Raw genomic sequence first — 50,348 nt, 5'->3', positions numbered from 1 at the left:
TGCCGTACTCGGCCGCGGCCGCCGTCACCGACAGCTGCTTCGACACGATCATCAGGACAGCGACACGAGCGCGAGACATGCCAGCGACTGTGACCGATGTCCCGACTCATGAGAGACCTATCAAGTGCGACCTATGTCGTGAACCCAGACACCCCCAGATCCACCAATGTGATGACGCGGGACATCGTTGATAGATGTTCCGCGTCATCGTTGTTATTGGGGAAGCCCCGGCCATCGGCCGGGGCTTCTCTGTTGGTTGCGCCAGTAGGGCCGGTCCGGGTCGACGGTGTGGGTGGCGAGGACTTCGCCGGTGTGGCTGTCGGTGACGGTGACGGTGGTGTCGTCGGTGAGGATCAGGACGGGTGTTCCGGCGTGGTCGATGCCGATGCCGAGGTGGTGCATGCGGCCGGCGCGGCGGAGGCTGAGCTTGCCGAAGCGGTCGACGCGGTCGTGTCGGATGCGCCAGTCGCGCTGGTCGCGGTTGTCGGCCGGGGTGGCTTATCTATCAGACGCTCGCCTCGGCAGGGCCCTCGATTCGCCGCTGGCTATCCTCGTCTACGCTACGGACGCGCCGCTTCAGACGTTCGATGTCAGAGCGTTCGGCTATAAACGACTCCGGTTGCTAACGATTCGCCTCGACCTCTTCAACTATCAGCGAACGGGCGGAGCGGAGGAGCGAGCTATCGAACTCCTACGCGTCATACGCGAGAGCTCACCGCAGCCACGTTAGTCAGTGGTTGGGCACTCAAATGGCTTCGCGGAACGCGATATGAAGCTTCCGCCAGCGGGCACCTCGGCCAGCTCGGAGCGGCCCTGGAGCGAGGGAACGGGGCTGAACTGCGCGTGGTCGAGGCATCCGGAGTGTCGGCCGCGCGCGTTCAGAGAAAGTTGGCGCGTCGCCTACTGCTGCTCGGGTCGTCGGACGATACCCTTCGCGATCGGCTTGAGGGGGCGCCAGTCCACGCCGGTGCCTTGCCAATAGCGGTCATAGTCTGCTTCAAGCCCTGACTTCAACTCTTCCAATTGAGCGTATTGCGCCTGCTCCGCCTTGGTAAGGCCGGTGCTTTTCATCTGCTCTTTGGACGCATCGAGCATTTCTTGGATGCGGCGTACGGTGATGCCAGCGGCGCTGGTGAAGCCCCGTCGAAGCATGGCGTCGTCGTGGTCGCTCAGAGCCTGTCTGGTCGCCTGCTGGACGGTGTCCCGCAAAAACTCGCCTGCCTGCCGTATGCGATCGTTCATGTCCACTACTCCTGTTTTGGGGACCTGTCTGTTGCCAGAGTAGGCCGCTCCGCTTCTGCGGGCGACAGACGCACAGGACCTCGGAGATGCCGTGGAATGGAACTGCGGAATCGACGACGTCCCATGTCCGGAGCCCGCAGCGCAGCTTCCGTGTCGGGACCCCCAGCCAAGAGCGGGGGGAGCACACTATCACCCGAGGCTCGATGGATTTTCGCGATGATCGGGCTTCCGGATGTGCGGCGGTATCTCGCGGATCTCGTCGCAGCCTCGGCATCTGCTATCCCACATGAGTGCCCGGCGATGCTCGCAGCGGTCATCGAGGTCATCGAGGATGCTGGTCAAGTGGACGCTAGCTGACGGCCGGAACTTCCATCGTTCCCTTTCCACAGAGCTAGTGCGGACACGCTCGACGTCTCGAAGGCGGACCAGAGGTGCAGCGTCGTTGCGGTCACGCGACTCGACAAGCATCTTGGCTTCACAGCTCGTGACCATCAACAAGCTCATTGCTGCGTCTGGTGAGGCAGGAGAGCACAATCCTGGCAGCGGCGCAAAATTCGTGCAGCTGAACGCGGTCGTCGTAGCCGATCCTGTCTGGCCCAGCGGGCTCAACATCGCGATCGTCCGCAGTGAGGCCGGATGACCCGTCGGCGCGAAGGAGGATCAGGGACAGGTCTCCGAGGTTCCGGCCGACGGGATCTGGCAGTCGGCTTCGGCGAGGACCTCATGGAACAGCCGAATGAGGTGAGTCGTTGCCGACGGCCGTCGGTACTCAGGTCTTGCGACGACGCGGTCCGTCAGGAATCGCGTGGTCAGCCATCATGGCTGTTGCTTCTGCTGGCGGCAGCGGTCGACTGGCGGCATGCGCGCGCATTCGGACGCCTCCGAGGTTCGTACTTGGCTCATGGCTCGGCTCGGCGGGTGTATTCGGAAGGTGTCAGTCATCGGCGCCGGCGAAGGAGGCTTTTGCAAAGTCCGTGACGTCGTCGAGTAGGGCGACCATGATCCCGAGCAGCGACACCATGCCGACGACGGTCGTCACTGCCTGGAGCGCCCTCGTCTCATCCGAGGCCTCTGTGCCAGCAGCGACCACGAACGCCAAGGCTACAACTGCCACGACAGCTGCCAGATGAGATAGCAAGATCCACACCGCCTTGAGCTGGCTCCATGTTCGAGGCTGGACGAAGACCTTGAACCACTCGCCGCCCCTTCGTGGCGGACGCGCAGGCGAAGGACTGAGGGTGCGGCGCCGAGACCTGGTCAGCGCCGTCGCGAGCAATAGGACAGCGAGCAATTGCGAGAATGCCGTCGCGGCGGCCGGGGTGAGTTCCACGGTCGCATCGTATGAGCGGCGTCCAAACTCGCTGCCATTGACGAACGTCGACTTCCGGCGTCCTTCCGCTGGCGCGATCGTGATCGGCCATGTCACGAAGCCCGGTATCAGTGCGCGTCATGAATCCGACCGACTCAGGGCGTCGTCCGCGCCTCGGTGTGTGGGTGGCCGACCGTAGGGTTCGGGTATGTCATGGGCGCGAACATCTGTGGGCAACACAGATGAGTTGGAGCAGGCTCGGCTGATCGAGCGGCGTTTGCAACAGGGTCGTCTGATCAGGGCAAGGTTTGAGATCGTCAGCAATCGCGGTGTCGGTTCTGGATCGGAGCTTGCTGCCGACGACGAGGCCACGAAGTGGATGCACCTGAGTCATGTCGTGACCACGGCCCTGATGATGGCGACGGACAACATGCGTGCAATCGATGGCCTTCTGCGCCCCGCGAAGACCCTCGAGGTCCCGATGTACGCGCACTACCCCATCGTCCGCTCCATCCTCGAGGCGAGTTCCCTGGCTAAGTGGATCCTCGTGCCAGCGGCTCGTGGTGACCGTATTGAGCGTCTCCTGCGTGCTCGTTTCGACGATATCGCGCAGGACGCTAGTCTCGCGAAGGTCGAACTCGACGCACTGCAGAACATGGATGAGCCGCCAGGCAACGACGTGCTTGGCCGACAGCGCCGTCTGGATACGAAACGTCACGATCGAGACGTCGCGAAGGCGCGCGAGATTGCTGCTGCCCACGACATCCCTTGGGCCAGAGTGAAGCAAGGTCTCCCACCGTGGGTCCACCTCATCCGGTCAGTCTGTGTAGTGCCCGCTGGTGCCCACGGGATGCGCGTACCCGGAGACTACGCGGCCATGCTGTGGAAGGTAGCAAGCGGGCTATCGCACCCGTCGCACAGCCGGTCAGCTCGTAACTCTGATCTTGAGCGGCTCAGCGAGTCGGCTGATGGCGTCTCTCGAGTGCGCCTCACGGCCTCCCTGCGGTGGACACACGAAGCGATTCTGGTTGCCTACAACACAACTCAGGAGGCCGTCTCTCTCTTGGAGAGCCGTGGGGCGCCGCAATTGCCGGCTTCCTTTCATCGGCGCTGACCGATGACGATGAGGTAGATGCCGCGAGCGCGGCTTCCATCGTCGAAGTCAGGAACGCGGGGTCGACGCGGTCGTGTCGGATGCGCCAGTCGCGCTGGTCGCGGTTGTCGGCCGGAGTGGCTTTGATGGTGGCGTCGTGAGCGGTCGGCGGGGTGCGGCGGCCGCTCGCTTCGGCTCTGATTTTGCTGCCCCCGCCCTACTGTTGAGGCATGGCATTCAGCGCGCTCATCGTCCAGGCGATGATTTCGGCACCAGGCGACATCCCCGAGGTGCATCGAGGAGCCATCCATAGCGCAATGCGACGATGGAACATCGACCACGGCAAGATGCACTCCATCATCTTTCTCCCGGCGGATTGGACCGAGGGCTCAACGCCAGGCGTAGCCGGTGAGTACGCCCAGGAGCTCATCAACGAGCAGCTCGTCGACGTCTCCGACCTCGCGATCGTTGTCTACACAGACAAGCTCGGCACTCCTACGCCTGTTAGCGGGTCGGGAACGGTTGAGGAGACGGACCGATTCATCGACGCGGGGAAAGAAGTACTGACCTACCGAAACCTCGTCCCCCGAACGCCGCTGCGAGGCGAGAGCGCGAACGCAGAGAAGTTGAGGCTTGAGGAGTACCTCTCTGACGTGCAGAGGCGCGCACTGGTCGGAAGCTACACCTCGCCGGAGGAGTTTGAACTGAAGTTGCAGAGCGATCTCACCAAGATCGCGACGAAGTTCAAGGCGTCCCTCGAGCTGAGCACACAGTTCACTCGCCTCCCCAGTCCGGCGGAGGCGGCTCTGGAGGCCATCGAAAGTGCTGCAGTTTCCCCTACTCATACGCAACCCGAGCCCTCAGACTTGACGGAGTACGGCATTTGGCCACGTGTCGAGACGAGCGAACGCGCCGAGAGTGACTCCCGCGGCCGCCTAAGAACTCGCCGCAGCTACCACCTCGTCCTCGAGAGCAACATCCCGTACAGCGTCGAGCAGATCACGTTCCATCTCGAGGACGGCGAGGGCAATGAGATTGATATGCCACGCGTCATCAACGAAGGACCGATCGAACGCATGGCCCCCCTGGGTAAGTACTCAGCACCGATGTTCGTCGCAATGAGTACTCCAAGCCGCGTGATCTGCGTCGTCAGGTGGCAGGACAAGTCCACAGCAAGAGAGACGCGCACAACCCTTGCAGTTTGAATGGAAACGGATCACGGAGTGGTGCTTGGACTGACGCAATCTTCATGCGGCTGTGCACCCACGCCCTTGACCTACGCCCGCTCGGGTGGGTGACTGAAGCACTTGGCGACAGCGTTCCCGCCTCGAGCGTCCTTCTGTGTGGCATATAAGCGTCCGTCTCTGGGGCATAGATGCGGCAGGCCCTTAGCTGTACTGCCGAGGCCATCGGCCGGGGCGCTGGAGCAAAGGGGTCGGGATACACCGCCGACAAGTGCGCCCAGTTGGTGGGGAAGCTCCGCGACATCGTAGAGGTGCAGAAGTTGGACGATCCGGTCTACCGGGGCGGCCCCTCGGACGACGAGCGCTACGTGATCCTCAACGTGCGCTGACTGCGCCGTCCACTCGGAGCGCGCGTCCGCGCACGCCCGGTTCACCTAACGCACCCCTGAGGGACGGCCGCACGACAGTTACGGTTCAACCCGGCTGGAGAGTGTCAGCGGGTGCCCACCGCCAACCCGCATCGTCAGCGCCAGCGGCGCCGCGATGCGCTCGTGTTCCTGGCGTTCGCGGGGCCCAACCTGCTGCTCATCGCCGCGTTCGTCTACTACCCGCTGCTGAGCAACGCCTACTTCTCGACGCTAAACTGGCGCATGGGCGCGACGAGCGCCACGAGCGCCGGCATCGACAACTACATCCGCCTGTTCACCTCGCCGCAAGGCGCCGAGATGTGGCGCGTGACCATCACGTTCACGGTCGTCACGGTGGTCGCGTCGATGGTGCTCGGGCTGCTCGTCGCGCTCGCGCTGGGCCGCCGCATCCCCGGCGTCACCGCTGGCCGCACCGCGATCTTCTCGCCCTACGTGCTCTCGGGCGTCGGCGTCGGCATGGTGTGGAACTTCATCTTCGACCCGCAGCTCGGGGTGCTCGGGCACGTGCTGCGCGCCTTCGGTGCCCGCTCGCCCGAGTGGTACCTCGACGCCGACCTCGCGCTCGTCATGGTGATCGTCGTCTACGTCTGGAAGCACCTCGGCTTCTGCGCCGTCGTGTTCCTCGCCGGGCTGCAGTCGATCCCGAGCGACCTCATCGAGGCGGCCCGCATCGACCGGGCCGGCGCGCTCACCCGCTTCTTCAAGCTGACGCTGCCGCTGCTGTCGCCGACCGTCTTCTTCCTGACGGTGACGACCATCCTCAGCTCGATGCAGGCCTTCGACATCCTGAAGATCATGACGCCGTCGGGGAACGGCACCAACACGATCGTCTTCGAGCTGTTCCTGCAGGGCTTCGGTCCGTACCAGAACGCCGGCTACGCCGCCGCGATCTCGGTCGTGCTGTTCGTCGTGCTCTTCGCCATCACCGCCTTCCAGATGCGGTTCATCGAGCGGCGGGTGCACTACGCATGAGCTCCACCCACCTCGCCGACTGGCGCCAGGCGTTCTCCCGCCGCAACCTGCTCGCGACCGTGCTCGGCGGCTACCTGCCGATCCTGCTCGCCGTCGCGATCATCGTGCTGCCGCTGCTGTGGATGGCGATCGCCTCCTTCAAGCCGCCCGGCGAGATCATCACGACGCAGCCGACGCTCTGGCCGCAGGAGCCGAGCCTCGACAACTACCGGCACGTCGCCGACACCGTGCCGCTGCTCACCGTGCTGCGCAACAGCCTGATCGTGACCATCGTCGGCTCGGCCATCAAAGTCGTGCTCGCCATCACGACCGCCTACGCGCTCGTCTTCGTCGACTTCCGCTTCGCGCACGCGGTCTTCATCGCGATCCTCGTCGCGCTCATGGTGCCGCCCGAGGCGGCGCTGCTGCCGAACTACATGACCATCTCGGCGCTCGGCGGGCGCAACACGCTCTGGGGCATCATCCTGCCCGGCCTCGGCACGGCCTTCGGCACGTTCCTCCTGCGGCAGCAGTTCAAGACGCTGCCGAAGGATCTGCTCGAGGCGGCCAAGCTCGACGGCGCCGGCCACCTGAAGCGGCTCTGGCGCATCGTCGTGCCCGTCTCGGCACCCACGATCGCGACCGTCGCGCTCGTGACGATCGTGGGGGAGTGGAACAGCTTCATGTGGCCCCTCATCATCACCGACTCCGTCGACACGATGACGCTGCCCGTGGGCCTCAACCTCCTGCAGTCGATCGAGGGGCAGACCGGCAGCTACGGCTACCTCATGGCCGGCGCCGTGCTCGTCATCGTCCCCGTGCTCGTCGTCTTCGCCGCCCTGCAGCGCTTCATCGTGAGCGGGCTCACGCAGGGCGCCGTCAAATGAGCCTCCCTGACCGACCACCGACCCACCACCACCGAGGAGCATCCATGTCCCACCGCATCCGCCAGACGCGCGCGAAGCGCGTCACCACCACGTTCGCCGTGCTCGGCGTCGCGGCGCTCGGCCTCACGGCCTGTGGCCCGGCCGTCGGCTCCACCGACGCGAGCGGCAGCACCGAGGTCGACTGGGCCTCGATCGAGCCGGCCGAGTCGATCAGCTTCTGGACCAACCACCCCGGTGGCTCGCAGGAGGTCGAGCAGCAGCTCGTCGACGGCTTCACCGAGGAGACCGGCATCGAGGTGGAGATCGTCACCGCCGGCGCCAACTACGAGGAGGTCTCGCAGCGCTTCCAGACCGCGCAGACCTCGGGCGACGTGGGCGACCTCGTCGTGATGTCGGATGCCACCTGGTTCACCAACCACGTGAACGGCTCCCTGCTCGCGCTCGACGACGCCTTCGCCGCCGCCGGCGGCGACACCAGCACCTACAACGAGACGCTCTTCGACGACTACCTCTACGAGGACGCGCACTACGCGGTGCCGTACGCCCGCTCGACGACGATCTACTACTACAACGCCGACCACTACGCCGAGGCGGGCCTCACCGAGGCGCCCACGACGTGGGAGGAGGTGCGCGAGCACTCGCTGGCGCTCGTCGACGCCGGCGTCACCGACACGGCCTTCAGCTTCCCGCCCGCCGAGGACTACCCGGCGTGGATGATGAACAACCTCGTCTGGGGCTACGGCGGCGGCTGGTCGGACGAGTGGGACGCGAGCGCGGTGACGAGCGACGGCACCGTCGAGGCCGTGCAGTTCGCGCAGGACGCGGTGCAGGACGGCTGGGCGAACGTGTCGAGCGGCTCGCCCGCCGACGACTTCGCGGCCGGCGCGACGAGCCAGTTCATCGGCTCGACCGGCTCGCTCGGCGGCGTCACCGAGACGGCCGGCTTCGAGGTGGGCGTCGCGTTCCTCCCCGGCGGCCCCGTCGAGCAGGAGCTCGTCGTGCCCACCGGCGGTGCCGGCGTCGCGATCTCGGCCGCCTCGACGCCCGAGGAGCAGCTCGCCGCGGCGATGCTCGCCGACCACCTGACGAGCGCCGAGAACACCGTCGCGTTCTCGAGCCAGACGGGCTACATGCCGGTGCGCTCCGACGCCGACGCGAGCGCGCTGTACGCCGAGAACCCCAACTTCGAGGTCGCGGTCGAGCAGCTCGAGAGCCGCACGCGCACGCAGGACTACCTGCGCGTCTTCCTCCCCGGCGGCGACCTGGCGCTCGCGACCGCGCTGCAGCGCATCCTCACCACCGACGCCGACGTGGAGGAGTCGCTCGCGGCGCTCCAGGCCGAGCTCGAGGGCCTGTACGAGAACGACCTGCGGCCCCAGCTCGAGGGCTGACGACCGCACCCGAAGGAAACGGATCACCATGGTCAACGTCTCGCTGCGCGACGTCACGCTCACCTACCCCGGCGCTGCTCGGCCGTCGATCGACTCGATCGACCTCGAGATCCAGCACGGCGAGCTGCTCGTGCTCGTCGGCCCCTCGGGGTGCGGCAAGTCGACGACGCTCCGCACGCTCGCGGGCCTCGAGTTCCCCGACTCGGGCACCATCGCCTTCGGCGACCGCGACGTGACGGGCATCGACGGCGCGCAGCGCGACGTTGCCATGGTGTTCCAGAGCTACGCGCTCTACCCGCACATGACGGTGGCGGGCAACATGGAGTTCTCGCTGAAGAACACCAAGGTGCCCGCCGCCGAGCGCAAGCGGCTCATCGACGAGGCGGCCAGGCTGCTCGAGCTCGAAGAGCTGCTCGACCGCAAGCCGCGCGAGCTCTCCGGCGGCCAGCGCCAGCGCGTCGCCATGGGGCGCGCGATCGTGCGCCGCCCGGCGGTCTTCCTCATGGACGAGCCGCTCTCGAACCTCGACGCCAAGCTGCGCGTGCAGACCCGCGGCCAGATCGCCGCGCTGCAGCGCAAGCTCGACGTCACCACCGTCTACGTCACCCACGACCAGACCGAGGCGATGACGATGGGCGACCGCGTGGTCGTCATGAACCAGGGCCGCATCGAGCAGGTCGGCACGCCCCGCGAGCTCTACGACGAGCCCGAGACGCTCTTCGTCGCCGGCTTCATCGGTTCGCCGCAGATGAACCTCGTCGAGGGGACGTGGTCGGATGCGCAGGGCGCGCAGGTGGGCGGGCTGCGGCTGCCGTTCCACCCGTCCGCGCCGCACTCGGGCACCCCGCTGACCTACGGCATCCGCCCCGAGGACCTCGAGATCGTCGCCGAGCCTGGCGACGACGCCTCGCTCGTGCGCATCGCGGTCGAGCTCGTCGAGGAGCTCGGCTCCGACACGTTCGTCTACGGCTCCGGCCACGGCGCGCGCTGGACCGCGCGGCTGCCGAAGGGCGCGCACCCGGCGATCGGGAGCGAGCTCGCCTTCGCGGTGCGCCCGTCGAGCGTGCTCGCGTTCGAGCCGTCGACCGGGCACCGCATCCGCTGACGTCGCTCGCCTCGGCCGCGGCTCAGCCCCCGGCGACCGGCCGGATCTCGACGCCGCCGTGCCCCGCGCGCGACTCGTGCAGCAGGCTCGCGAGCGCCTTGGCCTCGTCGAGCCCGGCGGCCTCCAGGAGGTAGTAGCCGCCGAGCGTCGCGCCGTTGTCGGCGAGCGGTCCGGCGGTCGCGGAGGGCTCACCGCCCGCGGGCCCGCGCAGGGTGACGACCGCGCTCGGCGGCTCCAGCTCGCCCGTGTCGAGGATCGCCCCGCCGGCCGCCTCCGCGAACGCACGGTGGCCGGCCATCAGCCGCCGCTCCTCCTCCGGGGGCATCGACGCCCACGCCGGCTCGTCGCCGTAGGTGAGCACCAGGTACTTCGCCATGTCGCATTCCCTCCGTCGCACCGGGTCGTGCTGCTCTGACGACGGATGCGGTGGCTCGGCGAGGACACCACGGGCCGAGGCCCGGATGGGTCGGGGCGCCTAGGATTGCAGGATGGCCGTCGACGACATGCAGGTGCATGCGCAGGACGACCTCGCCCTCGAGCGGCAGGTGTGCTTCGCGCTGTCGGTCGCGTCGCGGAGCGTCGTCGGCGCCTACCGCCCGGTGCTCGAGCCGCTGGGCCTGTCGCATCCGCAGTACCTCGTGATGCTGGCGCTCTGGGGTTCCCGGCCGCTGTCGCTGCGGCAGCTGAGCGAGCAGCTGCGGCTGGAGCCCGCGACGCTGTCGCCGCTCGTGAAGCGGCTCGAGGCCGCGGGGCTCGTGGAGCGGTCGCGACGCGCCGACGACGTGCGCACGCTCGACATCACGCTGACCGAGCGGGGCGTGGCGCTGCGCGAGCAGGCGCTCGCGGTGCCCACGATGATGGCGGAGCGGCTCGGGCTCGATCGCGACGAGCTCGCCCAGCTGCACCAGCTGATGACGCGGCTGATCGCGGCGGTGGATGCGCAGTCGGCCGGGTAGCCGACGGGCCTGCGTCAGGCGTTGAGGAGCGCGAGGAGCGCGACGATGCCCCCTGCGATACCGGCGAGCGTGAGCCCGCCCGCGGTGAACGCGACCACCTTCCACGCGAGCGCGTCGCCGCGCGTGAAGCTCTGCGGGTCGCGCGGGCGGGGCTGCGCGGGCGGTGTGGCGACGTCGGTCTGCTGCATGGTCGGGCCCGGCTCCTCGATGATCATCCGCTCGGATGGTTAGGGCACTAAGCATATCGGATGGCGCATGGCCCGGGCCGACGGGGTGTCAGCGCAGGTCGAGCTCCGCGAGCGCCTCGCGCACGCGCATCCGCCCCTCCTCGCCGAGGCCGCGGAGGGGGAGCGGCAGGCTGCCCGGGTGCGCGAGGCCCAGCTCCTCGGCGATCGCGGCCACCACGCGATTGCTGCCGTGCGCGGCGAAGAGGTCCCAGATCGGCTGCAGGCGCGCCGACTCGGCCTCCGCCTCGTCGCGCTCGCCCGCCTGCGCGGCGCGGGTGATGCGCAGCGCGGGGGCGGGGAGCGTGCCGGCGATGACGGAGTACCAGGCGTCGCAGCCGCCGTTCAGGGCGCGCGCGGCGAAGGCGTCGCCGGAGATGCCGATCGTCACATGCTCGGGCACGACGTCGCGGAGCTGCGCCACGCGCTGCTCGGCCGTCACGCCCGCCGGCAGCCCGGGGATCTTGATCGACGCGACCCCGGGCAGCGCGGCGATGCGGCCGTAGAGCGCGTCGGTGAAGGTGAAGTGCGTGGTGCCGGGGTTGTCGTACACGACGAGCGGCACGGGCAGGTGCTCGAGCACATCGGCGTAGAAGCCGTACGCGTCGTCATCCGTGAGCGCCTGGTAGGTGAGGGGCGCGAGCAGCACGGCACGCGCTCCCGCGTCGACCGCGTCGCGGGCGAAGGCGATCGCGTGCGAGGTGCGGAGCGCCCCGATGCCGGCGATGACCGGGGTGCCGCCGGCGGCCTCGACCGCCGCGCCGACGACGCGCTGCCGCTCGTCGCGGTCGAGGTAGGCGTAGGAGCCTGTCGAGCCGAGCGCGGTGACGGAGTCGACGCCGCTCTCGGCCAGCATCGCCACGATGCGGCCGAACGCGTCGAGGTCGAGGCGGTCGTCGCGCAGCGGTGTGAGGGGGAAGGCGCTCAGGCCGGTGAACATCGTGGGTCCTCGCTTCGTCGGGCTCTCCAGGATGCCCGCTTCAGACGAGCCGCTCGACCGTCAAGCCGGACGCGAGGTAGCTCGCCGCGGAGTACCGCGAGGGCGCGACGAGCACGACGGATGCGGCGGCCCGCGCGGTGGGGAAGTCGTCGAACGAGTCGGTCCAGAAGCGTCGCCGCTCGACGTCGATCCCGGCCTCCCGCAGCGCCGCGAGCTTGCCCTCGCCGCGGATGTGCCGGTCGAAGACCGGGCCGGTCTCGGTGAAGCGGAGGGTGGATGCGAGGAGCAGGTCGTGCTCGACGCCGGCGGCTGCGAGGAACGCGGCTGCGAGGCGGTGCTCGGAGCCGGTGGCGACGACGATGTGCGCGCCGGCGCGGCGCCCTTCAGCCGCCACCTCGACCATCGAGGCGCGTGCGGCGACGCGACCGAGCCGCGTGCCGACGTCGTGGGCGAGCGCGTCGTACATCGGCTCAGTGACGCCGCGGAGCAGGCTTCGGGCGACCTCGCGGGAGGCGGCGGCGTGGCGCGGCACGTCGTGGCCGGCGCGCACCCAGCGCACGAGGACGGGCGCGCTGCGCACGCCCACGAACGGCGATCGCCGCGCGGCCGCGACGAGCAGGGTGGCGAACGTGTCGCGCGTGGAGAGCACGCCGTCGAGGTCGAGCACGACGTCGGTCACAGTGTCGGTCACTCGGTCACGCCATCTTCTTCACCTTGACGCGCACCCGCATGCCGCCAGTGGGGCGAGGCGTGACCTCGAAGCGCTCTGTCGCTCGCAGCAGCTCGGAGAGCTTGGCGTAGCCCCAGTTGCGCGAGTCGAAGTCGGGCTGCTGCTTGCGCATCAGCTGGCCGACGGCGGAGAGATCGGCCCAGCCGTCCTCGCCGGACGCGGTGGATACGGAGGACCTCAAGCCGTTGAACAGCTTGCCGTCACCGCGCAGCTGCGGAGCAGGTACTGCCTTCGGCGCCGGTGCCGGGTCCTCGGCCGCGGGTGCCTCCAGCACGTCGAGGTACGTGAACTGATCGCAGGCGTTGCGGAAGGCCTCGGGGGTCTTGCGCTCGCCGAATCCATAGACCGTCACGCCCGCCTCGCGGATGCGAGCGGCGAGCCGCGTGAAGTCTGAATCGGAGGAGACGATGCAGAACCCGTGGAAGCGGCCCGTATAGAGCAGATCCATCGCGTCGATGATCAGCGCGCTGTCTGTCGCGTTCTTGCCGGTCGTGTAGGCGAACTGCTGCATCGGCTGCACGATGTGGTCGTTCGCCGCCTGCTTCCAGCCGCTGAGCTGCGTCGTGGTCCAATCGCCGTACGCACGCTTGACGGACGCGGTGCCGAAGCGCGCCACCTCGGCCAGCACAGCGCCCATCTTTGAAGCGGGGACGTTGTCGGCGTCGACGAGGACGGCCAGGAGGTCGTTGGGCTGCGCCGTGGGGACAGCATGGCAGTCGTGCGCTGGCTCGCCGTGCCGCGCCGCGCGCCTCACTCCTCGATCGCGCCGCCCACCTCGCGCAGGTGCTCGCGGAAGCCGATGCCGCGCTCGCGGCGGGCGTCGAGATAGTCGCCGAACCGCACCTGCTCGCGCAGGCTCGTGCCGGCCGCCATCGCCGCAGCCTGCCGCCGCTCGGTGTCGCGGATCGCGGCCGCCGCTTCCGCCACGCGCTCGGCGTCGGCGAGCGGCACGAGGATGACGCCGTCGTCATCGGCGAGCACGAGGTCGTCGCGCGTCACGCGGTGCTCGCCGCATCGCGCGACGGCGAGCGCGTCGGCGGGCTGCGTCGCGACATCCGCCGGACCGCTCGGCGAGGTGCCGAGGCTCCACACGGGCAGGCCGATCTCGCGCAGCTCCGGGGTGTCGCGGTGCAGCCCCCAGATCACGATGCCGCCGAGGCCCGCCATGCGCGCCTCGAGCGCGACGAGGTCGCCGAAGCAGGCGCGGTCGAGGCGCCCGCCGTCGTCGACGACGAGCACGTCGCCCTCGCCGGCCGCGTCGAGCGCCTCGAGGAAGACGTCGACGCTGCCCACGTGCTGCGCGGGCAGCGCCCGGCCGACGGCGCGCGTGCCGGGCAGCGCCGGTCGCAGCCCGCTCGGGCCGCAGCGCACCTCCACGCCGAGCCGCATGCAGGCATCCGCCACGTGGGGCGTCGAGAGGTCGCGGTAGGTGCGCAGCTCGTGCATGGATCCTCCAGTCGGGCGCGGGCGGGTCTGCCCATCACGATCATCGCCGCTCGGCGCATCCGCGTCACCTGCTGGCTGAGGACCCGTGACAGGATGTGCCGGCGGCGCAGGCAGCGCCGCAGGAGAGGCACGGATGTCGCGCACGATCGTCATCACCGGTGCGAGCGACGGCATCGGCGCCGCCGCGGCGCGGAAGCTCCACGCGCTGGGAGAGCAGGTGGTGGTCGTCGGCCGCTCGCCGGAGCGCACCGCCGCGGTCGCCGCCGAGCTCGGCGCGCCGCACTTCGTCGCCGACTTCGCCGAGCTCGCGCAGGTGCGCCGCCTCGCCGACGAGCTGCTGCAGCGCTTCCCCGAGATCCACGTGCTCGCGAACAACGCCGGCGGCATCATGGGCGAGCGCTCGCTCACCGTCGACGGCTACGAGCGCACCTTCCAGGTCAACCACCTCGCGCCGTTCCTCCTCACCACGTTGCTGCTCCCGGCGCTGACCGCGGGGCGCGCGACCGTGATCCAGACGGCGAGCCAGGCCGCTCGCGTCTTCGCGCGCTTCGACATCGACGACCTGCAGAACGCGCGCGGGTACCGCGCCGATCGTGCCTACGGCAACGGCAAGCTCGCGAACATCCTCTTCACCCGCGAGCTGCAGCGCCGCTACGGCGACGAGGGCATCGCGGCCGTCTCGTTCCACCCGGGCATCGTCGCGACGAGCTTCGCGAGCGACACGAACCACGTCATGCGGTGGATCTACCACACGCCGCTCAGGCGGCTCTTCACGATCTCTGCCGAGCGGGCCGCCGACGACCTCGTCTGGCTCGCCCAGGGCACGCCGGGCACCACGTTCGTGCCGGGCGAGTACTACGACGCCCGCCGCATCGCGACGCAGGTCAACCCCGACTCGGTCGACCCGGTGCTCGCCGAGCAGCTGTGGGAGCGCTCGGCCGCGATGGTCTGAGCGGGCGCCGGCGGCGGAGCGCGCCGACCGGCCACGCCGACCGACCGGCGCCCGACGGCGTCACCAGAAGCGGATGCATCCGCGATCCGCCGCGAGCAGCGGAGAGATCGTCCGCGATCCGTGACGGATCCGCTGCTGGTGACCGCAGCGCCGCGCGAAGGCCCGCCCGCTACCTGCGAGGATCGAGCCATGCGCGCCCTGGTCCTCGACGACATCCGCTCGACCCCGGTCGTCCGCGACGTGCCGACGCCGGTCGCCCCGCCCGGCGGCGTCGTCGTGCAGGTGCTCGCGACCGGGCTCTGCCGCAGCGACTGGCACGCGTGGGCCGGCCACGACGAGATCGCCTTCCCGCACGTGCCGGGGCACGAGCTCGCGGGCGTCGTGAGCCAGGTCGGCGAGGGCGTGCGCCGCTGGCAGGTCGGTGACCGCGTGACGGTGCCCTTCGTGTGCGGCTGCGGCACGTGCGAGTGGTGCCTGGGCGGCGACGCGCAGGTGTGCCCCGACCAGCAGCAGCCCGGCTTCACGCACTGGGGCTCGTTCGCCGAGCAGGTGGCGCTGCACGCCGCCGACGCCAACCTCGTCGCCATCCCCGACGGCGTCGGCTTCGCGACCGCGGCGAGCCTCGGCTGCCGCTTCGCGACCGCCTACCGCGCCCTCGCGGGCCGCGCGCGCGTCGCCGCAGGGGAGTGGGTCGCCGTCGTCGGCGCGGGCGGCGTGGGCCTCAGCGCCGTCATGATCGCCCGCGCGCTCGGCGCCCGGGCCATCGCGATCGATCGCAACCCGGCGGCGCTCGAGCTGGCGATGCGGCTCGGCGCTGAGCACGCGATCCTCGCCGACGGCCGTGACATCCCGGCCGAGGTGGCCGCGATCACCGGCGGCGGCAGCCACGTGGCGGTCGACGCCGTCGGCAGCGAGCAGACGGCGTCGGATGCGGTGCTGAGCCTGCGCAGGCGCGGCCGGCACGTGCAGATCGGCCTGCTCCCGCCGGTCGACGGGCATCCGCGCGTGCCCATGTCGCGCGTGATCGCGTGGGAGCTCGACCTGCTCGGCAGCCACGGCATGGCCGCGGCCGACTACCCGGGCATGCTCGCGCTCATCGCCTCGGGCGCGCTGCAGCCGCAGCTGCTCGTCGAGCGCACGGTCGGGCTCGAGGAGGCGGCGGCGCTCCTGCCCGGCTTCGACCGCTCGACCGCAGCGGGGATCACGATGATCGATCCGCGGCTGTCGGCCGCCGGCGGGGCGGCGACCGGCGCGCGCTGACCCGCGTCAGCCGACCTGCGTCAGCTGAGCACCGCCCAGCCTCGGGCCGCGAGCCGCACGACCTCGCCCTCGACGTCGCCCGCACCGGCCTCGACCGCGGTCGCGTCGGCGCACGGCAGCTCGACCGGCTCGTCGCCGAGGTTGAGCGCCGTGACGACCCGGTCGTCGTGCGTGCCGGTGCGCAGCACGATCGAGGCGTTCTCGACGTGCAGCACGTCGGTGTGGGCGCGGTGCAGCCAAGGGTGGCGGCGCCGCAGCGCGAGCAGCGCCCCGTGCGCGTCGTAGACGGCCGCGGCGGCAGGCTCCAGCGAGTCGGGCGCGGGCGGCGCCTCCGGGAACTCGGGCCGCACCGCGTCGTCGCCGCCGATGCGCTCCTCCTTCTCCCCGACCCATCCGTACTCGTCGCCGGCGTACACCGACGGCGTGCCCGCGACGGTGCAGAGCACCGCGACAGCGTGCGGCACGAGGTCGACGCCGACCGCCGAGGCGATGCGCGTGACGTCGTGGTTGCCGACGAAGGTGCTCGGCGCCGAGTCGGCGAGCAGGGCGTTGTGGCGCTCGAGCGCGTGGGCGAGCTCGAAGCAGTTGCCGTCGGCGAAGCCGTGCCAGATGCCCTGCCACAGCTCGTACTGCGTGAGCGAGTCCATCGTCGACTCGCGCACGATCGCGGCGGCGTCGCCGTGGATCACCTCGCCCATCACGTACGCATTTGGGAACCGCTCACGCACCCGCGGCAGCACCTTCGCCCAGAACGCCGGCGGCACGGCGTAGGCCGCGTCGAGGCGCCACGCGTCGATGCCGCGCTCGAGCCAGTGCGTCATGACCTCGACGACCAGGTCGACCACCGCATCCGACCCGTGGTCGAGCGCGACGAGCTGGTCGTGCCCCTCGAAGACGTCGGCGCGCACCGCGTCGCCCGGCGACCACCCCTCCCAGTCGACGCGGAAGAGGCCGGCGGTCGGCGCATCCGGCCCCTCCTGCTCGAGGGCGCGGAACGCCGGGTGCTCGCGGCCGACGTGGTTGAAGACGCCGTCGAGCATCACGCGGATGCCGCGCTCGCGGCACGCGTCGATGAGCCGCTGGAGGTCGGCCTCGTCGCCGAGCCTCGGGTCGACGCGCAGGTGGTCGACGGTGTCGTAGCCGTGCGTCGACGACGCGAAGACCGGCCCGAGCTGCAGTCCGTTGAGGCCCAGCTCGAGCAGGTGGTCGAGCCACGCCTCGATGCGGCCGAGCCGGTGCTCGACGGCGTCGGCCGCGGGCGTCTCGTCGGGCCGGATGGGCGCGCCGACGAAGCCGAGCGGGTAGACGTGCCACCACATGACGTGCTCGACCCATGCAGGCTCCTCATGGGCCTGCACGGAGTCGGATGCGCCGCCGGGAGCGGCGTCGTCGGTGGTCGGATGCGTCGGGTCGGTCATGCCTCCATCCTGCCGGTCGTCGGCGGGGAACGGGCCGGATCGCCTCTTCCGCTCGAGCGATGAGCGATATATCGTTGAGTATCGCCGACACTCGCCGGCGCGAGGAGGTCATCATGCATGGATCGTTCGCAGGCGGCGGCTTCGACCGCGGCTTCAACGCAGGGCCCGGCTCCCACATGTGGGAGGCGATGGAGCAGCTGCGCACCGCGTTCGACAAGCGCGGCGGCACGCGCATGGGGCGCGGCGACGTGCGCGCGGCGGTGCTCGCGCTGCTCGCCGAGCGCCCGATGCACGGCTACCAGATCATCCAGGAGATCGAGGAGCGCAGCGGCGGCGCCTGGAAGCCGAGCCCCGGCTCCGTCTACCCGACGCTCCAGCTGCTCGCCGACGAGGGGCTCATCACCGCGCACGAGGCCGACGGGCGCAAGACCTACTCGCTGACCGAGGGCGGCCGCGCGGTCGCCGACGAGTCGGCCGAGCGGGCGGCGCCCTGGATGGCGACGGGCGAGCGCGACGGCCGCGGCTTCTCGGCGCTGCCGAAGGCCGGGTTCGACCTCGCGCAGGCGGCCGCGCAGGTGGGCCGCACCGGCAGCCCCGAGCAGGTGCAGCAGGCGGTGACCGTGCTCGAAGAGGCGCGTCGTAGGCTCTACTCGATCCTCGCTCAGGACTGAGCGGCGTGCCGCCGGCGCGTCGGGATCGAGGAGAGACGATGCCCGACGTCGGAGCCACGCGCGCCCGCTACCGCCGCATCCTGCGCTTCGCCGCCCGCCACCTCGTGAGCATGTGGTGGTTCGAGATCGTGCTGCCCCGCTTCGGGATGGCCCGGCTCGCCGCGCGCGGCCGGAGCGCCCGGCTCACGCGCCTCGCCCGCCGCTTCCACGCGCTCGCCGTCGACCTGGGCGGCCTCATGATCAAGGTCGGCCAGTTCATGTCGTCGCGGCTCGACGTGCTGCCGCCCGAGATCACCCGCGAGCTCGAGGGCCTGCAGGACGAGGCGCCGCCCGTGCCGTTCGGGCCCATCCGCGACGCGATCGAGCAGGAGCTCGGCATGCCGCTCGAGCGCGCCTACGCCTCGATCGAGGCGGAGCCGCTCGCGGCCGCCTCGCTCGGGCAGGCGCACCGGGCGATGCTCACCGCGCAGGACGCGGCCGACCTCGGCAGCGTCGAGGCGGTCGTGAAGGTGCAGCGGCCCGGCATCCAGGCGATCGTCGACGTCGACATCGCGGCGCTCCGCCGCGTCGGCGGGTGGATGAGCCGGGTGCGGCTGGTCTCGGACCGCGTCGACATGCCGGCGCTCGTCGAGGAGTTCGCGCAGACGAGCCTCGAGGAGATCGACTACCTCCACGAGGCGGCGAACGCCGAGCGCTTCGCGGCCGACTTCGCCGACGACCTGCGCGTCGCGGTGCCGCAGGTGGTGTGGGAGCGCACCACCCGCCGCGTGCTGACCCTCGCCGACGTCACGGCGATCAAGCTCACCGACCTCGACGGGCTGCGCGCCGCCGGCATCGACCCCTCCGAGGTCGCGCATGCGTTCGCCGCGGTCATGTTCGACCAGCTGTTCGTCAATGGCTTCTTCCACGCCGACCCGCACCCGGGCAACCTCTTCGTGACGCCCGTCGAGCGCGGTGCGGGCGGGGGAGCGGATGCGCCGTGGCGGCTGACGTTCATCGACTTCGGGATGATGGGCGAGGTGCCCGCGAGCACGCGCCGCGGGCTGCGCACGCTGCTGATCGCAGCCGCCGCGCGCGACGGACGGGGGCTCGTGGAGGCGATCCGCGAGGTCGGAGCGCTGCTGCCGTCGGCCGACACGGCCGAGCTCGAGCGCGCCATGACGGGCGCCTTCGCCCGCTTCGGGGGCATGGGCTTCGCTGAGCTGCGCGAGGTCGACCCGCGCGAGTTCCGCGAGTTCGCGCTCGAGTTCGAGGAGCTCATGCGGTCGCTGCCGTTCCAGCTGCCCGAGCACTTCCTGCTCATCATCCGCGCCATGTCGCTCACCTCGGGCGTCTGCAGCTCGCTCGACCCGCAGTTCAACCTGTGGGACGCCGTCGAGCCCTACGCGGGTCGGCTGCTGCGCGACGAGCGCGGCGGCATCGCACGCGCCGCGGTCGACGAGGCGGTGTCGCTCGCGCGCCTCGCAGTGGGACTGCCGCGGCGCTTCGACACGCTCGCGACGCGGCTCGAGGAGGGCAGGCTCGCGGTGTCATCGCCTGCGCTCGAGCGCCGCGTCGCGCGGCTCGAGCGCACCGCGGCGCGCGTCGTCTCGGCGGTGCTCTTCGCGGGGCTGCTCGTCGCGGGTGCGCTCGTGCGCCCGGACGACGAGGGGTTCGGCACGGCGCTCATGGTCGCCTCCGTCGTGCCGCTGCTGCACGCAGTGCTCGCGGGGTTCGGGGGCCGACGGCGCGACTGAGGGGCTCGCGCTGCGCGGGCGGGGTGCTCAGGGCAGCGCGTGCCCCGGCTGCAGCTCCTGCCGGCTCTGCCGCGTCGGGCGGAACTCCTGGATCTCGACGAGCGCGGGCGGCGCCGCGACCCCGGGCCCGCCGGCGTTCACCCACTCGACGATGTCGTCGGTGACGGCGTCGTCGAGCACCTCGCCGATCCAGACCGGTGTGGCGCCCGCCTCGGCGCCCGCGTCGCCCGGCATCACGACGACGACGTTCGAGCGCTCGCACGCGTCGAGGCACTTGCTCGGCACGACGTCGGCCCCGTCGATGCGCGAGCGGAGCGCCTGCAGCTGCGCCGTGTGGTCGACGCCGGGGTGCTTGCGACGGCTGCCGCAGTCGCCGCCGCGGCAGACGACGACCGTGACGCGCTCGGGCTCGCCCGTCGTGGGCTCGGTGCGCTGCGCGCGGCGCTTCGCCATGCTCTCCTCCGTCATCGCCCGCGGCCGGTCGCGGGCGAGGGGCCAGTCTGCCGGATGCCTCGGGCTCCTGCGCGCAGGCACCCGGCACTCGCGGGTCGCGGCACGGTGACGTCGGGCGTCGGCCTCAGCGGCGGTGGCGGCGCTGCGCGCGGCGGCGGCGCTCGGGCGCAGGCGGCAGCCCGGCGTCGACGAGCCAGGCGTCGAGCAGCACGTCGACCGGTCGCTCGGCGAAGGCGCCGACGAGCTCGCGGAAGGCGTCCGTGGTGCCCGCCCCGGTGGGGTGCAGCAGGCTGCAGGCCTGCAGCAGCTCGAAGAAGCGCACGTCGCCGAGCTCGATGCGCAGCGCGTGCAGCAGCAGCGCGCCGCGGCCGGCGCGAGGGTCGGCGGGTGCGCCCTCGGGCTCGGGCGCGTCGCGCGCCTCGCCGGCCGACCGCCCGGCCAGCCGTGCGTGCTCGGCCGCGGCCAGCGCATCCGTCGTCATGTCGCCCGCGGCCTCGCACCACAGCCACGTCGCGTAGCGCGCGAGCGCGGGCACGAGCCAGGCATCACGCGCGTCGGCGCCCTCTGTGCCGCGCGCGAACCACTGGCGCGCGATGGCGTCGGCGAGCACGCCGTCGCAGCTGCCCGACCCGTCGATGCTGTCGCTGGGCAGCACGGCCACACCCGGCGATGCCGGCACGCGCACCGGATCGTCGGCGATCACCAGCGCGCAGCCGTCGAACGGATGCGGCCCCAGGCGCTCGACGAAGCACGCGAGCATCGCCGGCACGCGGGCGAGATCGGCGAGCGCGCGCTGCTGGAGCGCTGCGGGGAAGAGCGCCGTCACCGGCACGGGCCCTCGCGTCCGGCACCGCAGGTAGCGGCCGGGCGCCGGCCGAGGATCGTCGAGGGGGAGCGGATGCGCCGGGTCGCGGGCGGGCGCGTCGGCGACCGGCGGTGCCGTCCTCGTCTCGCTCATCGATGCTCCCGTGCGCGCGTCGACGACGCCGCGGCGCCGTCGAGGTCACGTTATCGCGCGGCCCCGACGGCGTGCCGGCGTGTCGGTCAGGGGAGCACGTTGCGGTCGGCCGCGGCCGCCGCGCTGACGCGCCCCTCCTCGCCGGGCTTGAGCGCCACGATCTGGCCGGTGCGCGTGAACTCCTCCTGCACCTCCTCGTCGTGGCGGTGCGTCGCGAGGCTCACGACGATCGCGACGACGAGGTTGAGGATGAAGCCGGGCACGATCTCGTAGAGGCTGAAGATGCCGATCTCGGTGGCCTGCTCGATCGCGTCCCAGATGAAGACGGTCGCGGCGCCCACGATCATGCCGGCGAGCGCGCCCCAGTTGGTGAGCTTGCGCCAGAAGAGCGTGAGCAGCACGACGGGGCCGAACGCGGCGCCGAAGCCGGCCCACGCGAAGCCCACGAGGCCGAGGATCGTGTCGGAGGGCGTGATCGCGAGCAGCGCCGCGATGGTCGCGACGGCGAGCACGCACGAGCGGCCGAGGATGGCGAGCAGGCGCTGCGACGGCGGGTTCTTCGCGAAGACCTGGAAGAGGTCCTCGACGAGCGCCGACGAGCAGACGATCAGCTGGCTCGAGAGGGTCGACATGATCGCGGCGAGCACGGCGGCCAGCACGAGGCCGGCGACGAACGGGTGCAGCAGCGCCTGCGACATGGCGAGCACGATCGTCTCGGGGTTGTCGAGCGGGAGGCCCGACTGCTGCACGAAGGCGATGCCCACGAAGCCCGAGACGACGGCGCCGATGAGCGAGATGACCATCCAGCCGATGCCGATGCGGCGCGCGGGCTTCGCCGCGGCGACCGAGCGCAGTGCCATGAAGCGCACGATGATGTGCGGCTGGCCGACGTATCCGAGGCCCCACGCGAGCGACGAGATGATGCCGAGCACGACCATCCCGTCGACGTCGGCGGGGATGAGGCCCGTGAGCTGCGCGCCCGAGTCGGCGATGCCGTCCTGCACCCCCTGCAGGCCTCCGACGGTGAAGAACGCGATGACGGGGATGATGATGAGCGCCAGGAACATCATCGCGCCCTGCACCATGTCGGTCAGCGAGGCGCCGAGGAAGCCGCCGAAGAGCGTGTAGGCGAGCGTCACGCCGCTGACGAGCAGCATGCCCCAGATGTAGTCGGCGCCGAAGGTCGACTCGAAGAAGACGCCGCCGGCGACCATGCCGGAGGAGACGTAGAAGGTGAAGAAGATCAGGATGATCGAGCCCGAGACGATGCGCAGGGCGCGCGAGCGGTCGCGCAGGCGGTTCTCGAAGAAGCTCGGGATCGTGATCGAGTTGCGCGCCACCTCGGTGTAGGCGCGCAGGCGCGGCGCCACGAACTTCCAGTTGAGGTAGGCGCCGATCGTCAGGCCGATGGCGATCCACGCCTCGATCAGGCCTGCGGCGAAGATGGCGCCCGGGAGGCCCATGAGCAGCCAGCCGGACATGTCGGAGGCGCCGGCGGAGAGCGCGGCGGTCGCCGGGTGCAGGTCTCGCCCGGCGAGCATGTAGTCCTCGTGGCTCTTCGTCTTCCGCGCCGCGTAGACGCCGATCGCGATCATCGCCGCGAAGTAGAGCCCGATCGCGAGCAGCTGGAAAGTGATGTCCGACATGGTCGACTCCTCGTCCGGTCGCCCACCAGGGTACTCACGGCTGCGTCACAGGGGAGGGGGACAAAACGGCGCGGGCGCTGACGACGAGGGCCTGGCGGGGATGCTATGTGTCGTGTCAGTGGCCCGTGGTGGGATGCGTGCATGGACGACGAGGCCCGGCTCGACATGGCGACGATCGCGCTGGTGCGATCGGGGCGGCTGGTCGATCCGCTGGGCCGCACCGCCGACGAGCTCGAGGACGCGTTCCGCGTCGAGCAGCTCGCCGAGCGCGGGTTCCGCACGCTCGCAGTGCCGGCCGGTCGGACGCCTGAGGCGACGGTGCGGCTGCTCGATGCGCAGCTGCTCGAGCCGCCGCTGGATCCCGCGCTCGAGCGGCTCGCCGCCGACGACGAGTTCGCCGCGCGCATGCGCGTGCTCGAGACGCGGTCGGCGCGCATCGAGGGTGAGCGGCGCGCCTTGATGGCGGCGCATCTGCAGCGCGTGCTCGACGTCGAGGGCGACTCGGCGCTCGCCGTGCGCGAGCTCGCCTCGCTCGCGGCAGTGGAGCTCGGCGTCTCGACGCGCGGCATGGAGCGCCGCATCACCGAGGCCTGGCAGACGGTCACCGAGCTGCCGGCCGCGCACGACGCGGCGGCGGAGGGCCGCATCACGGTGAGCCACCTGCGGGTGATCGAGGGGGAGACGCGCGCGCTGCGGCTCGACCCGGAGGTCGCCGCCGACGAGCGCGACCGCGTGGTCGCCGAGCTCGTCGCTGTCGCGCAGCGCTCGAGCCCCGGGCAGCTCCGCAGTCGTGCGAAGCGAGTGGTCGATGCGGTGCTCGCGGCCCCGCTGCAGCAGCGGCACGACGTCGCGCGGGAGCGTCGCGGGGTCGAGGTCTTCGACGTCGGCGACGGCATGTGCGACGTCGTGGCGCGGGTGCCCGCCGTGCTCGCCGCAGGGATCCTCGACCGGCTGAGCCAGGCGGCGCGCGGCAAGCCGAAGGACGATCCGCGGTCGTTCGACCAGTTCCGTGCCGACGCCCTCTGCGAGCTGCTGCTCGGCGGCGCGGTGCCCGACGACCTGCACGGCACGAGCATGCTGACGGCGCACGTGTCGGTGCTGATCCCCGCGACCGAGCTGCTCGGCGACGGCGAGCACGGCGCGGCCGCCGGCCCCGCACTGAGCTTCCCCGCGTCGCTCGACGGCCGCACGCTCGTCGACCGCAGCACCGCGCGGTGGCTCGCCGGCGGCTCCGCCGTGTGGGAGCGCCTCTTCACCGACCCGGTCAGCGGCGTCGCCGTCACTGTCGACACCTATCGGCCGAGCGCTGGGCAGCGGCGCTGGCTGCAGGCGCGCGACGGCGGCTGCACGTTCCCCGGCTGCGCCTGCGGCAGCCGGCGCGCCGATCTCGACCACACGCTCGACTGGGCGAAGGGCGGCACGACGAGCATCGACAACCTCGCGACGCTCTGCCGCAGCGACCACGTGCTGAAGCACGGCTCGCGGTGGTCGATGCGGCAGCTCGCGCACGGCGAGATCGAGTGGACCACGCCGATCGGGGAGGTCGTCACGACGGCGCCGCAGCGCGTCGGTCCGACCTTCGCCGAACTGCGGCCGCCCGATCCGCCGCGTGGCTCCGAGCCCGATGCCGACGGGCCGTCCGTGCATGCGCCGCCGGGCGCGCAGGACTCGGTCGACTGGGTGACGCGAGGCCCCCGCCGGTCGTTCGCCGAGGCGTTCCCGCCCGGCTACCTCGACGAGCTGCTCGGCCCGGAGCGCAGTGCGCGACGACCCGGTGTGTGACGAAGCGTGACCGCCGCGGTTCCGGCTCCTCCGGCTGGCCGCATAGCGTGCCGATGACGACCTCAGGAGGCACGACATGACCCGCATCGACGTCACCCACGCCGGCAGCCTGCCGCGCACGCCCGAGCTGCTCGCCGCCAACGCCGCCCGCACCCTCGCCGACGACGGCCTGACCCTCGAGCGCACGCCCGAGTTCGAGGCGCTGCTCGCCGACGCCGTCGGCGACCTCGTGCGCCGCCAGCAGGAGCTCGGCATCACGATCGTCGGCGACGGCGAGTACGGCAAGGCCATGTCGTCGGCGCTCGACTACGGCGCGTGGTGGAGCTACGTCTTCCAGCGCGTCGAGGGCCTCGAGGTCACCGGCGAGGACATCTTCTCGGAGCCGCCGGTGCGCAGCGCGCCCGGCGACGTGCGGCTCACGTCGTTCCCCGACCGCCGCGACTGGGTGCGCTTCAAGGACGCCTACCTCGACCCCGACGACCCGCTGCTGAAGTCGACGCCCGCGACCGCGTTCCCCGCCACGACCGGTGCGCTTCGCTACACCGGCCACGAGGCCATCGCGACCGACATCGCGAACCTCCGGTCGGGTCTCGCCGCCACGGGCGCCGAGCAGGGCTTCCTCACCGCGCTGTCGCCCGGCTCGGCCGCGCGCATCGCCGACCGCCACTACGGCAGCGACGAGGAGCACATCTGGGCGTGGGCCGACGTGCTGCGCGAGGAGTACCGCGCCATCGTCGATGCCGGCCTCATCGTGCAGATCGACGACCCCTCGCTCGCCGAGAACTGGGACCAGATCAACCCCGAGCCGACGATCGAGGACTACCTCGACTTCACGCGCATCCGCATCGACGCGCTGAACCACGCCATCCGCGGACTGCCCGAGGAGCAGGTGCGCCTGCACATCTGCTGGGGCTCGTGGCACGGGCCGCACACGACCGACGTGCCCTTCGGCGACATCGCCCCGCTCGTGCTCGAGGCGAATGCCGGCACCTACTCGTTCGAGGCGGCGAACGCGCGCCACGAGCACGAGTGGCGCGTGTGGGAGCGCGTCGAGCTGCCCGAGGGCAAGCGCATCGCTCCCGGCGTCATCGGCCACGCCACCAACGTCGTCGAGCACCCCGAGCTCGTCGCCGACCGCATCGAGCGCTTCGCGCGGCTGGTCGGGCCGGAGCGCGTCATCGCGTCGACTGACTGCGGACTGGGCGGACGCATCCACCCCGACATCGCCGTCGCCAAGCTCGAGTCGCTCGGGCAGGGCGCGCGCCTCGCCGAGCAGCGGCTCGGCGCCGCCGTCTCGATCGTCTGACGTCCGACGACATGCCCGCAGCGGGCGCGACGGCAGCATGCACTGCCGCCGCGCGCGCTGCGCACGTCGGGGCGCACTCGCCCCGGGCGTGCCGGGTCAGTCGGCCGAGGCGTCGACCGGGTGCCCCGAGTCGTCGAGCACGAACGTGACCTCGAGCGTGACCTGCCACGAGGTGATCGCGCCGTCCCGGATGTTGACGACGTGGTCCTTGACCCAAGCGCCCTCGACGCCGCGCAGCGTCTCGCTGGCCCGCGCGATGCCCTGCTTGACGGCGTCCTCGAAGCTCACGTCCGAGCGCGAGCTGATGGTGGTGATGCGTGCGACAGATGCCATGGCGAATCCTCCTTGACCGCGATGCGAGGGATCTCCTCGTCCCCCAGCCAAGCGCTCCTGACCGCCGAGCGGAACCCCCGAGCGCCGATCCGCCGGCTCAGCGCAGCACGACGGTGCGGTCGCCGACGCGCACCTCGACCTCGAAGCCGTCGGCCTCCGCCGGCACCACGGCGACCGCATCCGGCCCGACGCCGGTCTCGACGCCCAGCGCGGCGAGGCGTGCCTCCTCCTCGCCCGGCGACCGCGCCAGCCGACGGAGCCCGACGAGCTCGAGGACCGGGATGTCGCCCAGTCCCGGGTGCGGCGTCGAGCCCCAGTCGATGAGGAACGGCGGCTGCCGCTCATCGACGGGCCGCGCGAGCCGCCACGCGAGCTCGCCGCCGTCCGGCGTGCGGCGTGAGAGCGGCTCGACGTCCTTGATCGCGACGTCTGCAGCGCGCGCCCCGGCCACGGCGGCGTCGAGGTCGGTGGGGCGGATGGCCCAGCTCGCCACCGCGGGCGCATCGAGCCGCGCGATGCCGAACGCGGCGGTCTCGTCGGCGGACCTCCCGGAGGCCGGGTCGGGCCCGATCACCTCCAGGTACTGCCGCACGCGCTCGCCGCCGCGGGTGAACGCGATCAGCGCGTTCGCGGTGCCGGTCGGATGCGCCCCGCCCGGGGCCGCGCGCACCCCGGTGGCGCGCTCGACGAGCTCGACGGCCTGGGCGAGGTCGGGGCCGGCCAGCACGACGTGGTCGAGGAGCGCAGGCACGCCCATCACACGACCTCCGGCTCGCCGAGCGACAGCATCAGGCGGTTCGCCCAGTTGAAGAACGCCGCACCGCTGATCTGGTCGACGATGCCCGCGTCGCCGATGCCCGCCGCCCGGAGGCGCTCCACGTGCCCCGCCCCGAAGCCCGAGGGGGTCGCGGTGAGCGCCGCCGAGGCATCCGCGATCGCGTCCCAGCGCTCGTCGACCCGGGCGCCGACGCCCTCGTCGAGGAGCCGCTGCACGTCGTCCCCGCGGCCCGAGAGCCTCGAGGCGGCACGGGCGTGCACGGAGGCGCAGAAGACGCAGCCGTTCACCCGCGACGCGGCCGCGGCCGAGAGCTCGCGCTCCCAGCGCGGCAGGCCGCCCTCCTCGTTGCCGAAGATGTCGAGGTCGGTGAGGGTGCGGGCGCGCAGGGCCTCGGGGTCGCGCGCGAGCAGCCGGAAGTACGGGCTCGTCGACCGCGACGCCTCGACGAGCGCGTGCCGCTGCACGTCGGTGAGCTCGCCCTCCGGCACCGGCGGGAGCCACGGCACCCAGCCGAGCCCTCGCTGCGTGAAGCGCTCCGGGCGCCGCAGCGCCTCGTGCTCGATGATGGCGGTCATGCGCGGGCCTCCTGGAGGTCGGATGCGGCGGGCTCGGCAGGTGCCGCGGGCGCGGCGGCGAGTGCGCGGAGCCCGTGCACGAGCCGCAACTGGAAGGCGAGGAACGCCACGAGCTGGCTGAGCGAGACGATCGCGTCGGCCTCCCAGCCGGCGTCGACGAGCGCGCGCAGCGACTCGGGGCGAGCGTCGCGCGGGTGCAGCACGAGCAGGTGCGCGTGCTCAAGGGCCGCCGCGAGCGGCGCCGGGATGGCCCTGCGGTCGACGGCTGCGGCGGGGCCGTCGACGGCCTCGCCGCGCAGGTCGGGCTCGCGGTAGCCGCCGTAGGGCCCGGAGGCGCGCCCCGCGTCGGCCGCGTCGGCGACCGCGGCGACGAGGGCCGGGTCCGCCTCGTCCGCGAGCAGCTCGAGGTAGAACGCCGACGCGCGCGAGCGCTCCGGCGACGGGTCGTGCAGGATCGCCGCGTAGGCGGCGATCGCGTAGCGGTCGGCGAGGCCGAGCGCGCCCGGTGCCGCCGGCTCGAGCAGCGCGAGGAAGCTCTGCTGCGCGTGCTCGCGCGCGTCGGGCCGCGCGCGCCGGATCTCGTCGAGCCGCGACCCGGCGGGGATCTCGGCGAGGTGGTCGATGACGTCGTCATGCGACATGGCGGTGCTCCTGCTCCTGCTCGTGGGTGCGCCCGGCGTTCCAGCCGAGCGCGGGGGCGACCTCGCGGGCGAACAGCTCGAGCGACCGCGCGGTGATCTCGTGGTGGGGGTCGACCGAGTGCGCCTGGATCGACACCTCGGTCGCGCCGACCGCGACAGCGTCGGCGGCGAGCGACTCGGCGACCTCGGTCGCGGTGCCCAGGTGCGTCTCGCTGCGCACGAGCAGCTCGTCGAGCGTGAGCGAGCCGGGCGCGACGCCCTGCAGCTGCGCGAGCTGCCGCGTCAGGCCCGCCTCGGCGTGCGCGCGCACCGCGCGGCGCTCGGTGGCGTCGACGACGACGACGCTGCGGGAGGCGAGGATGCGCGGCTGCACGCCCGCGGGCAGGGCGTCGAGGTAGGCGTCGACGACGGGCCGCTGCACGTCCCACACGCGCGGTGGCAGGGCCGCGTCGGGCAGGCCGGCGGGCGGCGGCTGCAGCCGCGAGAGCATCAGCCCGTCGCCCTGCGCGCCGATCGCGCGGGCGCCCTCGACCGAGAACGTGGCCTGCCAGATGCGGTCGGTCAGCGTGGCCGCCCGCGGCTCGATCGTGACGTCGGCGGTGCCGCCCAGCAGCGAGCGCACGCGCACGAGCTTCGCGTCGTAGACGGCCCGGCGGTGCGCGGGGTCCTCGCCGAAGGCGCTGAGCGTCGCGGGGCTGCCGCCGGTGCCGAGCCCGAGCTCGAAGCGGCCGCCGGCGATCGTGTCGAGCACCGCGGCGTCCTCGGCGGTGCGCGTCGGCTGCTCGTGCGCGAGCGTGAGGATCGCGGTGCCGAGCCGGATGCGCCGGGTGCGGGCGGCGGCCGCGGCGAGCAGCACGAACGGCGACGGCAGGCCGCCCTCGTCGCGGTCGAGGTGGTGCTGCGCGACCCAGGCGGTGCGGTAGCCGAGCCGCTCGGCGAGCTCGATCTGGTCGAGCGCGATGCGGTAGCGCTCGGCGGCCGGGGCATCGTCGAGGATGCGCGTGAAGAATCCGATCTCTGGGGCCATCAGGCCACCTCCTGGGCTGTGCGGACGGGCTGGGCGGTGCGGACGGGCTGCGCGGTGCGGACGGATGGGCCGGGCGCGGTTGCGCGGTCCGGCTGCGCGGCGCGCAGCCACTCGGGCGCCGACACGGCCTCGAGCAGCGCGCGCGTGTAGTCGTGCTGCGGCGCCGTCAGCACCTGCTCGGCGCTGCCGGTCTCGACGGCCTCGCCGCGGCGCAGCACCGTCGTCGTGTCGGCGATGCGGCGCACGACCGCGAGGTCGTGGGTGATGAACAGGTACGTGAGGCCGAGGTCGCGCTGCAGCGCCTCGAGCAGGTCGAGGATCTGCGACTGCACCGTCACGTCGAGCGCCGACACCGCCTCGTCGAGCACCACCACCTCGGGCTCGATGATGAGCGCGCGCGCGATCGCGACGCGCTGCCGCTGCCCGCCCGAGAGCTCGCGCGGCAGCCGGCCGGCGACGTCTGCGGGCAGGGCCACCTGGTCGAGCGCCGTGGCGACGCGGCGGGCGAGCTCCGCCCGGCCGCCGGGGCCAGTGCCGCGCAGGCCACCCTCCTCCGGACGCCAGTTGCGCAGCGGCTCGCCGATGGTCTGCGCGATCGTGCGGCGCGGGTCGAGCGAGGCGTACGGGTTCTGGGAGACGAGCTGCACGAGCCGGCGGATGCCCCGGTCGCGCCGGTCGGCGACGACGTCGCGGCCGCCGATCCGGATCGCGCCGGCCGTCGGCGCGTGGAGCGCGGCGACAGCGCGGCCGATCGTGGTCTTGCCCGAGCCGGACTCGCCGACGAGCGCGTGCGTCGTGCCGCGCTCGATGCCGAAGGTCACGGCGTCGACGGCGCGGAACGCATCCGCGCCCCGCCCGTACTCGTGGACGAGGCCGGCGACCTCGACGAGCGGCGCCGCAGGAGCGCGCGCGGGACGCGGCGCGAGGTCGGCGAGCGCGGGCGCGTCGGCGAGCAGCTCGCGCGTGTACGCGCTCGCCGGCTGCTGCAGCACGGCGCGCGTGGCGCCCGCCTCCTCGAGCGCGCCGCCGCGCAGCACCGCGATGCGGTCTGCGCGCTCGGCCGCCACCGCGAGGTCGTGCGTGATGAGCAGCACGCTCGAGCCGAGCTCCGCGCGCAGCTCGTCGAGCAGGTCGAGGATGCGGCGCTGGACGGTGACGTCGAGGGCGCTCGTGGGCTCGTCGGCGATGATCAGCTCGGGCTCGAGAGCGATGGCCGCGGCGATGAGCGCCCGCTGCCGCATGCCGCCCGAGAGCTCGTGCGGGTACTGGCCCGCGCGCCGCTCGGGATCGTCGAGCCCGACGCGGTCGAGCAGCTCGACGACGCGGCGGCGGATGCGGTCGCGGCCGCCGAGGCCCGCGCTCGCGCCCGCGTGGATGCGCAGCGGTGCGGCGACCGAGGCGCCGATGGTCTGCACGGGGTTCAGCGACGTGCCCGGGTCCTGCGACACGAGCGCGATCCGACGGCCGCGCAGCTCGCGCACCGCCCGCGGCGGCAGCTGGGCCAGGTCGACCGGACGACCGGCGAGCCGCAGCTCGATCGACCCCGCGTCGACGCGGCCGCCCTCCGGCAGCAGCCCGATGATCGACTGGCCGATGGTGGTCTTGCCCGAGCCCGACTCGCCGACGAGCGCGAGCACCTCGCCGCGGCCGAGCTCGAGCGAGACGCCCTCGACGGCGGTGCGGCGGCCGTGGAGGCCGCGGCCGTGCCGGGTGCGGTAGGAGACGGCGAGGCCGTCGATGCGCAGCAGCGGCTCGGTCATGCGGTTGCCTCCCTGATGGCGGCCGCGATCCGGTTCGCGGCGAGGACGACGGCGGCGACCACGACGCCGGGCAGCGTCGTGAGCCACCAGGCGCTCGCGACGTAGTCGCGGCTCTCGGCGATGAGCAGGCCCCACTCGGGCGTGGGCGGCGGTGCGCCGTAGCCGAGGAAGCCGAGGGTCGAGATCTGGAGGATGGCGCTGCCGAACTGGAGCGCGGCGAGCGCGAGCACCGCCCCGAGCGAGTTCGGCAGCACGTGGCGGCCGAGCACGGCGAGGAAGGTGCCGCCCGAGCCGAAGGCCGCCTCGACATAGTCGCTGCGGCGGACGCGCACGACCTGGGAGCGCGAGAGGCGGGCGAAGACGGCGATCGAGGTGACGCCGACGGCGATCGCGGCGTTCGTGACGCCGAAGCCGAGCAGCACGATCACGCTCAGCGCGAGCAGCAGGCCGGGGATCGCGAGCAGCACGTCGACCACCCGCATGAGGCCCTCCTCGACGAGGCCGCCGATGGAGCCGGCGAGCACCCCGACCGCGGTGCCGGCGAGGAGGCCGACGAGCACCGCGATCGCGGCGCCGGAGAGCGAGTTGCCGGCGCCGAAGATGACGCGGGCGAGCAGGTCGCGGCCGGTCGCGTCGTTGCCGAACGGGTGCGCGGCGCTCGGCGCCTGCAGGGCGTCGGCCGCGACGCCGGCGAGGGGGTCCTGGCTCGTGAACAGCCACGGCAGGAACGCCCAGGCGAGCGCGATCGCGAGCACGGCGATCGAGACGACGAGGGTCGCGCGCGGCTTCGGCCGCGCGGCGGGCTCGTCGCGGCGGGGGAGCAGGAGGCTCGTGACGGCGCTCATGCCCGCACCTCCTTCCTGAGGCGCGGATCGATCGCCGGAGCGAGCAGGTCGACGGCGAGGTTGATGACGACGAAGGCGACGGCCGAGATGACGACCACGGCCTGCAGCACGGGGATGTCGCGGGTGGCGACGGCATCGGCGGTGAGGCGGCCGAGCCCCGAGCGGGCGAAGACCGTCTCGGTGACGACGGCGCCCGCGATCAGCTCGCCGAAGAGCACGCCGGCGATGGTGAGGGTCGGCAGCAGCGCGTTCCGGGCCACCTCCCTGCCGAGCAGCCAGGCCGGGCCGGCCCCGCGCGCTCGGGCGACGATGACGAACGGCTCCGCGAGCGTGTCGTCGATCGCGCGGATGAGCACCTGCGCGAGCGGGGCAGCGATCGGGATCGCGATGGTGACGACCGGGAGCACGAGCGCCTCTGCCGGGCTCGCGTTGATGACGGGGATGAGCCCGAGCCGGAAGGAGACCACCTGCAGCAGCACGATGCCGATCCAGAACACCGGGATGGAGACGAACAGCGGCGGCAGCGAGCGGAACGCCCGGCGCAGCCACTCGGTGCCCGCGAAGGTCGCGGCGGCGGCGATGCCGACCGCGAGCACCGCCGCGAGCGCGAAGCCGAGGCCCGCGAGCGCGAGCGTCGGCGGCAGCGAGGCGGCGATGAGGGTCGAGACCTCCGCGCCGCTCTGCAGCGAGGTGCCGAGGTCGCCGGTCAGGAAGCCCCCCGCCGACAGGCCCAGCTGCACCCACCACGGCTGGTCGGCGCCGTAGGCGACGCGGAGGGCCTCGAGCTGCTCGGGGGTGAGGCCAAGCTCGGGGCTCGCGTACCGGGCGACGATCGCGTCGCCCGGCAGCGCGTGCAGCAGGAGGAAGGCGAGCACGAACGTCGCGACGACCACGAGGAGGGCCTGCCCGACGCGGCGGAGCGCGAACCGGGCGGTCGGCGGCGCGGCGGGGCGCCAGCGGGGCGGAGCTGCCTCCGGTGCGGGTCGGATCACGACGCTCATGCTCGCCTCCCGCCTCAGTCCTCGAGCCAGACGGCAGCGAGCGAGGGGCGCCCCACCGACTCGGTGCGGAAGCCCTGCACGTTCGGCTGCACGCCGTAGACCTGCGGTTCCTCGAAGAACGGCAGCACGTAGGCCTGCTCGGTCAGGTGCGCCTGGATGGCGGCCGAGGCCTCCTCGCGGCCGTCGACGGTCGGCTCCGACGCGACGCGCTGCAGCAGCTCCTCGAGCTCGGCGTCGATCGGCTCTCCGTCGGCGTCGGCGTTCTGCAGCGTGCTGCGGTTCTCGATCGAGTACTGGCTCTTGATCACGTCGAAGTCCGCGCGCCCGACCATCGAGTGGTAGATCTGGATCTGCTCCACGTCGGCCGATGCGGCGGTCTGCGCGGCCTGGTCGCCCTGGAAGAGCTCGAGCTCGACGCCCACCTCGCGCAGCTGCTGCGCGACCAGCGTGATGACGTCGCGCGAGCGGGGCTGCGGGAGCGCCTCGTTCACGACCAGGTGCAGCCGCTCGCCGTCGCGCACGCGGATGCCGTCGGCGCCGGGCTCCCAGCCGGCCTCGTCGAGCAGCCGGTTCGCGAGCTCGGGGTCGAAGGCGTAGGCGTCGCCCTGGTCGGCGTAGCCGAGCGCCGTCTGCGACAGCGACGAGGTGGCGAGCGGGTACTGCTCGGAGAAGATCGACGAGACGATCGCCTCGCGGTCGATCCCGGCGATGAGCGCCTGCCGCACGCGGATGTCCTCGAGCAGCGGGTGGCCGAAGCGGAAGCTGAGGCCGTTGTTCACGCCGTTGGTCTCCGCCGCGACGATGGGGATCCCGGCGGCGGAGACCTCGGCCTCGTGCTGCGGCTCGACCTGCCGCGCGATGTGGGCCTGGCCGGAGGTGAGCGCGCCGATCCGCACGCTGTCCTCGGGCGCGATCACGATGTCGACGGCGTCGACGTACGGGCGGCCCTGGTTCTCGGCCGACGCGGGGGCCCAGGCGTAGTCCTCGCGCGCGGCGAGGCGGATCGAGGTGCCGACCTCCTCCGACTCGACGACGAAGGGGCCCGCGCCGATGATCTCGGTCGCGTTCCCAGGGCCGAAGCCCTCGGAGTCGCGCTCGAGCGTCGCGTCGGCCAGCAGGCCCGAGTTGATGGTCGAGACTGCCTGCGCGAAGCCGGGGGCGGGCGCGCTGAACGTGAAGCGCACCGTGTCCTCGTCGACGACCTCCCCGGCGGTGAAGTCGTTGATCGCCTCGGAGACGATGAGCGCGCGGTCGGTGTCGCCTGTCCCGAAGAGCTCGATGTTCGCGACGACGTTCTCGGCGGTCAGCGGCGTGCCGTCGGAGTAGGTGACGTCGGTGCGGATGTCGAAGGCGTACTCGGTCGCGTCGTCGTTCACCTCCGGCAGCGCCGTGGCGATCCAGGGCTCGAGCTCGAGCGTCTCGGGGTCCTGGTGCAGCAGGCGTGCGGTGAGGTTGTTGACGAGCGCGCCGTTGGGGTAGAAGCCCGCGCTCGGCGGGTAGAGCGAGGTGTAGGCCTGATGCTCGAGGTAGGTGAGCGTGCCGCCGACGACCGGCTCGCCGTCGCCGCCGGCGGCGGGCGAGGACGCCTCGCTCGCGGAGCAGGCCGAGAGCGCGAGCGCGGCGACGAGGGCGCCGGCGATGCCGACCCGGCGGGGGGACGTGCTGTGGACCACGATGAACCTCCATAAGCAGGACTTGGTGCTGCCACAAGTACAGACGATCGGGTCGCGTCGCGCACATCGCCCTGCAACGAGGCGTCACACTTCGCCAGGGATGCGGTCGCGCACCAGGCCGACGGGGCCGCCCGCTCGCGCGGACGGCCCCGTCGGCCGGAGAGCGGCTCAGCGCACCGCGACCGCCGCGCGGGCGCGCGCCGCTGCCTCGACGAGCCCCCGCAGGCTCGCCACGGTCTCCTCGTAGCCGCGGGTCTTCAGCCCGCAGTCGGGGTTGACCCACAGCAGCCCCGCGGGGATGCCGTCGGTCGCGGTCGCGAGCAGGGCGTCGAGCTCGTCGGCGCCCGGCACGCGAGGGGAGTGGATGTCGTAGACGCCCGGTCCGATGCCGCGGCCGAACCCGTGCTCGGTCAGCGCGCCGACCACCTCCATGCGGGAGCGGGCCGCCTCGATGCTCGTGACGTCCGCGTCGAGGCCGTCGATCGCATCCACCACCGCGTTGAACTCCGAGTAGCACAGGTGCGTGTGGATCTGCGTCGCCGGCGCGGCGCCCGCGGTCGCGAGCCGGAACGCGTCCACCGACCACGCGAGGTAGTCGGGGCGCGCCTCGCGGCGCAGCGGCAGCAGCTCGCGCAGCGCCGGCTCGTCGACCTGCACGATGGAGACGCCTGCCGCCTCGAGGTCGGCGATCTCGTCGGCGAGCGCGAGCGCCACCTGATCGGCGGTCTCGCCCAGCGGCTGGTCGTCGCGCACGAACGACCACGCGAGGATCGTGACGGGGCCCGTGAGCATGCCCTTGACGGGCCGGTCGGTGAGCGACTGCGCGTAGGCGATCCACTCGACCGTGAACGGCGCGGGCCGCGACACGTCGCCCCACAGGATCGAGGGCCGGGTCGCGCGCGAGCCGTACGACTGCACCCAGCCGTGCTCGGTGGCCGCGAAGCCGTCGAAGTGCTCGGCGAAGTACTGCACCATGTCGTTGCGCTCGGGCTCGCCGTGCACGAGCACGTCGAGGCCCAGCTCCTCCTGCAGCGCGACCACGCGACGCACCTCGGCGCGCAGCACCTCGGCGTAGGCGGCGTCGTCGAGCTCGCCCCGCGCGTGGCGCGCCCGGGCGGCGCGGATCTCGCCCGTCTGCGGGAACGACCCGATCGTGGTCGTCGGCAGCGGCGGCAGGTCGAGCCGCTCGCGCTGCAGCGCGTCGCGCTCGGCGTAGGGCGCGCGCTCGCGCGCCTCGGCGGGCAGCGCCGCGAGGCGCTCGCGCACCGCGCCGTCGCGCACGCCGGGCGCGGCGGCGCGGTCGGCGATGGCAGTGCGCGCGGCGGCGAAGCGCGCCTCGTCGGGAGCGCCCTCGAGCGCCGCGGCGAGGGCCGCGACCTCCTCGACCTTCTGGTCGGCGAAGGCGAGCCAGGAGCGCAGCCGCTCGTCGAGGCCGCCCTCGGCGTCGAGGTCGTGCGGCACGTGCAGCAGCGAGGTCGACGTGCCGACCGAGACGGGGCCGCGCTCGGCGAGGGAGCGCAGCGCCTCGAGCGCCGCGTCGAGGTCGGTGCGCCACACGTTCCGGCCGTGCACGACGCCCGCGACGAGCGGCAGCGCCCCGGTCGCGGGCGCGGTGCCGCGCACGAGGTCGATGGCGAGCGCGTCGACGTCGGCAGCGAGGGGCTCGACCCGGCCGGCCGCGTCGCCGTGGCCGGTGTGCAGCAGCACGCGCAGCCCCGCGCTCCGCACCGCGTCGGCGCCGGCGCGCGCGACCGCCTGCAGCTCTGCCGTCGCCACGTGGTCGAGGTCGGCGACGAGCGCCGGCTCGTCGAGCTGCACCCACGTGGCGCCGGCGGCGGCGAGCGCGCTCGCGAGCTCGGCGTAGGCAGGCACGAGGCGCTCCGCGAGCTCGATCGGGCGCACCCCATCGGCCTTCGCGAGCGCCAGGTAGGTCGCGGGGCCGACGACCACGGGGCGCGCGTGGACGCCGGCCTCGCGAGCCTCGAGGAAGCGATCGACGATGCGGCGGTCGGCGAGCGAGAAGGTCGAGCCGGCGTCGAGCTCGGGCACGAGGTAGTGGTAGTTCGTGTCGAGCCACTTCGTCATCTCGAGCGGCGCGTCCTCGGCGTCGCCGCGGGCGAGCAGCCACTCGCCGGCGAGCCCGCCCGGGAGCCGGCCGCGCAGCCGCGGCGGGACCGCGCCGAAGGTGAGCGTGGCGTCGAGGACGTGGTCGTAGTGCGCGGCCTCGACCGGGATCGACGCGTCGTCGGCCCGCAGGCCGAGCGTGACGAGCCTCGCGAGGTCGGCGCGGCGGTTCGCGGCGGCCGCGGCGTGGAAGCCGTCGTCGTCGAGGGCGCCGCGCCAGTGAGCCTCGAGCGCGCGCTTCAGCTCGCGCCGGCGGCCGATGCGGGGGTAGCCGAGGATCGTGCCCCCGGGGAAGGTGCTGGTCATGGTGCTCCTGTCGTGATCGTGCGGGTGGGGGCGAGCGCGCCGATGCCGTGCAGCACGTCGATCGCCGGCCGGTGGTCGTTGAAGGTGTAGAGGTGCACGCCCGGCGGGTCGTGCTCGGCGAGCGAGTCGATGAGCGCGACGGCCGCGTCGACGCCGATCGCGACCGCCTCGTCGGGCGTCGCCCGCTCGAGCCGCTCGGCGAGCACGCGCGGCAGCCCCTCGCCGGCGAGCTGCGCCGAGCGCACGAGCCGGCGGTGCGAGGTGGGGATGACGACGCCGGGCACGATCGGGATGGTCACGCCGCGCGCGCGTGCGAGCTCGACGTAGCGCGCGTAGTCGTAGGGGTCGTGGAACAGCTGCGTGATGGCGAGCGTCGCGCCCACCTCCTGCTTCGCGAGCAGCGCGTCGACGTCGCCGCGGTGCACCCCCGCGCCGGGGTGGCCGTTCGGGAAGGCGGCGACCGCGATCTCGACGCCGCAGCGGCGCTCGGCGAGCGCTGAGGCGCGCAGGCCGGGCAGCGGCACCTCGGCGTAGGGCACCCGCTCCGAGTCGACGCGGTCGATGAGCTGCACGAGCTCGGCCGCCGACCGCAGCGACGTGGCGGGCTCGGGGACGCCGTCAGCGGGCGGGTCGCCGCGGAGCGCGAGGAACTTCGTGATGCCGGCGTCGAGGAACTGCCGCACGAGCCGGGCCGTGTCGCTCACCCCGAGCCCCGTGCAGGTCAGGTGCGCCATGGGGCTCACCCCCGCGTCGAGCAGTCGCTGGAGGACGCCGAGCGAGTGCCGCGAGGTCGTGCCGCCGGCGCCGAACGTGACCGAGACGAACGCCGGCTCCACGGCGGCGAAGGCGTCGACCGCCTCGAGCATGCGCACCGCGGCGGCGTCGTTCCGGGGCGGGAAGAGCTCGAACGAGTAGGGGAGCGCGCTCACGGTGCCGGTTCCTCCAGGGCCAGCCCCTCCAGCGCCTGCTCGAGGTCGGCCACGATGTCGTCGGCCCGCTCGAGGCCGACCGAGATCCGCACGAGCCCCGGCGTGATGCCGAGCGCGAGCCGCTCCTCCTCGGCGAGCTTGCCGTGGATGGTGCTGCCGGTGTGGATCGCGAGCGTGCGCACGTCGCCGATGTGGGTCATCTGGCTCACGAGCCGCAGCCGGTCGAGGAAGGCGCGCGCCGCGGCCCTGCCGCCGCGCAGCTCGACCGAGACGACCGATCCCGCGCCGTCGGGCAGCATCCGCCCGACGACCTCCGCCTGGGCGTCGTCGTGGTCGGGGTGGTGCACGCGCGCGACGGCCGGATGCGCCGCGAGGGCGGCGACGACGGCGCGCGCGTTGGCGACGTGCCGCTCCATGCGCAGCGAGAGCGTCTCGATGCCGTGCAGCAGCAGGAAGGCGCTCGTCGGCGGGAAGGTCGGCCCGTGCTCGAGCACGACGACGGAGCGCAGGTAGGCGCCGTAGGCCGCGCTCCCGAAGCGCTCGGCGAACGACGGCGCGCCGTGCGGGCGCGGAGCGTGCAGGTGCGGGAAGCGCTCGGCCGACCAGTCGAAGGCGCCGCTGTCGACGACCGCGCCGCCGATGACCGACCCGTGGCCGCCGAGCCACTTCGAGGTCGAGTGGATGACCACGGCCGCGCCGTGCTCGAAGGGGCGGCACAGGTAGGGGGTCGCGACGGTGTTGTCGACCACGAGCGGCACGCCGGTGCGCGCCGAGACGCGGCCGAGGAGCGCGAGGTCGGCGACCTCGCCGAGCGGGTTCGCGATCGACTCGGCGTAGATGGCGCGGGTCGTCGGCCGCACGGCCGCCACCCAGCGCTCCTCGTCGGCGTCGATCGGCAGCTGCTCGAACTCGAGCCCCTGCCGCGCGAGCGAGCCGCGCACCATCTCGCGCGTGCCCTCGTAGAGGCGGTCGGTCGTGAGGATGTGGTCGCCGGCCTGCGCGAGGGCGTGCAGCGCCGCGGCGATCGCCGCCTGGCCGCTCGCGACGAGCACCGCGTCGGCGCCGCCCTCGAGGTCGGCGATGCGGCGCGCCGCGACGACGTTGGTCGGGTTGTCGTTGCGGGAGTAGGCGCGCTTGGCGCTGCGGCCCGCGAAGCGCTCGACGCCGTCGTCGAAGTCGTCGAGCACGTAGCCGGCGCTCTGGTAGATCGGCGTGACCCGCGCGCCCGCCTCGCCGTCGACGATGGCGCCGGCGTGGATCTGCCGGGTCTCGAAGCCCCAGCCGCCGCTCATCGACCGGCTCCCGCGCCCACCGGCAGCACGGCGTCGGCGATCCGCTCGATGGCCTCCTCGAGCACCGGCGCGGGTGTCGCGAAGACGAGCCGCACGTGCGTCTCGGAGCCGCGGCCGCAGAGCGCCCCGTCGGTGAGCGTGACGCCGGCGCGCTCGCGCAGCAGCGTCGCGGGGCTGCCGGCGGGCAGGCCGAGGCCCGCGAGGTCGAGCCAGGCGAGGTAGGTCGCCTCGGGCGCGCGCCAGCGCACGCCCGGCAGCCGCTCGGCCAGCAGCCCGGCGAGCAGGTCGCGGTTGCGCTGCAGGTAGGCCACCGCCTCCGCGAGCCACGGCCCGCCGTCGCGGTAGGCGGCGGTCGACGCGATCACGCCGAGCGTCGACGCGCCGTGCGCGACGGCGAACCCGAAGCGGCGGTAGACGGCCTCGTCGGCATCGTTCGCGGTGATGAGCTGCGCGGCCTTCAGCCCCGGGATGTTCCACGCCTTCGACGCGCTCGTGCCGGTGACCGCATGCGCCGCGGCGGCGGGGGACACGGATGCGTAGGGTACGTGCGCGCGCCCGTCGAAGCGGATCGGGGCGTGGATCTCGTCTGCGAAGACCCGGCCGCCGTGGCGCTCGACGATCGCCGCGATCGCCTCGAGCTCGGCGCGCGGCAGCACCGTGCCGGTCGGGTTGTGCGGGTTGCACAGCACGAGCGTGCGGGCGCCGGCGGCGAACGCGCGGTCGATGGCTTCGAGGTCGTGGCGCCAGCGGCCGTCCTCCACGACGCCGGGCACCTCGACGACGGGTCGCCCGAGGGTCGCGAGGTAGGTGAGGAAGGGCATGTAGGCGGGGGTCGGCACGATGACCGCCGAGCCGGCCGGCGAGTACTCCTCGACCGCGACGCCGAGGGCGGCCATCACGTCGGAGACCGCGTGCACCCGCTCGGGGTCGACGGCCCATCCGTGCTCCCGCGCCTGGAAGGCGGCGGTCGCCTCGGCGAGCTCGGCGGCGGTGGCCGGCGAGAGGTACCCCAGCACGTCGTCCTGCACGGCGCGGGCGAGCGCCTCGCGCACGGGCGGCGCGGTGCCGAAGTCCATCTCGGCCACCCAGGCGCCGATCGTGCCCGGGTGCAGGCTCCACTTGCGGCTCGACGGGCGCTCGAGGTCGACCCGGCGGATGCCGTCCCAGGCGTGCTCGCCGCGACAGTGCTCGGCCATGCTGCTCCCTCATCTCGTGGACGAGGGCCAGACTCGCAGTGGCTGCGCCGCAGGCGCACCCCGGGCGGTAACACGGCGACATGCGCCGCGCGCGCCCGCGGGCGTCAGTCGTCGCGCTGGGGAGCGTTCCGCCTCGCGGCCCAGGCGAGCGCCCAGAGGGCGACGACGACCGCCGCGCACACCATGGACGCCCACAGCCCGGCACCCGTGGAGACGACGACCTCGAAGATGAAGCTCGTCACGCCGACGAGGAGCACCGACACGACCACGAGCGTCGCGATCAGCAGCACGTTCGCCAGCCGCACGATCTCCTGCTTTATGCGCTTCTGGAAGTGGAGGCGGTGCACGAGCACGGGCGTGAGGCCCAGGAGGGTCGCGAGCGCGGCGAGCGCGACGAGCACGAGGTAGTGCATCACCTCGTCCTGGTCGAGGTCGCGGAAGCCCGACTGGAACGCGACCGCCAGCAGGAAGCCGGAGACCAGCTGCGTGCCGGTGAGCACGACGCGGAGCTCCTGCAGGATGTCGCCGAAGTTGCGGTCGGCGCGCTCCTCAGGGGTCTCGTCGCGCCCGCGGGTGTCGTTCTGCATGTCGGCATCCTGCCACCGACTCGGGCCATCCGTGCGCCACGGGCGCCGCCACGGCGCAGCGCTCCGGTTCAGTGGTCGCGGAGGCGCTCGATCAGCTCGGCCTTCTTGAGCCCCGAGGTGCCCTCGATGCCGAGCTCCTTCGCTCGGTCGCGCAGCTCGTCGACGGTGCGATCCTCGTAGCGCTCGGCGTCGCCGCCGCGCTCGCCGACCTCGGAGCGGCCGTCGCGCGCCGCCGCGTTGGCGATGCGGGCCGCCTTCTCCTTCGAGTTCCCCTCGTCGCGGAGCTTCTCGTAGAGCTCCTCGTCCTTGATGTGCGGATCAGGCATCGGATTCCTCTCGCAGCGGGTCGTCGTCGGGCACCGACGCTACTCGTCGACGCCGTCGCGTCAAGGGCCGTGGCACGGCGAGCAGCGCGATGCCGGCGCCCACGACCACGAGGCCCGCCCAGCCGACCGGCGTCGGCCGCTCGCCGACGACGAGCACCGCGAGCAGCGTCGCGACCACCGGCTCGGCGAGCGCGAGCGTGGTCGCGCTCGACGACGGCAGCGCCCGCAGCGCGTAGCCGAAGAGCAGGTAGGCGAGGGCCATGGGCACGAGGGCGAGGTACCCGATCGTGAGCGCGCCGCCCGGCGAGGCGAGCGGGCCGAGGCCGACCACCGCGAGCCACGCGAGGCACGCGAGCCCGCCGAGCAGGAAGAGCGCGCCCATCGCGCCGGTCGCCGGAGCGCCACGGGCGATGAGGCGAGCGCCCGCGAAGGCGTACAGCGCGTAGCCGAACCCGGCCGCGAGCGCGAGCGCGACGCCCGCGGGCGCGGCCGAGGCATCCGCCGGTCCGCCGCCCGCGGCGGCGCCGTGCCCGCCCACCGCGAGCAGGGCGATGCCCACCACCGCGACGCCCGTGGCGGCCGCCCAGCGCCGGTCGGGGCGCCGGCGGTCGACCGCCCACTCGAGGAGCGCCGCGAAGATCGGGCCCGAGCCGAGCGCCACGACGTTGCCGACGGCGACGCCCGCGAGCGTCATCGACGGGTAGTAGGCCGCCGGGTAGAGCACGACGCCCGCGGCGCCGGCGAGCAGCCAGCCCAGGTGCGCGCGCTGCCGCAGCACACCCAGCACGCGGCGGGCCGAGGCGGCGGCGAGCACGAGCCCGCCGACGCCGAACGTCGCGAGCCCGAGCGCGAGCGCCGAGGAGCCCGCCGGCGCGAAGTGCGCGACGGTGCCGGTGGTGCCCCACAGCACGGCCGCGAGCAGCACCGCGACCGCGTGCGAGGGACGCGCCTCGGCCGCGGGGATCTGCACGCGACGATCCTACGGACGTGCCAGCATGGCCCCATGCGACACCGCGTCTCCGAGCTGCTCGCCGGCGCCCGACTGCTGCTGCGCGGCTTCGGCACCTGGGCCCGCGACCCGGGCCTCATGCTGCTGGGCGCCATCCCGGCGCTCATCGTGGGGCTCGCCATGCTCGCCCTCGTCGTGCTGCTCGCCTTCCAGGTGGGCGGATGGGCCGAGGCGCTCACGCCGTTCGCCGACGGGTGGGACGAGCAGTGGTCGGGCGCGCTGCGGCTCGCCCTCGCCCTCGGCATCCTCGTCGGCGCGGTCGTGCTGTGCGTGCTCACCTTCGCCGCCGTCACGCTCGCGGTCGGCGAGCCGTTCTACGAGCGCATCTCCCGCTCGGTCGAGCGGCGGCTCGGCGGCATCCCCGACGAGGTCGAGCTGGGCTTCTGGCCCGGGCTGGGCAAGGGCCTGCGCGACGCGGTCGTGCTCATCGGCATGGCGATCGGCACGGGTGCCGTGGTGTTCCTCGTGGGCCTCGTGCCGCTCGTCGGCACGGTGCTCGGGCTCGTGGCCGGCGCCGTGCTGGGCGGCAGCGCGCTCGTGCGCGAGCTGACCGGCATCGCCGGCGACGCGCGCGGCCTCTCGCTCGCCGAGCGCCGCGCGCTGCTGCGCAGCCGCCGCTGGCGGTCGCTCGGCTTCGGCATGGTCGCCTACCTGCTGCTGCTCGTGCCCGGGCTCGCCGTCGTCGCGACGCCCGTGGCCGTCGTGGGCGCGACCCTGCTGGTGCGCGACCTCCGCGGCGAGCCGACGACGGCCGTCCAGAGCGCGCCGTAGGCTGGTCGGGCCCACCCCACCGAGAGGTTCCATGCCTGCTGCAGCCGCTGTCCGACGCGCCTCCGCCGACGAGATCGCCGATTGGGACGCGCTCATCGAGGCGAACCCCGACGGCGGGCACATGGTGCAGTCGACGGCGTTCGCCGAGGTGAAGCGCTTCGACGGCCTCGAGCCCGTCTTCCTCGTGATCGACGCGCCCCTTCCGGTCGGCGGCGGCACCGAGCGCATCCACGCCCTCGCCCTCGAGGGCTCGGTGTCGCTCGGCCGCTACTGGTACCTGCCGATGGGGCCGACCGCCACCGACATGGCGGCCGTCGTCGAGGGCCTCCGCGCCTTCGCCCGCACCGAGCAGGGACTGCTGGTGGTCAAGATCGAGCCGCACCTCGAGCGATCGCCCGAGCGCATCAACGAGCTCGTCGCGCTCGGCCTCGAGCAGAGCCGCGACATGCAGGTGATGACGCACACGGTCGTGCTCGACCTGGCCCAGGGCGAGGAGGAGCTGTTCGCGTCGTTCTCGCAGATGATCCGCCGCCAAGTGCGCGGGGCGACGAAGAAGGGCTACCGCGTCGAGCGCCCAGAGCCCACCCGCGAGACCTTCGACCGCATGCACGCGATGATGCTCACGGTGCAGGGCGGCAAGGGCATGGCCGGCATGCGCGAGCGCGCGTACTACGACGAGTTCTGGGGCCGCTTCACCGAGGCCGGCACGGGGCGCTTCTACTTCGGCTACGACGACGACGGGGACGAGCCGCAGGCCGGCATCTTCGTGACGACCGCGGGCCGCACCGCCGTCTACAAGGACGGCGGCTCGCGCCCCGACCGCAAGATCAACGGCGGCTCGGCGCTGCTGCTGTGGACGGCGATGCAGGACTGCATCGCCGAGGGCAAGCTCGCCTTCGACCTCGCCGGCACGCCGCCGGCCGACCGCGCCGACGACCCGACGCATCCGTTCCACGGCCTCGCGCAGTTCAAGCTGCGCTTCGGGTCGATCACGAGCTTCCTGCCGTCGTTCGACCTCGTGCTGCACCCGGTGCGGCACCGCCTGTGGGAGTCGGTCGTGCGCCGCGTCGAGTGGCGCCTGAAGCCCGGCCCGGACACGCTGCGATGAGCGCGCCCACCGCGGTCCGCTTCGCGACCGACGACGAGATCGCGCGCTGGGACGAGCTCATCGAGCAGAACCCCGACGGCGGCATCATGACCGGCGCCCGGGCCATGGGCGAGATCAAGCGCTACGACCGGCTCGAGCCGCGCTTCCTCGTCGTCGAGGGCGCCGAGACCGTCTACGCGCTCGCCCACGAGGGCACCGTCTGGCTCGGCCGCTACTGGTACGTGCCGCTCGGCCCGACGTGCGCCGACCTCGAGGGCATGGTGCGGGCGATGCGCGAGTTCGGCCGCCGGCAGGCGGGCCTGCTCGCCATCAAGGTCGAGCCGCACCTGCTGCGGAGCCCCGAGCTCATCGCGCGGATGGAGGGCGCGGGCGCCGTGCGCAGCCGCGACATGCAGCTGCTCACCCACACGGTCGTGCTCGACCTCACGCGCGGCGACGAGCTCATCATGGACTTCCAGAAGAAGCTCCGCTCGTCGATCCGCGGCGCCGAGAACAAGGGCTACCGCGTCGAGCGCATCGAGGCGCACGACGCGACCGAGCACGACTTCGAGCGCTTCTACGAGCTGCTGAAGACCATCAACGGCGGCGAGGGCGTCGCAGCGATGCGCGAGTACGCCTACTACCGCCTCTTCTGGGGCGAGTTCGCGAAGACGCGCAACGGCCGCTTCTACTTCGGCTACGACGACGACTCCGGGCAGGCGCAGGCCGCGATCTTCGTCACGCTCGCCGGCCGCACCGCCGTCTACAAGGACGGCGGCTCGCGCCCGACCCGGCACATCGCCGGGGGAGCGGCGCTGCTGCTGTGGCGCGCCATGCAGGACGCCGCGGCCGACGGCAAGTCGGCCTTCGACCTGTGCGGCACGCCCCGCCCCGACCAGCTCGACGACGAGACGCACTGGTACCACGGCGTGGGCCAGTTCAAGAAGAAGTTCGGGCCCGTCGTCAGCTACCTGCCGTCGTTCGACATCGTGCTCCGCGGCGTGCGCCACCGGCTCTGGGAGCAGGCGGTGCGCCGCATCGAGTGGCGACTGAAGCCCGGCACCGACGCCCTGCGATAGGAGACCCGTGGCATCCGCAACCGCCCACCGCTGGACGATCCGCCGAGCCCGGCAGGACGAGCTGCTCGACTGGGACGCCCGCATCGAGGCGAACCCCGACGGCGGCCAGTGGACCCAGGGGCTCGCCTACGCGAAGCTCAAGGCCACCGAGCGCCTGCGCCCGGTGTTCCTCGTGCTCGAATCCGAGGGCGCGGGGCCCGTGCACGTGCTCGCCCTCGAGCACCGCAGCCTCGCCGGCCGCTACTGGTACCTGCCGCTCGGCCCCGGCGCCGCCTTCGACGAGCTGCCCGGCATCGCGGATGCGCTGCGCGCGGCCCGCGACGATGTCGCGAAGGGCGTATTCGCGGTCAAGGTCGAGCCGTACGAGGTCGACACGCCGGAGCGGCGCGAGGCGCTGCGCGCGGCCGGCTTCCGCGCGGCGAACACGGTGCAGCAGAACATCCACACGGTGCTCGTCGACCTGCGGCCCGACGTCGACGACATCTTCGCCGGCTTCAGCAAGAAGCTGCGCAACCACATCCGCAACGCCATCAAGCACGGGTACCGCGTCGAGAAGGTGCCGCACTCGGAGGCCACGTACGAGCAGATGTACGCGCTCATGCAGACGGTCGCCGGCGGCAAGGGCGTCGACACGATGAAGCCGTACGCGTACTACCGCACGCTGTGGGGCGAGCTGTGCGAGCGCGGGCAGGGCCACTTCTGGTTCGGCTACGACGGCGCGCACGACGGCCCGCAGGCGTCGGCGTTCATGATCGGCTTCGGCCGCTACGCACTGGCCAAGGACGGCGGGAGCGTGCCCGACCGGGCGATCCGCGGCGGCGCGCACCTGCTGCGCTGGACGGCGATGCAGTGGTTCAAGGAGCAGGGCCGCGAGGTCTACGACACGTACGCGACGCCGCCGTCGTGGCGCGCCGACGACGAGACGCACCGGATGCACGGCCCGGGCATCTTCAAGCGCCTCTTCGGCCCGATCGTCGACCACCTGCCGAGCCACGACCTCGTGCTCGACGAGGCGCGCTACCGGCTGTTCCTGCGGCTGCTGCTGCCCGTCGAGCGGCGCGTGCGCCGGCGCCCGTGGGGCATCTGGTAGCCGAGGTTCACGCGACCGCGCGGCCGCAGATCTCGTCGAGGCTCGTGCCGAGCAGCTCGGCCGAGCGCCGGTACTGCGCGAGCAGCCGCTCGCGGGTGGCGGCGTCGGGCATCGCGTCGAGCCGCCACGGCAGCGCGTTGTCGCGGAGGTCGGCGATCTTGACCGCCACCGCGAGCTCGCTCCGCCGCACGCGCTCGAGGAACCCCTCGAGCGGCTCGTCGTCGCGCGCGGTCATCGCCTCGACCGCCTCGACGATGCGCTGCGGGAAGTGCTCGGCGAGCAGCTCGCGCAGCGAGATCGAGCCCCACTCGAGCACGTCGTGCAGGATCGCCACCGAGCGCGCGTCGTCGCCCTCGACGTCGAGCATGACCCGGATGGCGTGGGCCACGTAGGGCTCGCCCTGCCGGTCGGTGCGGCCCTGGTAGGCGCGCGTGGCCACGAGGATCGCGTGCTGCAGGTCGCCGGTCGCCATGACGCGAGCGTAGCCCCGCGGCTATCCTGAACGCATGTCACGCGTCGCCGATCCCGCCGAGCTCGCCCGCCTCCTGCGGGGGACCTGGGCGATCCGCGCGACGACGTTCCCGTACTGGACGCACGCCGAGCGCAAGAACCCGCGGGTGAGCTTCGAGCTCGTGCGCAACTCGCCGCTGCAGCTGCGCGAGGTCTACGAGTACCACCGGCCCGACAAGGGCGACCGCGAGGTGATCGCCGAGGCGACGTGGGCGGGCCGGCACTTCTCGTGGCGGATGCTCGGGCGCTCCCGGCTGCTGTCGAGCGCCTACGTCGTCTCCGACACGCCCGCGACGCCCGACATCGTCGCCATCCACTTCGGCCGCTCGACGGTGCTCGGCCAGAGCGCGGTGTCGATCCTCGCCCGCCCGCACCTCGACCCCGACGAGGTGCGCCGGGCCGTGTCGATCGACACGCACTCGTTCGAGCTGTCGGCCGAGGAGTTCTGGCGCCTGCAGTGGCTCGTGCCCTACACGCCGTCGGCGCCGGCCTCGAGCGACTCGCGCGCCTGACGCACGTCCTCCAGCAGGGCGCCGATGAGCACCCAGTGGGTCGGATGCGGCGCGGGCACCTCGATCGGCGTCGTGAGCGCCGGCCCCTCGAGCGCCGGCATCGACATGGTGCGCCCGTCGTCGAGCGCCTGCTGGTCGACGAGCGCTCGCACCTCGTGCGCGATCCGGCGCACCTCGACGGCGATGCGCTGCACCGTGGCGTCGGCGACGAGCGACGGCTCGAAGCGGTCGGCGATCGAGCGCGACATGCCGATGACGCGGTTCGTGAGCACCGTGAGGCTCAGCAGCAGCCGCTCGTCGCGCTCGATGCGCTCCCGCAGCGCGCGGGTGCGGGGGTTCAGCCGCGTGGAGTCCTCGAGCGCGTCCATGGCGGCCCGCGTGGCCTGCGCGCGCCCGCGCAGCGCCCGCGCGTCCTCGAGCAGCCGCGCTCCCTCGACCCGGTCCGAGGTGAGCGCGCGTGCGACGCGGTCGTAGGCGTCGGCGATGTCGTGCGCGAGCTCGCGCATCGCCCGCTCCGCAGGCTCGTGGTGCACCGGCGGCACGACGGCCAGGTTGATGAGCAGCGCGACGACGGCACCGATGAGCGTCTCGACGACGCGCTCGAACCCGAACAGGGGCCCCGTGCCGGCGCCGAGCGCGAGCAGGATCATGGCGCTGATCGGCAGCTGGTTCGCCGCCATCGGCGCGAGCCGCAGCAGCCGCGCGAGCACGACCGCGACCATCGTCACCGCGAGCACCATGAGCGGCCCGGGCGGCAGCAGCAGGTGCGCGACCCAGGCCAGCACGACGCCGCCGAGCACCCCGCCCGAGCGCTCGACGCCCTTGCCGATCGACTGGTTGACGCTCGGCGCCACCACGAGCAGGGCGGCGATGGCCGCGAAGATCGGCAGCTCGACGCCCAGCAGCAGGCGGCTGGCGAACCACGAGAGCGCGATCGCGACCACGGTCTTCAGCACCTGCAGCCATGAGGCCTGCTCGACGCTCAGCAGGCGCCCGAACCACCGACGCCCGATCCGCTGCACGGCTCCACGATACGCGCGGCGTGCGCCGTTCCCAGCGGGGGCGGTGTTGGATGGGGCCATGCTCGACAACGCCGCCGCCGTGCTCATGCGGCTCGTCGCGGAGAGCGGGCGAGAGCTCGTCGACTTCGCGCAGAAGGATGTGGAGCCGGTCAACGACGGCTTCATCATCGGCTACTCCTGCGGAGTGCGCACGCCCGACGACACGATCGAGCGCGTCACCATCTACGTGAACACGTCGCCGGGCGCCCCGGTCGACGAGCACACCGTCGAGCTCGTCGACGCCTCGGGCCGTCGCCTGACCGCGTGGGCGTACCCGCAGGACCCCGCGCTGCCGTCGCTCCCGGCCGTCTCCTACCCCGAGGCCGCGGGCGTCGTGCTGGCGAAGTTCGGCATCGCCGCCGAGGGCGCGAAGCTGCGCATGGAGGCCTACCGGCCCGGCAAGCGCGCGGTGCTGCGCGTCGACACCGCCGACGAGCGCTGGTTCGCGAAGGTCGTGCACCCGTCGCTCGCCTCGACCATCCACGACCTGCACGAGCGCTTCCGCGCCGCCGGCGTGCCCGTGCCGCGCACGCTCGGCTTCTCGGACGCCGGCCTCGTGCTGCTCGGCGAGCTGCCGGGCGTGCCGGCCATCGAGGTCTTCGAGCGCATCGACCGCGTCCGCTTCGCCCGGGGGCTCGACGAGCTCACGCAGCACATCGCCACGGTGCCCGCGGCGATCGGCGCGCGCGAGTCGCTCGCGCGCCGCGTCGACTGGTACGCCGAGCGCATGGAGGAGACGGCGCCGGTCTTCGCGCGGCAGACCGCGAGGCTCGCGCGCATCGTGCACGAGCGCTACGCGGCGACGCCCGTGCCGCGCCCGGTGACGATCCACGGCGACCTGCACCTCGGCCAGATCTTCGTGGCCGAGGACGACCCCTCGCGCATCACGGGCATCCTCGACATCGACACCGCGGGGCTCGGCGACCCGGCCGACGACCGCGGCGCGCTCTTCGGGCACGTCGTCGTCAGCGCCGTCGAGCGCACGCCCGGTACGCCCGCCGGGGCGGCGCTCGCCGCGTTCGCCGACGAGCTGCAGGCCGGCTGGCACGGCGACGCGCGCGTCGCGGCGATCGCGGCGACGCACCTGCTCGGGCACGCGCTCGCCAACGCGGGGCGCGGCGACGACCGCGGCAACTCGTCGGCGCAGCAGCTGCTCGAGCGTGCCGAGGCCGTGCTGCGCTAGCCGCGAGCGCCTAGGTGTACTTCCCCGGGAGGTTGTGAACGCTCGGGTTGAGTGAAGGCCTCCGTGGAGGATGTGGGTTACCAAGCTCACTCGTCCAAACGGAGGCCTTCATGGTTCACGCTAATGCTCCTTTGACTGCGGTCGGGAGGGAGCGGCTGGCTCGGCTGATCGTCGAGCAGGGCTGGCCGGTCCGGCGCGCTGCGGAGCGGTTCCAGGTGTCTCCGGCGACAGCGTCGCGGTGGTCGCGCCGGTTCCGCGAGGGCGAGCCGATGACGGACCGCTCGTCCCGGCCGGGCTCGTCGCCGGGCCGGACGCCAATGCGCCTGGAGCATCGGATCGTGAGCCTGCGGTTCTCCCGCCGCTGGGGTCCGCACCGCATCGGCTACCACTTAGGCGTTCCGCGCTCGACCGTCGGTCGGGTGCTGCACCGCTACCGGATGCCGCCGCTGGCGCATCTCGATCAGGCGACCGGGCTGCCGGCCCGGCGGCCGACACCGATCCGCTACGAGGCGACCGCGCCGGGCCAGCTGGTCCACGTCGACATCAAGAAGCTCGGCCGCATCCCGGATGGAGGCGGCTGGCGCA

The 50,348-nt window shown here is 72.8% G+C and carries 52 protein-coding genes; 21 read left to right on the top strand and 31 right to left on the bottom strand.

Annotated features, from left to right (window positions below):
* Positions 1 to 213 precede the first annotated feature (213 nt).
* Positions 214 to 402 carry a hypothetical protein gene (locus FQ330_RS00255; RefSeq protein WP_146354257.1) on the bottom strand — a complete coding sequence of 63 codons (189 nt, stop codon included), beginning with the start codon at positions 400 to 402 and terminating at the stop codon, positions 214 to 216.
* Between the two features lie 498 nt (positions 403 to 900).
* Complete coding sequence (locus FQ330_RS00250) at positions 901 to 1,242, bottom strand: hypothetical protein (RefSeq protein WP_146354255.1); 342 nt, start codon at positions 1,240 to 1,242, stop codon at positions 901 to 903.
* 484 nt (positions 1,243 to 1,726) lie between these two features.
* On the opposite strand from FQ330_RS00250, the gene FQ330_RS13120 reads away from it, so the two are divergent.
* A complete protein-coding gene (locus FQ330_RS13120; RefSeq protein ID WP_192575786.1) occupies positions 1,727 to 1,882 on the top strand; it encodes a hypothetical protein in 156 nt (51 codons plus the stop codon).
* 294 nt (positions 1,883 to 2,176) lie between these two features.
* Here FQ330_RS13120 and FQ330_RS00245 read toward each other — a convergent pair whose 3' ends face one another.
* Entirely contained in the window at positions 2,177 to 2,572 is a 396-nt protein-coding gene (locus tag FQ330_RS00245; RefSeq protein ID WP_146354253.1) for a hypothetical protein, read from the bottom strand.
* Positions 2,573 to 2,759: 187 nt separating this feature from the next.
* On the opposite strand from FQ330_RS00245, the gene FQ330_RS00240 reads away from it, so the two are divergent.
* The 6 genes from FQ330_RS00240 (at position 2,760) to FQ330_RS00215 (ending at position 9,590) form a co-directional block, all read left to right on the top strand.
* Positions 2,760 to 3,665, top strand: a complete 906-nt coding sequence (locus FQ330_RS00240; protein WP_146354251.1) for a hypothetical protein — start codon at positions 2,760 to 2,762, stop codon at positions 3,663 to 3,665.
* A gap of 209 nt (positions 3,666 to 3,874) precedes the next feature.
* Entirely contained in the window at positions 3,875 to 4,849 is a 975-nt protein-coding gene (locus FQ330_RS00235; RefSeq protein ID WP_146354249.1) for a hypothetical protein, read from the top strand.
* Between the two features lie 479 nt (positions 4,850 to 5,328).
* A complete protein-coding gene (locus FQ330_RS00230; protein WP_146354247.1) occupies positions 5,329 to 6,228 on the top strand; it encodes a carbohydrate ABC transporter permease in 900 nt (299 codons plus the stop codon).
* Positions 6,225 to 7,094, top strand: coding sequence for a carbohydrate ABC transporter permease (locus FQ330_RS00225; protein ID WP_146354245.1), 870 nt, complete (start codon positions 6,225 to 6,227; stop codon positions 7,092 to 7,094). Before FQ330_RS00230 ends, FQ330_RS00225 begins: the two co-directional genes overlap by 4 nt.
* A 44-nt stretch (positions 7,095 to 7,138) precedes the next feature.
* Positions 7,139 to 8,485, top strand: coding sequence for an ABC transporter substrate-binding protein (locus FQ330_RS00220; protein ID WP_192575785.1), 1,347 nt, complete (start codon positions 7,139 to 7,141; stop codon positions 8,483 to 8,485).
* A gap of 28 nt (positions 8,486 to 8,513) precedes the next feature.
* Positions 8,514 to 9,590 carry an ABC transporter ATP-binding protein gene (locus tag FQ330_RS00215; protein ID WP_146354241.1) on the top strand — a complete coding sequence of 359 codons (1,077 nt, stop codon included), beginning with the start codon at positions 8,514 to 8,516 and terminating at the stop codon, positions 9,588 to 9,590.
* Between the two features lie 22 nt (positions 9,591 to 9,612).
* On the opposite strand, the gene FQ330_RS00210 is transcribed toward FQ330_RS00215, so the two are convergent.
* Positions 9,613 to 9,966 (bottom strand): YciI family protein, encoded by a 354-nt coding sequence (locus tag FQ330_RS00210; protein ID WP_146354239.1) that lies wholly within the window; start codon positions 9,964 to 9,966, stop codon positions 9,613 to 9,615.
* 112 nt (positions 9,967 to 10,078) lie between these two features.
* Between FQ330_RS00210 and FQ330_RS00205 the strand changes: the two genes are divergently transcribed.
* Entirely contained in the window at positions 10,079 to 10,546 is a 468-nt protein-coding gene (locus FQ330_RS00205; RefSeq protein WP_225792609.1) for a MarR family winged helix-turn-helix transcriptional regulator, read from the top strand.
* 14 nt (positions 10,547 to 10,560) lie between these two features.
* Here FQ330_RS00205 and FQ330_RS00200 read toward each other — a convergent pair whose 3' ends face one another.
* From FQ330_RS00200 to FQ330_RS00180, 5 genes are all read right to left on the bottom strand, one after another.
* Positions 10,561 to 10,761: a hypothetical protein gene (locus FQ330_RS00200; protein WP_146354237.1), complete on the bottom strand. Its 201-nt coding sequence runs from the start codon at positions 10,759 to 10,761 to the stop codon at positions 10,561 to 10,563.
* A gap of 61 nt (positions 10,762 to 10,822) precedes the next feature.
* Positions 10,823 to 11,710, bottom strand: coding sequence for a dihydrodipicolinate synthase family protein (locus tag FQ330_RS00195; protein WP_146354235.1), 888 nt, complete (start codon positions 11,708 to 11,710; stop codon positions 10,823 to 10,825).
* Between the two features lie 40 nt (positions 11,711 to 11,750).
* Positions 11,751 to 12,401 carry a haloacid dehalogenase-like hydrolase gene (locus FQ330_RS00190; protein WP_146354233.1) on the bottom strand — a complete coding sequence of 217 codons (651 nt, stop codon included), beginning with the start codon at positions 12,399 to 12,401 and terminating at the stop codon, positions 11,751 to 11,753.
* Between the two features lie 4 nt (positions 12,402 to 12,405).
* The gene (locus FQ330_RS00185; protein WP_225792608.1) at positions 12,406 to 13,194 is read right to left on the bottom strand and encodes an NYN domain-containing protein; all 789 of its coding nucleotides are present in this window, start codon (positions 13,192 to 13,194) and stop codon (positions 12,406 to 12,408) included.
* Positions 13,191 to 13,886 (bottom strand): RraA family protein, encoded by a 696-nt coding sequence (locus FQ330_RS00180; RefSeq protein ID WP_146354231.1) that lies wholly within the window; start codon positions 13,884 to 13,886, stop codon positions 13,191 to 13,193. Before FQ330_RS00180 ends, FQ330_RS00185 begins: the two co-directional genes overlap by 4 nt.
* A gap of 133 nt (positions 13,887 to 14,019) precedes the next feature.
* Here FQ330_RS00180 and FQ330_RS00175 point away from each other — a divergent pair, with 133 nt between their 5' ends.
* Together FQ330_RS00175 and FQ330_RS00170 are read left to right on the top strand one after the other, a co-directional pair.
* On the top strand, positions 14,020 to 14,838 hold the full coding sequence (locus tag FQ330_RS00175) for an SDR family NAD(P)-dependent oxidoreductase (protein ID WP_146354229.1): 819 nt from the start codon (positions 14,020 to 14,022) through the stop codon (positions 14,836 to 14,838).
* A 189-nt stretch (positions 14,839 to 15,027) separates the two neighbouring features.
* Complete coding sequence (locus FQ330_RS00170) at positions 15,028 to 16,098, top strand: zinc-dependent alcohol dehydrogenase family protein (RefSeq protein ID WP_146354227.1); 1,071 nt, start codon at positions 15,028 to 15,030, stop codon at positions 16,096 to 16,098.
* A 20-nt stretch (positions 16,099 to 16,118) separates the two neighbouring features.
* On the opposite strand, the gene FQ330_RS00165 is transcribed toward FQ330_RS00170, so the two are convergent.
* A complete protein-coding gene (locus tag FQ330_RS00165) occupies positions 16,119 to 17,417 on the bottom strand; it encodes an alpha-amylase family glycosyl hydrolase (protein ID WP_225792610.1) in 1,299 nt (432 codons plus the stop codon).
* A 212-nt stretch (positions 17,418 to 17,629) separates the two neighbouring features.
* On the opposite strand from FQ330_RS00165, the gene FQ330_RS00160 reads away from it, so the two are divergent.
* Complete coding sequence (locus FQ330_RS00160) at positions 17,630 to 18,187, top strand: PadR family transcriptional regulator (RefSeq protein WP_146354222.1); 558 nt, start codon at positions 17,630 to 17,632, stop codon at positions 18,185 to 18,187.
* 38 nt (positions 18,188 to 18,225) lie between these two features.
* A complete protein-coding gene (locus FQ330_RS00155; protein ID WP_146354220.1) occupies positions 18,226 to 19,923 on the top strand; it encodes an ABC1 kinase family protein in 1,698 nt (565 codons plus the stop codon).
* A gap of 27 nt (positions 19,924 to 19,950) precedes the next feature.
* Here the strand turns inward: FQ330_RS00155 and FQ330_RS00150 are convergent, their stop codons facing one another.
* From FQ330_RS00150 to putP, 3 genes are all read right to left on the bottom strand, one after another.
* Positions 19,951 to 20,376 (bottom strand): (2Fe-2S) ferredoxin domain-containing protein, encoded by a 426-nt coding sequence (locus tag FQ330_RS00150; RefSeq protein WP_146354218.1) that lies wholly within the window; start codon positions 20,374 to 20,376, stop codon positions 19,951 to 19,953.
* Positions 20,377 to 20,500: 124 nt separating this feature from the next.
* Positions 20,501 to 21,334 carry a gluzincin family metallopeptidase gene (locus tag FQ330_RS00145; protein WP_146354216.1) on the bottom strand — a complete coding sequence of 278 codons (834 nt, stop codon included), beginning with the start codon at positions 21,332 to 21,334 and terminating at the stop codon, positions 20,501 to 20,503.
* Between the two features lie 86 nt (positions 21,335 to 21,420).
* Positions 21,421 to 22,980 carry a sodium/proline symporter PutP gene (gene putP, locus FQ330_RS00140; RefSeq protein ID WP_146354214.1) on the bottom strand — a complete coding sequence of 520 codons (1,560 nt, stop codon included), beginning with the start codon at positions 22,978 to 22,980 and terminating at the stop codon, positions 21,421 to 21,423.
* 141 nt (positions 22,981 to 23,121) lie between these two features.
* On the opposite strand from putP, the gene FQ330_RS00135 reads away from it, so the two are divergent.
* Both FQ330_RS00135 and FQ330_RS00130 read left to right on the top strand, forming a co-directional pair.
* Positions 23,122 to 24,762, top strand: coding sequence for an HNH endonuclease signature motif containing protein (locus FQ330_RS00135; protein WP_192575784.1), 1,641 nt, complete (start codon positions 23,122 to 23,124; stop codon positions 24,760 to 24,762).
* Positions 24,763 to 24,838: 76 nt separating this feature from the next.
* A complete protein-coding gene (locus FQ330_RS00130) occupies positions 24,839 to 26,068 on the top strand; it encodes a cobalamin-independent methionine synthase II family protein (RefSeq protein WP_146354210.1) in 1,230 nt (409 codons plus the stop codon).
* 96 nt (positions 26,069 to 26,164) lie between these two features.
* Here FQ330_RS00130 and FQ330_RS00125 read toward each other — a convergent pair whose 3' ends face one another.
* The 16 genes from FQ330_RS00125 to FQ330_RS00050 form a co-directional block, all read right to left on the bottom strand.
* On the bottom strand, positions 26,165 to 26,401 hold the full coding sequence (locus FQ330_RS00125; RefSeq protein ID WP_128189764.1) for a dodecin family protein: 237 nt from the start codon (positions 26,399 to 26,401) through the stop codon (positions 26,165 to 26,167).
* Positions 26,402 to 26,498: 97 nt separating this feature from the next.
* Positions 26,499 to 27,158, bottom strand: a complete 660-nt coding sequence (locus FQ330_RS00120) for a VOC family protein (protein WP_128189765.1) — start codon at positions 27,156 to 27,158, stop codon at positions 26,499 to 26,501.
* Complete coding sequence (locus FQ330_RS00115; protein WP_146354207.1) at positions 27,158 to 27,754, bottom strand: alkylhydroperoxidase domain protein; 597 nt, start codon at positions 27,752 to 27,754, stop codon at positions 27,158 to 27,160. The genes FQ330_RS00120 and FQ330_RS00115 overlap by 1 nt, the downstream gene beginning before the upstream one ends.
* Positions 27,751 to 28,395 carry a CMD domain protein gene (locus tag FQ330_RS00110; RefSeq protein ID WP_128189767.1) on the bottom strand — a complete coding sequence of 215 codons (645 nt, stop codon included), beginning with the start codon at positions 28,393 to 28,395 and terminating at the stop codon, positions 27,751 to 27,753. The genes FQ330_RS00115 and FQ330_RS00110 overlap by 4 nt, the downstream gene beginning before the upstream one ends.
* Positions 28,385 to 29,422: an LLM class flavin-dependent oxidoreductase gene (locus tag FQ330_RS00105; protein WP_128189768.1), complete on the bottom strand. Its 1,038-nt coding sequence runs from the start codon at positions 29,420 to 29,422 to the stop codon at positions 28,385 to 28,387. The genes FQ330_RS00110 and FQ330_RS00105 overlap by 11 nt, the downstream gene beginning before the upstream one ends.
* The gene (locus FQ330_RS00100) at positions 29,422 to 31,182 is read right to left on the bottom strand and encodes a dipeptide ABC transporter ATP-binding protein (protein WP_146354206.1); all 1,761 of its coding nucleotides are present in this window, start codon (positions 31,180 to 31,182) and stop codon (positions 29,422 to 29,424) included. Before FQ330_RS00100 ends, FQ330_RS00105 begins: the two co-directional genes overlap by 1 nt.
* Positions 31,179 to 32,027, bottom strand: coding sequence for an ABC transporter permease (locus tag FQ330_RS00095; protein WP_146354203.1), 849 nt, complete (start codon positions 32,025 to 32,027; stop codon positions 31,179 to 31,181). Before FQ330_RS00095 ends, FQ330_RS00100 begins: the two co-directional genes overlap by 4 nt.
* Positions 32,024 to 33,028, bottom strand: a complete 1,005-nt coding sequence (locus FQ330_RS00090) for an ABC transporter permease (protein ID WP_128190327.1) — start codon at positions 33,026 to 33,028, stop codon at positions 32,024 to 32,026. Before FQ330_RS00090 ends, FQ330_RS00095 begins: the two co-directional genes overlap by 4 nt.
* Positions 33,029 to 33,042: 14 nt before the next feature.
* A complete protein-coding gene (locus tag FQ330_RS00085) occupies positions 33,043 to 34,701 on the bottom strand; it encodes a TIGR04028 family ABC transporter substrate-binding protein (RefSeq protein ID WP_146354201.1) in 1,659 nt (552 codons plus the stop codon).
* Positions 34,702 to 34,869: 168 nt separating this feature from the next.
* On the bottom strand, positions 34,870 to 37,131 hold the full coding sequence (gene metE, locus FQ330_RS00080; protein ID WP_146354199.1) for a 5-methyltetrahydropteroyltriglutamate--homocysteine S-methyltransferase: 2,262 nt from the start codon (positions 37,129 to 37,131) through the stop codon (positions 34,870 to 34,872).
* A complete protein-coding gene (locus FQ330_RS00075; RefSeq protein WP_146354197.1) occupies positions 37,128 to 38,060 on the bottom strand; it encodes a methylenetetrahydrofolate reductase in 933 nt (310 codons plus the stop codon). Before FQ330_RS00075 ends, metE begins: the two co-directional genes overlap by 4 nt.
* Positions 38,057 to 39,352 (bottom strand): O-acetylhomoserine aminocarboxypropyltransferase/cysteine synthase family protein, encoded by a 1,296-nt coding sequence (locus FQ330_RS00070; RefSeq protein ID WP_146354195.1) that lies wholly within the window; start codon positions 39,350 to 39,352, stop codon positions 38,057 to 38,059. Before FQ330_RS00070 ends, FQ330_RS00075 begins: the two co-directional genes overlap by 4 nt.
* Positions 39,349 to 40,548 (bottom strand): MalY/PatB family protein, encoded by a 1,200-nt coding sequence (locus tag FQ330_RS00065; protein WP_146354193.1) that lies wholly within the window; start codon positions 40,546 to 40,548, stop codon positions 39,349 to 39,351. The genes FQ330_RS00070 and FQ330_RS00065 overlap by 4 nt, the downstream gene beginning before the upstream one ends.
* A 104-nt stretch (positions 40,549 to 40,652) precedes the next feature.
* Positions 40,653 to 41,135 carry a DUF6328 family protein gene (locus FQ330_RS00060; RefSeq protein WP_146354191.1) on the bottom strand — a complete coding sequence of 161 codons (483 nt, stop codon included), beginning with the start codon at positions 41,133 to 41,135 and terminating at the stop codon, positions 40,653 to 40,655.
* Positions 41,136 to 41,203: 68 nt separating this feature from the next.
* Complete coding sequence (locus FQ330_RS00055; protein ID WP_146354189.1) at positions 41,204 to 41,461, bottom strand: DUF7218 family protein; 258 nt, start codon at positions 41,459 to 41,461, stop codon at positions 41,204 to 41,206.
* Positions 41,454 to 42,431, bottom strand: coding sequence for a DMT family transporter (locus FQ330_RS00050; RefSeq protein WP_225792607.1), 978 nt, complete (start codon positions 42,429 to 42,431; stop codon positions 41,454 to 41,456). Before FQ330_RS00050 ends, FQ330_RS00055 begins: the two co-directional genes overlap by 8 nt.
* Before the next feature lie 33 nt (positions 42,432 to 42,464).
* On the opposite strand from FQ330_RS00050, the gene FQ330_RS00045 reads away from it, so the two are divergent.
* Genes FQ330_RS00045 through FQ330_RS00030 form a run of 4 tightly spaced genes read left to right on the top strand, consistent with a single transcriptional unit; the run spans position 42,465 to position 46,497 of the window.
* Complete coding sequence (locus FQ330_RS00045; RefSeq protein WP_146354187.1) at positions 42,465 to 43,241, top strand: EI24 domain-containing protein; 777 nt, start codon at positions 42,465 to 42,467, stop codon at positions 43,239 to 43,241.
* Positions 43,242 to 43,272: 31 nt separating this feature from the next.
* A complete protein-coding gene (locus FQ330_RS00040) occupies positions 43,273 to 44,349 on the top strand; it encodes a lipid II:glycine glycyltransferase FemX (RefSeq protein WP_146354186.1) in 1,077 nt (358 codons plus the stop codon).
* Complete coding sequence (locus FQ330_RS00035) at positions 44,346 to 45,407, top strand: lipid II:glycine glycyltransferase FemX (RefSeq protein WP_146354183.1); 1,062 nt, start codon at positions 44,346 to 44,348, stop codon at positions 45,405 to 45,407. The genes FQ330_RS00040 and FQ330_RS00035 overlap by 4 nt, the downstream gene beginning before the upstream one ends.
* Positions 45,408 to 45,414: 7 nt before the next feature.
* Positions 45,415 to 46,497 carry a lipid II:glycine glycyltransferase FemX gene (locus tag FQ330_RS00030; RefSeq protein ID WP_146354181.1) on the top strand — a complete coding sequence of 361 codons (1,083 nt, stop codon included), beginning with the start codon at positions 45,415 to 45,417 and terminating at the stop codon, positions 46,495 to 46,497.
* Between the two features lie 7 nt (positions 46,498 to 46,504).
* Here the strand turns inward: FQ330_RS00030 and FQ330_RS00025 are convergent, their stop codons facing one another.
* The gene (locus tag FQ330_RS00025) at positions 46,505 to 46,969 is read right to left on the bottom strand and encodes an HD domain-containing protein (RefSeq protein WP_146354179.1); all 465 of its coding nucleotides are present in this window, start codon (positions 46,967 to 46,969) and stop codon (positions 46,505 to 46,507) included.
* A gap of 34 nt (positions 46,970 to 47,003) precedes the next feature.
* On the opposite strand from FQ330_RS00025, the gene FQ330_RS00020 reads away from it, so the two are divergent.
* Positions 47,004 to 47,519 (top strand): hypothetical protein, encoded by a 516-nt coding sequence (locus FQ330_RS00020; RefSeq protein ID WP_128189946.1) that lies wholly within the window; start codon positions 47,004 to 47,006, stop codon positions 47,517 to 47,519.
* On the opposite strand, the gene FQ330_RS00015 is transcribed toward FQ330_RS00020, so the two are convergent.
* Entirely contained in the window at positions 47,477 to 48,541 is a 1,065-nt protein-coding gene (locus FQ330_RS00015; RefSeq protein ID WP_192575783.1) for an FUSC family protein, read from the bottom strand. The genes FQ330_RS00020 and FQ330_RS00015 overlap by 43 nt on opposite strands.
* Before the next feature lie 58 nt (positions 48,542 to 48,599).
* Here FQ330_RS00015 and FQ330_RS00010 point away from each other — a divergent pair, with 58 nt between their 5' ends.
* Positions 48,600 to 49,763 carry a phosphotransferase family protein gene (locus FQ330_RS00010; protein WP_192575782.1) on the top strand — a complete coding sequence of 388 codons (1,164 nt, stop codon included), beginning with the start codon at positions 48,600 to 48,602 and terminating at the stop codon, positions 49,761 to 49,763.
* 110 nt (positions 49,764 to 49,873) lie between these two features.
* Positions 49,874 to 50,348 (top strand): helix-turn-helix domain-containing protein (locus FQ330_RS00005; protein ID WP_146354165.1); only part of this gene is annotated, 475 nt, incomplete at its 3' end.

It is taken from the genome of Agrococcus sediminis (assembly GCF_007923295.1).
Taxonomy (GTDB): domain Bacteria; phylum Actinomycetota; class Actinomycetes; order Actinomycetales; family Microbacteriaceae; genus Agrococcus; species Agrococcus sediminis.
Note: the sequence above shows the minus strand (reverse complement) of the source record. Positions and strands in the feature narration are given on the sequence as shown.

Coding starts and splice junctions, on each gene's coding strand:
- FQ330_RS00255 (WP_146354257.1), bottom strand. CDS start 402: ATGCACCACCTCGGCATCGGCATCGACCACGCCGGAACACCCGTCCTG.
- FQ330_RS00250 (WP_146354255.1), bottom strand. CDS start 1,242: ATGAACGATCGCATACGGCAGGCAGGCGAGTTTTTGCGGGACACCGTC.
- FQ330_RS00240 (WP_146354251.1), top strand. CDS start 2,760: ATGTCATGGGCGCGAACATCTGTGGGCAACACAGATGAGTTGGAGCAG.
- FQ330_RS00235 (WP_146354249.1), top strand. CDS start 3,875: ATGGCATTCAGCGCGCTCATCGTCCAGGCGATGATTTCGGCACCAGGC.
- FQ330_RS00225 (WP_146354245.1), top strand. CDS start 6,225: ATGAGCTCCACCCACCTCGCCGACTGGCGCCAGGCGTTCTCCCGCCGC.
- FQ330_RS00220 (WP_192575785.1), top strand. CDS start 7,139: ATGTCCCACCGCATCCGCCAGACGCGCGCGAAGCGCGTCACCACCACG.
- FQ330_RS00215 (WP_146354241.1), top strand. CDS start 8,514: ATGGTCAACGTCTCGCTGCGCGACGTCACGCTCACCTACCCCGGCGCT.
- FQ330_RS00210 (WP_146354239.1), bottom strand. CDS start 9,966: ATGGCGAAGTACCTGGTGCTCACCTACGGCGACGAGCCGGCGTGGGCG.
- FQ330_RS00205 (WP_225792609.1), top strand. CDS start 10,079: ATGGCCGTCGACGACATGCAGGTGCATGCGCAGGACGACCTCGCCCTC.
- FQ330_RS00200 (WP_146354237.1), bottom strand. CDS start 10,761: ATGATCATCGAGGAGCCGGGCCCGACCATGCAGCAGACCGACGTCGCC.
- FQ330_RS00195 (WP_146354235.1), bottom strand. CDS start 11,710: ATGTTCACCGGCCTGAGCGCCTTCCCCCTCACACCGCTGCGCGACGAC.
- FQ330_RS00180 (WP_146354231.1), bottom strand. CDS start 13,886: ATGCACGAGCTGCGCACCTACCGCGACCTCTCGACGCCCCACGTGGCG.
- FQ330_RS00175 (WP_146354229.1), top strand. CDS start 14,020: ATGTCGCGCACGATCGTCATCACCGGTGCGAGCGACGGCATCGGCGCC.
- FQ330_RS00170 (WP_146354227.1), top strand. CDS start 15,028: ATGCGCGCCCTGGTCCTCGACGACATCCGCTCGACCCCGGTCGTCCGC.
- FQ330_RS00165 (WP_225792610.1), bottom strand. CDS start 17,417: ATGTGGTGGCACGTCTACCCGCTCGGCTTCGTCGGCGCGCCCATCCGG.
- FQ330_RS00160 (WP_146354222.1), top strand. CDS start 17,630: ATGCATGGATCGTTCGCAGGCGGCGGCTTCGACCGCGGCTTCAACGCA.
- FQ330_RS00155 (WP_146354220.1), top strand. CDS start 18,226: ATGCCCGACGTCGGAGCCACGCGCGCCCGCTACCGCCGCATCCTGCGC.
- FQ330_RS00150 (WP_146354218.1), bottom strand. CDS start 20,376: ATGGCGAAGCGCCGCGCGCAGCGCACCGAGCCCACGACGGGCGAGCCC.
- FQ330_RS00145 (WP_146354216.1), bottom strand. CDS start 21,334: ATGAGCGAGACGAGGACGGCACCGCCGGTCGCCGACGCGCCCGCCCGC.
- putP (WP_146354214.1), bottom strand. CDS start 22,980: ATGTCGGACATCACTTTCCAGCTGCTCGCGATCGGGCTCTACTTCGCG.
- FQ330_RS00135 (WP_192575784.1), top strand. CDS start 23,122: ATGGACGACGAGGCCCGGCTCGACATGGCGACGATCGCGCTGGTGCGA.
- FQ330_RS00130 (WP_146354210.1), top strand. CDS start 24,839: ATGACCCGCATCGACGTCACCCACGCCGGCAGCCTGCCGCGCACGCCC.
- FQ330_RS00125 (WP_128189764.1), bottom strand. CDS start 26,401: ATGGCATCTGTCGCACGCATCACCACCATCAGCTCGCGCTCGGACGTG.
- FQ330_RS00120 (WP_128189765.1), bottom strand. CDS start 27,158: ATGGGCGTGCCTGCGCTCCTCGACCACGTCGTGCTGGCCGGCCCCGAC.
- FQ330_RS00115 (WP_146354207.1), bottom strand. CDS start 27,754: ATGACCGCCATCATCGAGCACGAGGCGCTGCGGCGCCCGGAGCGCTTC.
- FQ330_RS00110 (WP_128189767.1), bottom strand. CDS start 28,395: ATGTCGCATGACGACGTCATCGACCACCTCGCCGAGATCCCCGCCGGG.
- FQ330_RS00105 (WP_128189768.1), bottom strand. CDS start 29,422: ATGGCCCCAGAGATCGGATTCTTCACGCGCATCCTCGACGATGCCCCG.
- FQ330_RS00100 (WP_146354206.1), bottom strand. CDS start 31,182: ATGACCGAGCCGCTGCTGCGCATCGACGGCCTCGCCGTCTCCTACCGC.
- FQ330_RS00095 (WP_146354203.1), bottom strand. CDS start 32,027: ATGAGCGCCGTCACGAGCCTCCTGCTCCCCCGCCGCGACGAGCCCGCC.
- FQ330_RS00090 (WP_128190327.1), bottom strand. CDS start 33,028: ATGAGCGTCGTGATCCGACCCGCACCGGAGGCAGCTCCGCCCCGCTGG.
- metE (WP_146354199.1), bottom strand. CDS start 37,131: ATGACCAGCACCTTCCCCGGGGGCACGATCCTCGGCTACCCCCGCATC.
- FQ330_RS00070 (WP_146354195.1), bottom strand. CDS start 39,352: ATGAGCGGCGGCTGGGGCTTCGAGACCCGGCAGATCCACGCCGGCGCC.
- FQ330_RS00065 (WP_146354193.1), bottom strand. CDS start 40,548: ATGGCCGAGCACTGTCGCGGCGAGCACGCCTGGGACGGCATCCGCCGG.
- FQ330_RS00060 (WP_146354191.1), bottom strand. CDS start 41,135: ATGCAGAACGACACCCGCGGGCGCGACGAGACCCCTGAGGAGCGCGCC.
- FQ330_RS00055 (WP_146354189.1), bottom strand. CDS start 41,461: ATGCCTGATCCGCACATCAAGGACGAGGAGCTCTACGAGAAGCTCCGC.
- FQ330_RS00045 (WP_146354187.1), top strand. CDS start 42,465: ATGCGACACCGCGTCTCCGAGCTGCTCGCCGGCGCCCGACTGCTGCTG.
- FQ330_RS00040 (WP_146354186.1), top strand. CDS start 43,273: ATGCCTGCTGCAGCCGCTGTCCGACGCGCCTCCGCCGACGAGATCGCC.
- FQ330_RS00035 (WP_146354183.1), top strand. CDS start 44,346: ATGAGCGCGCCCACCGCGGTCCGCTTCGCGACCGACGACGAGATCGCG.
- FQ330_RS00025 (WP_146354179.1), bottom strand. CDS start 46,969: ATGGCGACCGGCGACCTGCAGCACGCGATCCTCGTGGCCACGCGCGCC.
- FQ330_RS00020 (WP_128189946.1), top strand. CDS start 47,004: ATGTCACGCGTCGCCGATCCCGCCGAGCTCGCCCGCCTCCTGCGGGGG.
- FQ330_RS00010 (WP_192575782.1), top strand. CDS start 48,600: ATGCTCGACAACGCCGCCGCCGTGCTCATGCGGCTCGTCGCGGAGAGC.